The sequence below is a fragment of the Massilia aurea genome, assembly GCF_024753205.1.
Lineage (GTDB): Bacteria > Pseudomonadota > Gammaproteobacteria > Burkholderiales > Burkholderiaceae_D > Telluria > Telluria aurea.
In genome coordinates, this window is sequence record NZ_JANUGZ010000002.1 from 287,570 (window position 1) to 343,164 (window position 55,595).

The window sequence follows — 55,595 nt, forward strand, 5'->3', positions numbered from 1 at the left end:
TGGTCAAGGTTGGGCGAGGCGATCATGGCGTGTCTCTTGAATTAGATGATTTCGAGCTCGGCGCGCAGCGAACCGGCGGCCTTGAGCGCTTGCAGGATGGCCAGCAAGTCTTGCGGTGTGGTGCCGATCGAGTTCATCGCCTTGACCACTTCGGCCAGCGACGCCCCGCCCTTCACGTTGATCATCTGGCCGGGTTCTTTCTTGATCTCGACTGACTGGTTCTGCGTGACGACGGTCTGGCCGCCGGCCAGTGCGTTCGGCTGGCTCACCTGCGTATCCGAGCCGATGGTGATCGACAGGTTACCGTGCGAAATCGCGCAGTTGTCGAGCATCACGGCGCGGTTCATCACGACCGACCCGGTGCGGGCGTTCATGATCACCTTGGCCGAGGCCAGCGGCTGCGTGACGTCGATCTGTTCCAGCATGCCCAGGAACGCCACACGCTGGTCGCTCGACGACGGTGTGCGCACGCGCACCACACGACCGTCCAGGGCCGTGGCGATGCCGGGCCCGAACTGGTCGTTGACGGCGTCGACGACGCGCGCGGCGGTCGCGAAATCGGTCTCTTTCAGTTCCAGGCGAATCTGGTTGTTCTCGCCCAGGTTCGATGCAACGGCGCGCTCGACCGTGGCGCCGGCCGAGATACGGCCGACGGCCAGGTGATTGACCTGCACCTGCGCGCCGCCGCCCTGCGCCTGGACGCCCACGCCACCGACCACCAGGTTGCCCTGGGCCATGGCGTAGACCTGGCCATCGGCGCCATGCAGCGGCGCCATCAACAGCGTGCCGCCGCGCAGGCTCTTGGCGTTACCGATCGACGACACGGTGATGTCGAGCGTCTGGCCCGGCTGGGCAAACGCCGGCAGCGAGGTCGTGACCATCACGGCCGCCACGTTCTTCAGTTGCAGCTGGGTGCCGGCCGGCAGGTTGACGCCCTTCTGTTGCAGCATCGCGCGGATCGACTGCACGGTGAACGGCGTCTGGCTGGTCTGGTCGCCAGTGCCGTCCAGGCCCACGACGATGCCGTAACCGGACAACTGGTTCTGACGCACGCCGGCGATGGTGGCCAGGTCCTTCAGGCGCTCGGCCTGGGCCAGAGGGGCAATACCGCCAAAGGCGGCAGCCAGCAGGACAACGGAAGCAAATTTACGCATGGGGTTCGCCTTTTAGAACGGCAGCATCGACAGGAAGAAACGCGACAGCATCGACGTCACTTCGGCACGATCGAGGCGGCTGTTGGTACGGTATTCGACACGCGCATCGGCAATCACGTTGGACGAGACCATATTGCCGGCCTGGATCGTGTCGGGGCTGACCATGCCCGAGAAGCGGATGAATTCGGTGCCCTTGTTCATCGCGACCTGCTTTTCGCCGGCCACGATCAGGTTGCCGTTAGGTAGCACTTCGGTAACGGTCACGCCGATCGTGCCGGTGAAATTGTTCGACGCGCTCTGGTTGTCGCCATCGGCAAACTTGGTGCCCGATTCCAGCGCCACGCCGGCGCCGATCACGCCGGCCAGCAGGCCCGGGCTGGTGAAGCTCGCGCTGCCGCTCTTGTTGCCCGAACTCGCGCCGGCCTTGGTCGCCGACGTGCGCTCGCTGATATTGACGGTCAACAGGTCGCCGATATGACGGGCGCGGCGGTCTTCGAACATCGGCCGGTAGCTGTTGACGTTGAAGATCGCGCCATCGGTGGCCGGGGCGCCGTCGACCAGCATCGGACGCGCGCTGGTCGGGCCCTGCACGATGGTGGTCGGAGTGGCGGCGCAACCGGCGAGCACTACCAGCGCAGCAAACGAAGTCAGGATTTTCATGATGGCTGAAGAAAATTAAAGCTGCGACAGTTTTTGCAGCATCTGGTCGGATGTCGTGATCGCCTTGCTGTTGATCTCATAGGCGCGCTGGGTCTGGATCATCGCAACCATTTCCTCGACCACATTGACGTTCGACGCTTCCACATACCCCTGCATGATGTTGCCAGCACCATTCGTGCCCGGCACGTTCAGGTTCGGGTTGCCCGAGGCGGTGGTTTCGGTGTACAGGTTCTCGCCGCGCGACTCGAGGCCGGCCGGGTTGATGAAGGTGGCCAGTTGCAAGGCGCCGATCTGGGTGGTGGCCGTTTCGCCGGCGACATTGACCGATACGGTGCCGTCACGGCCCACCGTGATCGACTGGGCATTGATTGGCACGGTGATCGGCGGCTGGATGACGAAGCCACTCGAGGTGACGAGCTGACCGTTCTGATCTTTCTGGAACGAACCGTCGCGGGTATAGGCCTGGGTACCGTCCGGCATCAGCACCGGGAAGTAGCCGGGACCGTTGACCATCACGTCCTTGTCGTTGCCGGTCAGCTGGGGATTACCCTGGGTGTGGATGCGCTCGGTCGCGACGGTGCGCACACCGGTACCGATCTGCAGGCCCGACGGCAGATTCGTCTGTTGCGACGATTGCGCACCTGGCTGGCGCACATTCTGGTACAGCAAGTCCTCGAACACGGCGCGCGACTTCTTGAAGCCGGTGGTGCTGACGTTGGCGAGGTTGTTCGAGATGACGTCTAGATTGGTCTGCTGGGCTTCCAGGCCGGTCTTGGCGATGTAGAGCGAACGGATCATTGCATTCTCCTATTGGTGGCAGGCGAATGCCTCCACGGACAATAGAATTATGCAGCGGCAACACTTAATTCAAAGCGAGGAGTTGGGTGGCTTTCGCCGCGTTGTTCTCGGCGTTCTTCAGCAAGCTCATTTGCGTGTCAAAAGAACGTGCCAGGGCAATCATGTCGACCATGCAATCGACCGGATTGACGTTGCTGCCCTCGAGCGCGCCGCCTGCCACCTGTACGGTCGGATCGGCCTGGACCGGCGCGCCGTTCTTGACGCGAAACAGCCCGTCATCGCCGCGCACCATGTCGCCCTGGGGCGGATTGACCAGCTTCAGGCGGCCGATCACCGCCGGCGCGGCCGGCGTGTCGACGTTCGAGATGGTCGAGATGGTGCCGTCACTGCCGATCGTCACCGTGGCGTCGGGCGGGACCGTGATCGGACCGCCTTCGCCCGCAATCGTCTGGCCGCCCGGCGTTTGCAGCACGCCGTTCGGGCTCATCTGGAGCGCACCGTTGCGGGTGTAGGCCTCGGTACCATCCGGCATCTGCAGCGCCAGCCAGCCCTGCCCTTTCACCGCCACATCCAGGTCGCGCCCCGTGGCCTGCAGCGGGCCGGCGGCGAAGTCGTTGCCGGCGGTCGAGTCGACGACGAACGCACGGGTGGGCATGCCCGGGCCCTGCACCAGCGCCGCGCGGAACATGTCGATCTGGGCGCGAAAGCCCGTCGTGCTCACGTTGGCCAGGTTGTTGGACGTCGTGGCTTGCTGCTCGAGGATGTGCTTGGCGCCGGAGGCGGCGGTATAGATCAGGCGGTCCATGGTGGTTTCCTAGATTTGTTTAACGCAGGTTCACCAGCGTCTGCAACACCGAATCCTGCGTCTTGATCGTTTGCGCATTGGCCTGGTACACGCGCTGCGCGGTGATCATGTTGACCAGCTCGGCGGTCAGGTCGACGCTCGATGCTTCGGTGGCCGACGCTTGCAGCACGCCCAGGCCACCGGTACCGGCGGTGCCCATCAGCGGGATGCCGGAATTGGACGATTCGGCCCAGGCATTGTTACCCAGAGGCTGCAGGCCGTTCGGGTTGGTGAAGTTGGCCAGCACGACCTGACCCAGGACCTTGGTCTGGCCGTTGCTGTACTGGCCCTGGATGCTGCCATCGGCGCCGGTGGAGAAGCGCTGCAGCGAGCCCGGCTTGTAACCGTCCTGTGCCAGGAACTTTTCGCTGGTGGTGGTGCCGTATTGCGTGGTGCCGGCGAAGTTGATTTCCACCGGCAGGTTCAGCTCGGCGCCGGTCGACGGCACGATCGGGATATCGATGTTGAACTTGCCCGCGGTGCCCGTGCTGGCCAGGTTCAGCGCGCCATTGGTGTCGAACTTGAGCGTGCCGATGGATTTTGGCTCCATCTTGAGCGCCTTGGCAATCGCGGCATCGATCTGCACCGGGGTCGCGCCCGGAATCGCTGCGGCGGCAGCGGCAGCGGTGCGCACTTCGGCCAGGTTGTCGGGGGTGGCCAGATTGCCGGCGCCGGCCACGACGGCATTGGCGGCGTCAGTGGCGTAGGCGCCGATCGTCGTGGCCAGCGTGGCGGCCACTGGCGGCACGACCTTGCTTGCCGTATCCCAGGCGTTGCGCGAGGCAACCGCCGCCGGGTCGGTCTGGGCCTCGCCGACCGCGTCCAGCGCGCCGATCTCGGTGCCATCCTTGGCCGCGTACACGTTCCAGGTGCCGTCGCCGGTCGGCGACTTGACGTAGAAGGTCGACAGCGTGTGCGAGTTGCCCAGCGTGTCGTACACGCTCATTGGCACCTGTTTGTTGTAGGTCTCCGGATCGGCCGGATCGAAGTCGGCCTTCTTCGGCGGGCTTGCGCGCGAATCGAGCTGCAGCTGGATCTGCACTTCCGACGTGACCTTCGGCGGCTGGTCGGCGGTATCGATCCTGAGCGGGACGGCAGTGCCGGCCGCCAGCAGGCCGTTGGCGCCCAGGCCGTAACCGGTCAGCTTGGCGCCCTGGGCGTTGACGATAAAGCCCTCTTTGTCGAGCGAGAACTGGCCATTGCGCGAGTATTGCGTCACGCCGGCCTGCTCGATGCGGAAGAAACCGGCGCCGTTGATGGCGATGTCGAGCGGGTTGCTCGAAGCTTCGACGTTACCCTGCGTGAACTGCTGGGCGATGGCGGCGGTTTTCACGCCGATACCGGCGCTCAATCCACCCGCGCCATTGAGCGCATTGGCGTAGACGTCGGCAAATTGGGTGGTCGAACCCTTGAAACCGACCGTGCTGGCGTTGGCGATGTTGTTACCGATAACGTCCAGCGATTTGGCAGCAGCGTTCAAGCCGCTCAGGCCTTGTTGGAAAGACATGGTAATGCTCCAGTATAAGGTGAGAGAGTAAGCGGCCTGGCTTACAGAACTTGTTTGATATCGGCCAGGGAAACAGCACCCTTGCCCGGCAGGTTCAGCTTGACGCCGTCCTTGCCATTCGTCGTGACGCTGGCCACGCTGTCGAATGACAGGGTCTTGGCGTCGGTGATCTGTTCACCGCCACGTGTTGCGATCACGCGGAAGGTGTAGTTCCCATCGGGCAGCGCGACTGGCTTGCCATTGGCGTCCAGGTTGTTCGGGTCGGGGATACCATCCCACGCGACCGGCACGATCCCGGCTTTCTGCTCGCCCAGATCGATCGCCGCCACATCCTTGCCCGTGGCCTTGTCGACGACCACGACCTGCAGCTTGTCGGCCGGGCTTTCCAGCTCGACGCCCAGGATTGCCTGGCTCTTCGACAGCAGAATGCCATTGCCTTCGACCAGCACGCCGTGGCCGATCAGATTGGTTGCCGACAGCGATTCGCTCGACTGGTAGCTGGCTTTCAACGACTCCAGCGTGGTGTTGAGCTTGTTCACGCCGGTGACGGTCTGCAGCTGGGCCAGCTGGCTCGTCATCTGCGCGTTGTCCATCGGGTTGAGCGGATCCTGGTTCTTCAACTGGGTCACGAGCAACGTCATGAACTTGTCGGTGTCGGCCTGGACGCCGTCTTCGGCGGTCTTCGCCTTGGCGTTCATGGTCGCCTGCAGGCTGGAAATATCGGACGTTGCGGTCGAGCTGGTAATTGGGCTGGTCATGGTATCGATCTACGGGCGCTTACTGGCCGATGGTCAGGGTCTTGAGCAGCATGGTCTTGGCTGCATTCATGGTTTCGACGTTGGTCTGGTACGAGCGCGAAGCGGACAGCATATTGACCATCTCGTCGACCACGTTCACGTTCGGCATCGATACATAGCCCTTGTCGTCGGCCATCGGATGCTTGGGGTCGTATACCTGCTTGAGCGGCGACGGGTCTTCGACCACTTCGCGCACGCGCACGCCGGTCGCGCCCGAGGCGGTGGGCACCGACTCGAACACGACCGACTTGGCGCGGTAGGCTTCGCCCGACGGCGACGTGGCGCTGTCGGCATTGGCCAGGTTGCTGGCCACCGTATTCAGGCGCTGCGCCTGGGCGCTCATGGCCGAACCGGACACATTAAAGATATTAAATAGTGACATGGCGAGTTTCCTTATTGGCCCTGGATCGCGCTCAGGAGGCCCTTGATCTGGCTGTTGATCATGTTGATCCCGGCCTCGTAGCGCAGCGCGTTGTCGGCGAACTGGTTGCGTTCGACGTCCATGTCGACCGTGTTGCCGTCGACGCTGCCCTGCACCACGCCGCGGTACAGCACCGGCGTGCCATTGGCCAGCGTGTCGCCGGTGGCAGCGCCGTGCGCCATGTGGTTGGTATTGGTGGTGTTCATCGCACCGCCCGGCTTGCCGCCTGCCATTGCCCCCTGCAACGCTGCCGCGAAATCGATGTCGCGCGCCTTGTAGTTCGGGGTATCGGCATTGGCGATATTGGACGCCAGCAGTTCCTGGCGCTGCGAGCGCAGGGACAATGCCGTTTCATTAAAACGCATGTAGTCGTCGAGTTTGCCGATCATGCCGCCTCCGGGCTGTTCTTTGTTGGGACAGAAGCGATCATACGGTTCGGTTCGCAACACCAATCGACGGAGAAGAGTGGACATTCCCCCCGCTATTCAAAGTTTCACTACGGAATCATTCGACCTAAGATAGCAGCATTCCCGGATTTCAGCTCGAACACCAAACCATGACATCACAACTTGTCGCTTTTTCGCTGCTGGCACTTGTATACAGTGGTGCGCAGGCCCAGCAGGGGGCAAACAGCCGCCAGCAACCCGAGGCCGTGCGCGCCGTGGTGGAACAGTTCCTGACCACCCAGAGCGCGGGCCTGCCGGGCCAAGTGAGCGTGAAGGTCGGCGTGATCGATCAGCGCCTGAGCCTGCCCGCCTGCCCGGCGCCGGAAGCCTTCCAGCAACCGGGCGCCCGTCCGTGGGGCAAGACAACGGTCGGCGTACGCTGCACGGCGCCGGCATGGACGCTGTATGTCCAGGCCCAGGTCAGCGTGGTGGCCGAGTATGTCGCCGCCGGCGTGCCGCTGGCCCAGGGCCAGCCGCTGTTGCCGGGTCAGCTGGTCATGGTGAAGGGCGATATCGCGGCCATGCCAAACGGGATCATCACCGACATGGCACAGGCGCTGGGCCGTGCGCCCACCGTGTCGCTGCCTGCAGGCACGGCGCTGCGCGTGGACGCGCTGCGCAGCCAGGCCGTCATCAAGCAGGGCCAGGCGGTACGGCTGGTATCGCGCGGCTCGAACTTTTCGGTGAGCAGCGAAGCCAAGGCGATCAACAATGCCAGCGATGGCCAGATCGTCCAGGTACGCACGACGGCCGGCCGGATCATCAGCGGCACCGCGCGCGATGGCGGAACCGTGGAAATCGTTTTATAACAATTGCGATCTTCTCTTCGCTGAATCGGTGCTGATTGCTAAAGTTTGTAAAGGCGTGGCCGTTACAATAAGCAGATCCCGGAGCTTGTGCTCCGCGCACCGAGAAGGATGAAGCCATGAAAATCAACGATACAGTCAAGAGCAACCCCGGCCTTCAACCCGCCACCACGCAGACGAACAATGCGCGTGGCGCCGACAAGGCAGCAACCACCGCGCCCCTGACCGGTGCGCAAACCGACAGCGTGCGCCTGTCCCCGCAAGGCCAGGCCATGGCAAGCAGCGTCGGTGGCGGCGCAGCCGTATTCGACGCCAAGAAAGTAGAACGTATCAAGATGGCCATCGCCGATGGCCAGTTCCAAGTCAACTCCGAGAAAGTGGCTGACGGCTTGCTAGACACCGTACGCGACTTGCTCCATTCGAGACAACGCTAAACCATGACCACCAGCCCGTTCCAGACCCTCGCCGCCGAACACCATCACCTCACCGCCCTCCTGGCGTTGATGAAGCAAGAGCAGCAATCCCTGGTGTCGCTCGATGCCGACACCCTGGCCGAGCTGACCCCACGCAAGAATGCGATGCTGGCCGACCTGGCCTCGTTGTCGCAACAGCGCCACGCGGCACTGGCCGCGGCGGGTTGCGATGCATCGGAAGCGGGCATGGAACCCTGGCTGGCAGTCAATGACGACGGCGACGTACGGCAACAATGGGAGCGCATGCTCGACGCTGCGCGCGAAGCAAAAGAACTCAATCGCGTCAATGGCATGCTGATCAACAAGCAGCTGGCGCACAACCAGGGCGTGCTCAACGCCCTGCGCACCCCCACCAACGCACCGACCGGCACCATCTATGGCGCCAGCGGCCAGACCATGGGCGTGGGCGTCTCCAAACGCTACGTCATCGGCTGAAGGCCACCCTGGCGGCTTGCAACGTTAAAATAAAGTAATTGAACAGCGGCGCCAAATAAGCGCCCGGCCTGGATACAACGACGGCATAATACCGGCTCAGTTCGGTTTGCCCCCTCTTGTCCACCACTGCGCATCCCAGTGCGCCAGGCCCGTTCGCCATGCTCGCCACCCAGCAGATCTTCCTGATCGCGTCCCTGCTTTGCTTTCTTGTCTATCTTGCGTTGGTGTCGGCCGGCTCGCAATCCCTGCGCGGCATGCGCGCCATGCGCTGGGCCGCGCTGCTGGGACTGCTTGGTAACCTGCTCTATGCCTTTGGACGTGAGCTGCCAACCCTGCTGGGTTACGAGATCGCAAACATGGCGTATTCCGGCGCCGGCGCAGCCCTTGCTGCCGGTTATCGCCAACTGTCCGGCCGCCAGGCCCATGTCAGGACGCTGGCATTGCTGGTCGCTGCGGTCGGTATCCTGACCGTGGTATTTCATGACTGGTTCGATTCGTTCACGCTGCGCAGCGCCGTCGTCTCGCTGTTCCAGGCCGGCATCTGCATGGACATCGCGCACAGCGTGCTCGCCGGGCGCGGCGAGCAGCAGCGCCGCTCTCATGGCCAGGTACATCTGCAAGGCCCCGGCCAGCAGCATGTGCAGCGCTTCGTGCTGCTCATGTGCGTGCTGGTAGCGGGCGGCCACGGGGTGCGCATGCTCTGGCTGCTGGTCGCGGCCAATCCACCGACCTCGCTGCTGCAGCCAAGCACGGCCAGCCTGGCGATCCTGACCGTTGCCGCACTGGCATTGCCGGCACTGACCCTCGGCGGCCTGCTCACCCTGCACCGCCACATCGTGCACCAGGCCGAATACATCGCCAACCACGACCACCTGACCGGCGCCTGGTCGCGCAAGGCGTTCTTCGAGATTGCCGAACGCGAGACGACGCGCGCCAGGCACCGGCGCCAGCCACTGGCCCTGATGCTGATCGACCTCGACCATTTCAAGGCCATCAATGACAGCGCCGGCCACGAAGCGGGCGACATCGCCTTGCAACTGGTGGTCACCAGTGCGCGCGAGACGCTGCGCGCGGTCGACTGCATTGCCCGCCTGGGTGGTGACGAATTCGCGGTGCTGCTGCCGGGCGCCGACCTGGCGCGCGCGAGCGCAGTGGGCAAGGCACTGGCAGAAGCGCTGCGCGAGGTCGTCAGCACGATGCCGGCCGCGCAACGCCGGCTGACGCTGAGTATCGGCGCGACCGTTACGCTGGACGGGGAACCGTTCAAGACGACGCTGGCGCGCGCGGACTCTGCGCTGTACGCCGCCAAGTCGGCTGGCCGCGACCAGGTGATTGCACTGGCCCCGCCGCTGCACGTTGTGCGGCCGGCGTCGAAGGTCAGCGCCAGCCGCTGAGCGACCAGTCCTACGCCGCGACGCTCTCCCCTCCTATTGGGAAGTCGGCGCCATGCACCCAACTGCATTGCATACCAACGCATCCAGGAGAGCAGCATGAACAACGATAACACCAACGCCCCTAAAGAAACCGGCCTGCGCGACGGCGGGCCTGATTCGTATGCGGGCTTCGTGGCCAACGATGCCGACGGTGACTCGAGCATCGGTCATCCTGCCAAGGGCACCAGCCAGTCGGGCATTAACAGCAATTTTGCGAAAGCTTCGCCAGAGAGCAATGTTGGCCCTGCGGGTGCACCGCAAGCCAGCCACGGGCAGGCAACCGGTGACGTACCGGGTGGCTCGCGCCCCAAGGCGCCGGGCGAGCCGGACGGCGAAGCAGCCGATGGCGGGACAGATACCCCAACGCGCCAGGACTGATTGCCATTCATACAGTCATCAGGCGCGCAACAGGCGCGCCGATGACGCTCCCGGCGTCGAACCGGGAAACAACACGCGCGCCGTGCGTTCCGGATCCAGCTGAAACGCTTCGGCGCACGCGTGCGCCACCAGCGCATCCAGGCCGAGTGTTGGCCTGAGATCGCGACTGTCGAGCAAGTCGCCCGCGCCCAACCCTTGCCAGTCGGCAACGATCTTCCCGCCTTTTACCGCACCGCCAATCAGCATGGCGGCCGACGCCGTGCCATGGTCGGTCCCGCCCGTGCCGTTGGTTGCGACGGTGCGCCCGAACTCGGTGGCCACGAGAATCGTCGTCTGGCGCCATGCATCGCCAAGGCCCTGCTGCAGTCCGCCGATCAAATCATCGAGGTTGTTCAGCTGCGTGGCCATGCGTCCTTTTTGCGCACTGTGCGTATCCCAGCCGTTGGTTTCGATCATGGCAATCCGGGGGCCGTCTGCGCGTGCCAGAAAGCCGGCGGCGGTCTTGCCCAGTTCGACCGGCGACTGTTGGCCCTTGCTGCCCCCGGTCGCACCAGCCATGCCCTGCGCCTTGAGCGCCGTCGACCAGAGTCCGCTCAGCTGGGCATCGCCTTCGTACAGCTTCTGCACGCGCAGCAGCAGATCGTCGTTGGCGTGTGGCAGGCCGGATGGCGCGTACGACGCGACATCGATCGCGCCGCGCAGCGCCAGCGGTAGTGTGGGCGCGAACGCGATCGCCTGGTTGCTGCGCCGTGGCAGCATGCCGGCCAACCGGTTCATCCAGCCGTCCTTGATGTCGAACGGCGCCTTGCCACCCGTCTCCAGAACATTTTGCGCATCAAAATGCGAGCGATCGCGGTAGGGTGACGCCACCGCATGGAACAGGCTGGCCTGCCCTGCCTTGTACAGCCCGGCGATGCCGGTCAGCGACGGGTGCAGCGCAAATGTGCCGTCCAGCTTCAACGCTTCTGTGGGATCGATGGCAAGCGCACCGCGCAATCTGGCATAAGCGGGATCGGCGTAAGGGATCAGCGTGTGCAGGCCATCGGCAGCGCCGCGCTGGATGATGAACACGAAGCGGCGCTCGGTGTCGGCGCCTGCGAATGCGATGCGGGGCGCGGCAAGCAATGCGGCGGCGCTGGACATAAAATCACGTCGGTTGAGCATGTTTTACCTTCTCAGGAATTCAGGCGATGCCAATAGCAAGGCCAGTGCATTGGCCGGGCTTTCTGCCTGTGCAATCGCGGTGGCGGTCGCGCCGCTCAAGCTACCCGGCAGCACGAGTGGCGCCAGTGCGCGCGCGTCGATCCTGCTGCCAAACTCCGTGGCGAGACGCTGCGCGATTTCTACCCGGCGCAGCAGCGCATCCGGGGCCGCCCAGGTGGCGGTCACGTCGCCATAACCTGCCGGCGAACCGGGCCGCCAGACGGGCTGGCCGAGCCGGCCCGTCAAAAACTGGATGCGCGCCGCCGGGACGCTCTGCACGCCCATGGCGCGCAGACCAGACAGCATCCAGTCCCAGGGCGACTTGAACTTGGCGGCCACTGGCGACACATCACTGGCGGCGCTCACCAGTTCCCGGTACAGCGCCGCCAGGTCGCCGCCGGTTTGCAGAAACTTGTCGGCGAGCCGCTTGACCAGGGTTGGCGGTGGATCGTCGGTGATGAAGTGGCGCGCCAGCTTGGTGGCGATGTGGCTGGCGGTGGCCGGCGCCCTGGCCAGATCGCGCAGGATGGCCGTTGCCTGCTGCTGCCCATCGTCGGCATAGCTGCGGCCAAGCACCATCCGCACGCCGGACTCGTGCTGGTTCGCCTGGAACCGGAAGGTTTGCGCCGCGTCCTCAGGCGACTGCTGGCCAGGCAGCGTCCAGCCGGTCAGCGCGCGGGCGAATTCCAGCACGTCTGCCTGGGTATAGCCGCTGCGCACGCCCAGCGTGTGCAGTTCGAGAATTTCACGCGCCAGGTTCTCGTTCAGGCCACGGGCCGGGCGATCCGGCGTTTTCGCGCTGGCCCGGCGCGCGGCGACGCTATCCGGCCCTGTCGACACGGACTGGTCGAGATACAGCAGCATCGCAGGATGGCGCGCCGTGGCAAGCAGCAGATCCTCGAATCGCCCCAGGACATTCGGCCGGATGGCATCGGCTTCGAAGCTGGCAGCAAAGCCAAGCACGGGTACTTTGTCGACCGAGATCGCGAAATGGTTGGCCCAGAAGTGGGTCAAGCGCTCGACGAACGGCGTGCTGCTCTGCACGGCGCTGTTGGTGCGCGCCTCCACGCCGGCCAGATAGGCTGCCCTGCCCGCGCGCTGGTAGTCTGCACGGACGCTGGCACGCTGCGCCTCGGGTGCGTTGCGGATGGCGGCTTGCTGCTCGGTCCACTGCGCCACGCGCATCGGGGTGCGCTCGATGGCACGCCATGGTGGCGGCAACGGCTCGTACCCATCGAGCTGCGCCAGCAACCAGCGCCGTGGATCGGCAACGGGCTTGTCGTCCGGTCGCGCACCAAGGCCCAGGCGGTTGCGCGCAATGGAATCGTTGATCATGCACCGAGTATAGAACCGGAACTGTCCTGGCAGGTCACACCGGCGTGGTTGGTCTGTAACTGTCCGTAACGGCCGGGTCGGCAGTGCGTGCAGAAATTCTTTTATATTTGTGTCATTACAACAGTGTGGACGCAAATACATTCGCACAAATCTATATAATACGGCCTCGTCCCCTCGAGCCCACCATGTCCCACGACCCCTCCCCGCACGACGTACGCTCCGCCTTCAAACGCGAACTCATTTCTGCCAATCTCTGGCGCACCCGCATCGTTGTCGTCGGCACGGCCTCCATCGCCGGCCTCGTGGTCGTGGCGTTTACCTGGCTGGCCGAATCGGCATTCGCCCAGTTCAACAAGATCGCCGATTTCGCCTGGTGGGTGCCCCTGATCTGGACCCCGCTTCTGTGCGCCGCCATCGTCTGGGTCACGCGGCGCTTCGTGCGCGGCGCGGGCGGCTCCGGCATTCCGCAAGTGATGGCGGCACTCGACCCGGCTATTTCCGGGGGCCGGCGGCCCCTGCTCGTGTCGTTAAAAATCAGCTTCGCCAAGATTGGCCTGACCTCGGCAGGTTTGCTGGGTGGCCTGTCGCTCGGGCGTGAAGGCCCGTCGGTCCAGATCGCTGCCGGCGTGATGCTCGCGGCGCGCCGCTGGCTGCCGCGCGGCAGCGGCATCAGCGCCCATTCGCTGCTGGTGGCAGGCGGCGCGGCGGGTATTGCGGCCGCGTTCAACACGCCGCTGGCGGGGATCATGTTCGCGATCGAAGAATTGTCGCGCGCGCCCGAGCAGCGCAACAGCGGCCTGATCGTCGCGGCGATCGTCCTGGCTGGCCTGATCGCCGTGTCTGTTCACGGCAATGGCCCCCACTTCGGCGTCATCCATCCGGGACCGATCGGGTTGTCGCTGTTGTGGCCGGGCTTGCTCGCCGCTGTCGTGTGCGGCTTTGCCGGTGGCCTGTTCGCGCGTGTGCTGATCGCCAGCCTGCGCGGCGTCTCGCCCGACCTGCCTACGCGCTGGCGCGCCCGCTATCCGGTGCGCTTCGCACTGGGCTGCGGTTTCCTGATCGCGGTCATTGGCGTGCTCAGCGGTGGCGCAACCTACGGCAGTGGCAATGAAGCCACGCGCAGTCTGCTGGAGAACGAAGCCAACGTGCCGGCGGCGTTTGCGCTCTTCAAGTTTGTTGCGACCTGGCTCACCGCCTGGTCGGGCGTGCCGGCCGGTATCTTCGCGCCATCGCTGTCCATTGGCGCGGCGATGGGCCAGAACATTGCCTCGATTACCGGCTACCCGTACAGCGCCGCACTGATTGCGCTGGGCATGGTGGGCTTTCTGGCGGCCGCCACGCAGGCGCCGCTGACGGCCTTCATCATCGTCATGGAAATGGTCGATGGCCACAGCATGGTGCTCAGCCTGATGGCCTGCGCGGTCGTTGCCAGTACGGTCTCGCGCGTGCTCACGCCGCCGCTGTACAGCGCGCTCGCGACGATCCAGTTGCCACCAAGGCCCGCTCACCCGCCAAGCGCGGGTGAGCCCCCAGACCGTGCGTCATAACGCGCCGCCCGCGCCAAAGCGTGGGCGGCTTGTCGATTGATTACGTTATAATCCGGCCAGGGTGTTCATGCCGCCAGGCATGACAGGATTTGCGCTGGTCGGGCCGCCACGCGGGCTACTACGCGACCACCATGCACCTGCACCTTACGCCGCACTCCACTCGCACGCCAGCAGCAGCTGCGCCGCCTCATTCCACACGGGGGTTGCCAGATGACGCCCAAGCACTTTTGGAGAACCACCATGCGCATTGAAAAGCGTCTATCGAACACGTTCAAGGCATTTGCCGCGTCCGGCAAGGCAGGCGGCACGGTCCTGATCCTGTGCACCATCCTGTCGCTGATGGTCGCCAATTCACCATGGGGTGCGCCGTACCTGGCGTTCTGGCAGATCAACCTGGCCGGCCTGAGCGTCGAGCTGTGGATCAACGATGCGCTGATGGCCATCTTCTTCCTGTTGATCGGCCTGGAGCTGCAGCGTGAACTGAATAACGGCGAGCTGTCCGACCTGCGCAATGCGCTGCTGCCGATCATCGCCGCGGCGGGCGGTGTGGCGGTGCCGGCGCTGATCCACTTCACGCTCAATGGCGGCACCCATACCCAGCCGGGCATGGGCATTCCGATGGCCACCGACATCGCGTTCGCGCTAGGCGTGCTGGCCCTCTTGGGCAGCCGGGTGCCAGCGTCGCTCAAGATTTTCCTGACCGCGCTGGCCGTCATGGATGACCTGGCCGCCATCATCGTCATCGCCGTGTTCTATACGGCAGAGCTCAAGGTCGGCTACCTGGTCGGCGCGCTGGGCATGTTCGTCGCCTTGTTCCTGATGAACCGCCGCCTGAAGGTGCTGGCGCTGTGGCCCTATCTGCTGGGCGGCGCGGTGATGTGGTTCCTGATGCTGATGTCGGGCGTGCACGCGACGATTGCCGGCGTGCTGCTGGCCTTCACCATTCCGTATTCGCACACGCAGGACGATCATGCTTCGCCGGCGCACCGCATGGAGCACGTGCTGCACACACCGGTCGCTTTCCTGATCCTGCCGATCTTCGCGCTGGCCAATACCGGCATCGTGATCGGCGCCGGCTGGGCGGGCGAACTGATGTCGTCGAACAGCCTGGGCATCATCGCCGGCCTGGTCGCCGGCAAGCCGGTCGGCATCTTCCTGTTCACCTTTGCCGCCGTGACGCTTGGCGTGTGCCGCTTGCCGCTCGATCTGGCATGGCGCCACGTGATCGGCGCGGGCCTCTTGGGCGGGATTGGCTTCACGATGTCGATCTTCATCACCAACCTGGCGTTTGTCGGTGAGGCCGAGATCATCAACGCGTCGAAGATGGCCATCCTAACCGCGTCGCTGGCGGCGGGTATCCTGGGCTTCGTCTGGCTCAAGCTGTTCGGCGCGCCGGCCGAAGGCGATCTTGACCCGGACACCATGGATTTCGATGACGGCACCACGGACACCGGGCCAGCCCGGGCGGCATGACCACCATCCTGCATCCGGCCCGGGTTGTCGTCCTGCTGTTTGCAGGCGCGATCCTGGCTGGCACGCTGCTGCTGATGCTGCCGCTGGCCAGCGCCAGCGGCCATGGCGCGCCGTTCATGGTGGCGTTCTTCACGGCCGTATCGGCCGTGTGCGTCAGCGGCATGGCCGTGGTCGATACGGGCACCTACTGGTCGGGGTTCGGCCAGGCGTCGATCATGGTGCTGTTCCAGCTGGGCGGCTTCGGCATGATGACGGCCGCCACGCTGCTCGGCCTGATGGTGAATCGCTCGTCGCGTCTGCGCACGCGCCTGATCGCGCAGACCGAGACGCGCTCGCTCGGCATGGGCGACATCGCGAGCGTGGCCCGGGTCGTGCTGACCGTGTCGGTGCTGCTGCAGCTCGTGATCGCCGTCATCCTGTTCGTGCGGCTGCGCGCGGGGCACGATCTGGCATGGGGCGACGCAGCATGGAGCGCCCTCTTCCACGCCGTCTCGGCGTTCAACAACGCCGGCTTTTCGCTGCATGCCGACAGCCTTACCCGTTATGCAAGCGATGCGCTGGTGCTGTTGCCGATCATGGTGGCCATCGTGGTCGGCGGCATTGGTTTTCCGGTGCTGCACGACCTGCGCCACCGCTTGCGCGATCCGCGCCACTGGTCGCTGCACACCAAGCTCACCCTCACCGGCACGCTGATGTTGCTCGTGGGCGGCTTCGCCACGGTGCTGCTGTTCGAGTGGAACAACGCCGCCACCCTGGGCGCGCTGTCGACGCCCGACAAACTCCTCAACAGCATGTTCATCTCGGTAGCGTCGCGCACCGCGGGCTTCAACACCGTCGACTACAGCGCGCTGACGCCCGAGACCTGGGCGCTGCACTATCTGCTGATGTTCATCGGCGGCGGCAGCGCGGGCACGGCGGGCGGCGTCAAGGTGGCCACCGTCATGATCCTGGTCCTGCTCGTGGTGGCTGAGGCGCGCGGTCAGTCCGATACCGAGGCCTTCGGCCGCCGGGTCGGGATGGCGGCGCAGCGCCAGGCCGTGACCGTGCTGGTGCTCGGCAGCGTGATCGTGGCGCTGGGCACGCTGGCGCTACTGCGGATCTCGCATTTCCCGACCGATCAGATTATCTTTGAAGTCATCGCGGCCTTTGGCAGCGCCGGCCTGTCCACCGGCATCACGGCCCAGCTGCCGGCATCCGGCCAAGTGGTGCTGGCATTACTCATGTTCATCGGCAGGGTCGGCACGATCACCCTCGCGACCTCGCTTGTCCTGGGCAAGCGGCGCATGCCCTATCGTTATCCGGAGGACCATCCAATTGTTGGGTAGAATTTTCACAGAACAGTTCGCCTTTTCGGCGGGCGACAGCGTCGTCGTGATCGGCCTGGGCCGCTTTGGCGGCGCAGTGGCGCAATCGCTGATGCGCCTGGGACACGACGTCATGGGCATCGACCGCAAGGAAGAACTGGTGCAGCTCTGGAGCGAGCGGCTTACGCACGCCGTGCAGGCCGATTCGACCAACGAAAACGTGATGCTGCAGCTGGGCGTGGCTGACTTTTCGCACGCCATCGTCGCCATCGGCTCGGATCTCGCCGCCAGCCTGATGACGCTGATGGTGCTGTCCGAACTGGGCATCAAGGATATCTGGGTCAAGGCGATGACGCCCGAGCACGGCCAGATCGCGCAGCGCATCGGCGCCCATCACGTGGTCTACCCCGAGGCAGACATGGGCGCGCGCGTGGCCCACCTGATCACCGGGCGGCTGATGGATTTCATCGAGTTCGAGGATGGCTTTGCGATCGCGAAGATCAATGCGCCGGCCGAGACGCACAACCTCACGCTGGCCGAATCGCACGTGCGCGCGCGCTTTGGCGTCACGGTGGTGGGCGTGAAACGGCTCAATGAAGACTTCCAGCATGCGCTGGGCGAGACCCGCATTCTGCCGGGCGACCTGTTGATCGTGTCGGGCCCGACCAAGAAGATCGAGCTGTTTGCCGGCGGCGAGAAGAAAGGCAGGAGGCGATAGGGAAGCACTGATTAATTCATGGCGGCGGACTTGGCGTTGAAAAGAGCCATCCTGCGGCGTTGCAAATTCTCGCAATAGCTCGCTATTGCTTCGATTTTGCGCCTTGCAGGCTGACTTTTTCAACTGCCAATTCCATCCCCCAGAATAAATCAGTGCTTCCCTAGGGCCGTGCCAGGGCCCTGGGGCTAAGCGACCGCTTACTCGAACACTTCCGCGGTAGCGAACATCGTGCCCTTCTCGTCCTTGGCCGACACCGATGGCGTCGCGCTGATCGGCCAGGTAATGGCCAGGCTCGGATCGTTCCAGACGATGCAGCGCTCGTGCTCGGGCGCGTAGTAGTCGGTCGTCTTGTAGACGAACTCAGCGGTTTCGGACAGCACGACGAAGCCGTGTGCGAAACCTTCGGGCACCCACAGCTGGGCCTTGTTCTCGGCCGACAGGATTTCACCGACCCACTGGCCGAACGTCGGCGACGCGCGGCGCAAATCGACCGCGACGTCGTAGACGCTGCCGGCGACGACGCGCACCAGTTTGCCCTGCGGCTGCTTGATCTGGTAGTGCAGGCCGCGCAGCACGTTGCTGGTGGATTTCGAGTGGTTGTCCTGCACGAACGCCACCTTGCGGCCGACTGCTTCTTCAAAGCGGGCCTGGTGGAAGCTCTCGTAGAAAAAGCCGCGGTCGTCGCCGAATACGCGCGGTTCGATCTTCAGGACGTCTGGAATTGCCAAGCGAGTAATCTGCATCAAAATACCTTTTCATTCAAAACACGCACCAGATACTGGCCGTAGCCGTTCTTGCGCAGGGGTGCTGCCAGTTCTTCGAGCTGGGCGGCGTTGATCCAGCCCTTGCGATACGCGATTTCTTCGGGGCAAGCGACTTTCAGGCCCTGGCGCTGTTCGATCGTCGCGATGAACTGACCGGCGTCGAGCAGCGATTCGTGGGTGCCGGTGTCCAGCCAGGCGTAGCCGCGGCCCATGATCTCGACATCGAGCTTGCCGATATCCATGTACATGCGGTTCAGGTCGGTGATCTCGAGTTCGCCGCGTGGCGACGGCTTGAGCGTGCGCGCCATTTTGGCGACGTTCTCGTCATAGAAATACAGGCCCGTCACCGCATAGTTCGAGCGCGGCTTGGCCGGCTTTTCTTCCAGGCTGATCGCCTTGCCGTCGTCGTTGAATTCCACCACGCCGTAGCGCTCCGGATCCTGCACGTGGTAGGCAAAGACACTGGCGCAGTCGGTACGGGCATCGGCGCGCTCGAGCAGCTGGTTGAAATCGTGACCGTAGAACAGGTTATCGCCCAGCACCAGTGCCGATGGCGAATTGCCGATGAAGTCTTCACCGATGATGAAGGCTTGCGCCAGGCCATCGGGCGAGGCTTGCACTGCGTACGACAGGTTCAGGCCCCAGCGCGCGCCGTCGCCCAGCAGTTGCTGGAAGCGCGGCGTGTCTTGCGGCGTCGAGATGATCAGGATGTCGCGGATGCCGCCGAGCATCAGGGTGCTCAGCGGGTAGTAAATCATCGGCTTGTCGAAGACAGGCAGCAGTTGCTTTGAAATTGCCAGCGTGGCCGGGTGCAGGCGGGTGCCGCTGCCACCGGCGAGGATGATGCCTTTACGTTGCATAGCATTGCTCATAGGTTTCCTTGTGCCGACAGTTCGGCGATCAATCGGTTGACGTGGTGGCGCCAGTCGGGCAGGCTCACGCCGAAATTGGCGCTGAACTTGCTGCAGTCGAGCCGCGAATTGGCGGGCCGCGCGGCCGGGGTCGGGAACGCGCTGGCCGCGATTGGCTGCACGGCATCCGGCCCGGCCTCGAGCACGGCGCCATGGCTTTGCGCCTGCGCCAGCACGTGCTGGGCGTAGGCATGCCAGGTGGTGGCGCCGGCGGCGGCCAGGTGGTACACGCCCGACAGGTGCTGCGCATCCACGCCAGGCGCGGCGATGCGGTGCAGCGCCAGCGCGGTGACGTCGGCCAGCAGTTCGGCGCCGGTCGGCGCGCCATGCTGGTCGGCGACCACGTTGAGCGACTCGCGCTCTTTGGCCAGGCGCAGCATCGTCTTGGCGAAGTTGCCGCCGCGCGGTGCGAACACCCAGCTGGTGCGCAGGATCAGGTGGCGCGCGCCACTCGCGGCAATGCGCTGCTCGCCGTCATACTTGGTGCGGCCATATACCGACAGCGGATTGACGGCGTCGGTTTCGACCCAGGCGCCCTCTTTCGTGCCATCAAAGACATAGTCGGTCGAGTAATGCACGAGCCAGGCGTTGCCGGCGGCGGCTTCCTCGGCCAGCACGCCCGGCGAGACGGCATTGACGTTGTGCGCCATGGCGGCGTCGGCTTCGGCCTTGTCGACCGCGGTGTAGGCAGCGGCATTGACGATGACGTCGGGCGCAAATGCGCGCACGACGGCGCGCAGCGATTCGGGATCGGTGAAATCAGCGTCAGCACGGCCCAGCGCGCGCAGTTCGCCCAGCGGCGCCAGCGCGCGTTGCAGTTCCCAGCCGACCTGGCCATCCTTACCCAGTAGCAGGATCTTCATGCGGCGCCGTTTTCTGGCGTGTACTGGCGGTCGACCCATTCCATGTACGCGCCGCTGGTGACGTTCTCGACCCAGGCGCCATTAGCCAGGTACCACTCGACCGTCTTGCGGATGCCCGTGTCGAAGGTTTCGGCCGGACGCCAGCCCAGTTCGCGCTCGAGCTTGCCGGCATCGATCGCATAGCGGCGGTCGTGGCCCGGGCGGTCTTTCACGAACGTCATCTGCGTTGCGTACGACGCGCCGTCGGCGCGCGGCTGCAGTTCGTCGAGGATCGCGCACAGCGTGCGCACGACGTCGATATTGGCTTTCTCGTTCCAGCCGCCGACGTTGTACGTTTCGGCCAGGCGGCCGTCTTCGAGCACGCGGCGAATCGCGCTGCAGTGGTCGGTGACATAGAGCCAGTCGCGGATCTGCTGGCCATCGCCGTAGATCGGCAACGGCTTACCGGCCAGCGCGTTGTGGATCACGAGCGGGATCAGCTTTTCCGGGAAGTGGTACGGGCCGTAGTTGTTCGAGCAGTTGGTGGTCAGGACCGGCAGGCCGTAGGTATGGTGGTAGGCGCGCACCAGGTGATCGGACGCTGCCTTGGTGGCCGAGTACGGGCTGTTCGGTTCGTAGCGGTGCTGCTCGGTGAAGGCCGGCGCATCGCTGCCCAGCGTGCCGTACACTTCATCGGTCGACACGTGCAGGAAGCGGAAGTCAGCTTTGGCTTGCTCGTCCAGACCGTTCCAGTAAGCGCGCACGGCTTCCAGCAGGTTGAAGGTGCCGACGATATTGGTCTGGATGAAGGCGCCCGGGCCTTCGATCGAACGGTCGACGTGGCTTTCGGCCGCGAAGTTCAGCACGGCCCGCACCTTGTGCTCGGCCAGCAGGCGCGCCACGAGGGCGCCGTCGCCGATGTCGCCGCGCACGAAGTGGTGGCGGCTGTCGCCTTCCAGGCTCGTCAGGTTTTGAAGATTGCCGGCGTACGTCAGCTTGTCGAGGTTGACGACGGGTTCGTCATTGTGAGCGAGCCAGTCGATGACGAAGTTCGAGCCAATAAAGCCCGCTCCGCCAGTCACGAGGATAGTCATGCCTGCAGTTCCTGGTAAAGGTATCGGTGGCTGCGCGGCGCCCTGAGCGCTGCGCGAACCTGAGAATTGTCGTGGACGAACGGCGCTGGCCGCCCATGCACTGTTGCTACTATTTTATGATGACTAGATAGCAAAAACGTGACATATCGGCACATTCTCCCGGCACTGTAGGTATTTTGTCAATGCCGGGTGGCCTCGTACGTTTCGTTGAGGTAATACTAACATTTGGCTGGAAAGTGTGCCGCGCGAATAAGCGGCCGGCTGGGTGGAACCAGCTACATCCCGTCAGATTGCGGGAACAGCAGGGTGAAGCGATTGCCCGTATCGTCGCTTTCAACCCGGGCTTCACCACCGTGCAGATGCATGATCGAGGCGACAATGGCCAGTCCCAGGCCACCCGAATCACCGCCCTGGCTGCGTGCCGGGTCACAACGATAAAATCGTTCGAACACGTGTGGAAGATGGACGACCGGGATGGGTGCGCCGGTATTGTGCACGGCGATGCTGACCATTCCGCTATCGGCGGAGGTGTAGATCGTCACCGTACCTTCGGCAGCGCCGTAGCGCAGCGCGTTGGCCAGCAAGTTAGCCAGGGCACGCCGCACCAGCGCGCGGTCAGCAACCAGTTCGCCTGCCGCGTGCACCACCACGCTGATCCCGCGTTCTTCGGCCACGCCCTCGAAATAGTCCACCAGCTGGGTGCACAGCTCTGCCAGATCGATCGTTTCAAGCGTGACGCCGCTGGCCGGCTGCTCCGAACGCGCAAGAAACAGCATGCTGTCGATCATGCGCGCCAGGCGCTCGTATTCTTCCAGATTTGACGCCAGCAGCTGTTCATAGTCATCAACGCTGCGGCGCTTGCGCAGCGCGTGTTCCGTGTGGCCCATCAGGTTATGTAAAGGCGTACGCATCTCGTGGGCCAGGTCTTCGGAGAAGCGCGACAGCTGGACAAAGCCGTCGGCCAGGCGCGTCAGCATCTGGTCGAGCGCTGCCCCCAGTTGCTGCAGTTCCTGCGTTTCTTTCAGCGGCGCCGGTGTCAGCTTCACCGCCACGTTCTGCTGCAGGCGCCGCACATCGACGGCGGCGGCCTGCTGCGCCATCAGCCGCACAGGCCGCAGCGCGCGCTGGCTGATCAGCCAGCCCAGCACAAACGACAGCAGCGCCCCGCCGGCCAGCGCCGCCCCCAAGGTCATGCGGTAGCTGGCCAGCATGCGCTCGCGCTCGACCAGCATTTTGGCGGCGACCACAGTGAACCGCCGGTTACCCTGCCAGACATCGACCCAGGCCAGCCGCGCCGCCTGACCGGTGGCGACATCGGTGAGGCGGATCGATGGCGCGGGCGGCAGGGACGGCAGCGCCAGGCCGCCCGGATTGACCGCGATCAGCAGTTGCCCGTGGCGTCGCGCATCCACAAGGCGTTGTCGCGGTTGCCCAGCATGTTGGCGTACAGCTGCGGGCGCCGGCGCAACGCCTCGATACTGTCGCTGTCGGCAACCAGCGCGCGCATGCGATCGATCCGGCCTGCCAGCGCGATGTCGTCACGCCACGCCAGCTCGCTTGCCAGGGACCGGTACAGGAACACGCCGATGGCCCCCAGCAGCAGCGCGCTTGCCAGGGCAAACCACAGCGCCAGGCGCATGCTCAGCGAACGAGGCGTGAACGCAAGCCTCATGGCGTCTCGCCCAGCATGTAACCCATGCCACGGACTGTGTGAATCAGTTTCAGTGGATAGGGATCGTCGATTTTCACGCGCAGGCGGCGGATGGCCACATCGACGACGTTGGTGTCGCTGTCGAAGTTCATCTGCCACACGTGCGAGGCGATGACTGCACGCGAGAGCACCTCGTCGACCCGGCTGACCAGCAGGTGCAGCAGCGCGAATTCCTTGCCCGTCAGGGTGATCCGGTCGCCCTGACGCGTGACCCGGCGGCGCAGCACATCGACCTGCAGGTCGGCGACGCGAAATTCCTGCATGTCGCGCGGCGGTCCGCGCCGCAGCAGCGTGCGCACGCGCGCCAGCAGTTCGGCAAACGAAAATGGCTTGACCAGATAGTCGTCGGCGCCCAGTTCGAGCCCGCGCACGCGGTCTTCAATGGCGTCGCGCGCCGTCAGGAACATCACCGGCGTGGCCGACCTGGCGCGCACCAGTTGCAGCAGCGCCCAGCCGTCAAGGCCCGGCAGCATCACGTCGAGGATCACCAGATCGAAGTCGAACTCCTCGATCATGTAACGGCCGTCAAAGCCATTGCTTGCCACCTCGACGATATAGCCGGACTCGCGCAAGCTCTTTTGCAGGTAGTCGGCCGCCTTGCGTTCATCTTCCACGATCAGTATGCGCATTGCCTGCTCCTTGTGCCGCAATCTTACTGCCCGCCGCGCGCCAGATGACAAAACTGTCATCTGGCCGTCATCTGGTTGTCGCCAGGCGCTGCGTACCATGCGGCCATTCGAACACTACCGGGATGATTCCATGTACCACCCACTGCCTGCAGGTTTGCTGATCGCGTTGTCGCTGGCCTGCCCCCAGGCCAGCACTGCCGCCCCGCTGACCGTACCCCACCGCACTATTTCACTCGATGGCGCGAGTCGCCTGCTCGACGCGGCGATGACCGCCTGCCATGCCGACGGCAAAGTGCTGGCCGCCGCCGTGGTCGACCGCGGCGGCAACCTGGTTGCCCTGCGCCGCGATGATGGCGTCGGTCCGCACAACACCATCGCTGCCCAGCGCAAGGCCTACACGGCGCTGTCAACCAGAACGGCGACCCGCCTGCTGGCCGCCAATGCCCGCGCCAGCACCGAAGCGGCCAACCTGAACACCGTCGAGACGCTGCTGCTGCTCGGTGGTGGCGTGCCACTGATGGCTGACGGCGAGCTCATTGGCGCCATCGGCATTGCCGGCGCTGGCGGACCGGCCACAGACGAAGCCTGCGCACAGGCCGCAATCGACAACGTGTTGCGCAAGACGCCCTGATTGCTGGCGGCATTGACCTTCCGATTATTTCTACACTTACCCTTACGGAGAACGCATGAAATTCCTTCAGACCCTGCTCGTTATGACCCTCGGTGCTGCTGCGCACTGCGCCAGTGCTGCAGCCGCACCCACCGTCACACCTGCCACGGCGATCAACCCGCTCAGCGTCCATGTCCTCGACCTGCAGGACGGTTTGCCATCAGCCGATGTGGCTGTCACTCTCGAACAGCGCGTAGGCGACGGATGGACGATGCTCGGCGAAGGCGTCACCAATGCCCAGGGCCGCATCCCTGCCCTGTTCCCCACTGGCGTGGCCATGGTACGCGGCACTTACCGGGTCACATTCAAGACCGGCAAGTGGTTTGCCGAGCACAAGAGCCCGACGTTCTTCCCCGAGATCCCTGTCATCTTTACGGCTGACGGCAGTGTGCCGCATTACCACGTGCCGCTGCTGCTGAGCCCTTACGGCTATTCGACGTACCGCGGCAATTGAATCGGTGCAGCGGAAAAGGCTGTCAGCGGCGAGCCGGCACAGATCGTCAGGCGCCTGACGTCAAATCCCGCACCAGGCCGGTCAATACATCGACCAGTGCTTTGCTTGCCGTCGTGCGATACGCCCCTTTGCGCCAGGCATAGACGACATGGCGCAACGGCATTGGCGGCAGCAGCGCAACCGCGTGCAGGTCGGTATAGGCGGCAGAAATCGGGTTGGGCAGAACTGTCCCCAGCGTTCCCTGACGAACGATCTCGACCAACGCGCCGATGGCATTGACTTCGACGGCGACCTTTGCCGCGATACCGTGCGACGCGCAGTACGCATCGATTTGCCGGCGGGTGGCGAACGACTTGTTGAGCAACACCAGCGGTTCGGCAGCAAACGCCGCCAGCGGCAACGCGGCAGACCGGGTGGCGAGTCGATGACTGGCGGCGGTCACGAAGCTGAGTTCTTCTTCGTACACCGGTGTGTAGTCGAGTTCACCCGGCTGCTGCGGACTGAATGCGATGCCGAGGTCGAGTTCGTCGTTGATCAACATCGCTTCGATGTCTTCCTGCGCGATTTCCAGAAAACTGACTGTGACCCTTGGGTGCAGTGCATGGAACCGGGCGATCAGCGGACCGATCAGATACAGCGATAACGTCGGCGGCGCAGCATAACGCAGCACGCCACGTTGCGCGGTACCGACATCCTGGATCGCGCGGGCGCCGGCGTGAAGATGCTGCATGCCAAGTTTGGCGTGGCCCATCCATGCCTCGCCGGCATCGGTCAGGCGCACGCTTTTTCCACTGCGGTCAAACAGCTGAACACCCAGCAATGCTTCGAGCTGCTTGATCTGCTGCGACAGCGCCGGTTGCGACACATGCAGCGCGGCGGCGGCACGGGTGAAGTTGCGATGCTCTGCAACGGCAAGAAAATAGCGGATGTGACGCAACAGCATAGCGAGCCCGATGATTCGTTTTACTTATCGACATCATCGCATATCGGTCTTGGACCTTATGGTTGTGAGTGGTTATATTCGCAGCCCTCCCACTCAGTTTTTAGAAAGATGTCATCTTGTCGTCCTTTCAGCAATGGTGTCGCGATTTCCTTCCCGCCCCGATTCAAATAGCACCTCGTGAACAGTTACGCAGCAGCCTGGGTGCGTTGATCGGGATATTTTTTACGGGCGTAATTGCCTGGTTTTTCGGCGGACCAGTCGACAATCTGCCATTGCTGGCAGCGCCCTTGGGCGCGTCTGCCGTGCTGTTGTTCGGCGTACCGGCAAGCCCGCTGGCCCAGCCATGGGCGATCATTGGAGGAAATCTGATCGGCGCAGTAACAGGCGTCAGCTGCGCTTACTTGATCCCGATGCCGCTCCTGGCGGCAGCAGTCGCCGTGGCAGTCACGGTCATGCTGATGTTTTCGTTTCGCTGCGTGCATCCACCGTCCGGTGCGGTGGCGATCACAGCGGTGCTGGGAGGCAGCAAGATTCATGCACTCGGCTATGCATTCGTGCTGTTCCCGATCGGCCTCAATTCTGTCGCCCTGCTGATCGGCGCCTTGGTTTATCACAGGCTTACCGGGCATCGCTATCCCCACCGCGCGATTCACAAGACGCCTGCGGCAAACCATGAAGTGCCGGAGATATTCACACGTGCGGATCTTGACGCGGTATTACGCAGACGTACCGAAATACTGGATGTCGATGTCGATGACCTGGAATCGGTGCTGGAAGAAGTGGCGCAGGAAAGTCAGCGACGTCGTGTGAGCATGTCGAGTTCGTCGTGAAACGTGAGATGGTTGAGCAGTGTGCGTCGCGGCGGAAAGTACCATGCCACTTCTACCGATAGCAACGACGAGAAACTCTGCGCTTACGGCTTGCGAAACACGACCGCATGCTGGATCGGCAGCGACTTGATGCTGCGTTCCCACTTCAGGCCATGCGCCGTGGCTTCACGCCGTATCTGTGACTCACTCATCTTGTGCAGCGGCTTGATCGCGACTGCCGGATCCTCGGCGCGATATTCGACGAAGACAACGCGCCCGCCCGGCTTGAGGGCGCCGACGATGCTGTCGAGGACTTCCGCGGGATAGGCAAGTTCGTGATAGACATCGACCATGATTGCCAGATCGACGCTGGCCGGTGGCAGTTTGACGGTGGTTTCGCTGCCCAGCACCGAGACCACGTTGCGCACGCCGCGTTTTGCCATCTGGCTGTCGAGCATGGCGATCATTTGCGGCTGCACGTCGACGGCGTACACACGTCCGTTGGGCCCGACCTTTTTCGCCAACTGCCAGGTGTAATAGCCGGTGCCGGCACCGATGTCGGCTACCGTCATGCCGGACGCCAGCGCCAGTTCCCGCAACAGCAATGCCGGCCGCTCCTCGTGCGCGCGGCTTTCGCGCTCGAGCCATTGCGCGCCCTCCCATCCCATCACACCGGAGATCTCGCGGCCCATATAGCGCTTGCCGATCCCATCCGGACTGGGTGCGACACGTTCATAGCGCGTGTCGGCGGTCGCTGCCTGGGCCACGGCATCGATACTGAAGGATGACAGCAGCGTCAGCGTCGACAGGCAGGCCAGCAGGATGGGGAGTGTACGGTAGGTGCGGCCGGTGCGGCAGTTGCTCGAGCGGGTGCGGTGCATGATCGGTTTCCGTAAGAAGTCGCGGCCTGCAATGGCGCCGGCAGGCTTGCCGTGGTTGGGAATGATCAGTGTAGCTGTGTTGGCTGTCCGACGTACTTTCACGTGGAGACCTGCGTCGAACGATGGACGCTATTCAAAAGGGAATCAGCGAATCCGCGAATCGTGCTCGGCTCTTGACTGCTTCGCTATTCACCTGGTCCTCTCCGGGAGGAACCAACTGTTCGTGAAAGTATGCAACGCTGCCGCCTTGGCACCCTGTTACGATGAGTTCAACTACCGGGTTCGGCCAACGGCGGACATTCCCCTGTTTTCACATCTGGAAGCGACTCATGAAAATCCGCTGTGCTTCGTGCGCCCTGGCGTTTTTGTTATTGACTAACATTGTCGAAGCAGCCCCTCTTGTGAGCTATTTCCCATCGAAGGATCTAGGACTCTTTTTGGCGGATAAATTCGATTTGGCCAGTATCCGAAGCTCTTTCGGGCCACGCCGCTCACCTGCACTGCGCACATTTGCTGATTTCGGCATGACGCCGAGCAAAGCCACTGAGAATGCGCTTGTGTTTGAGACGCCAGGCAACTGGTTGTATGAGTTGAAGATTGTGGACAGGAAGGATGTCAACGGGGATGGCATCGAGGACCTGGAGGTTTGCTTCGTCGATCAGGCATTGAACGGCGGAACCTACAACACATCAAAAGGCCTGCTGCTTACGCGCTACTCCGCAGACGGCTATGCAGTTGCCTTGAATTTCAGTCTTAACGATGGCATTTGTCATGAATATGCTCGGTAAAGTCCCATATGCGAGGCCTGCTTTGGGTCGATTCCGATCTGTCGATGTGCTCGCTGAAATGTCAACTTAGCAAAACCAGCCCCTGTCGCTGGTAATGCCGGTTGAGCGCTCGAGAACATCGTCGACGCGTGGAAGCAATACAAAATAACAGCAGAAGTCGAACAGACGAAACGGGAATCGGAATAAGCGTGCATGCGCCTATGCCGCGGTCGTGAGATTGCCCTGCTGGCCCTGACCAGCAGGCGCTGCGCACAGCAGCGCTTCGATGGCATCCGGCGCCACTGGCCGGCTGTAGCAGAAGCCCTGCATCTGGTCGCACCCGTGGGCCAGCAAAAAGGCGAGTTGGTCGGCCGTTTCGACGCCCTCGGCAATCACGTTGAGCTTCATCGAGTGCGCCAGGCCGATCACGGCGTCGACAATGGCGGCGTCATCGGCATCGTCGATCAGGTCGCTGACGAACGAGCGGTCGATCTTGAGGCTGTGGATCGGGAAGCGCTTCAGGCTGGCCAGGCTCGAGTAGCCAGTGCCGAAGTCGTCGATCGCCAGTTGCACGCCCATGGCGGCCAGGCGCGCCATCGTGGCGGTGGCCGCCACCGGGTTCTGCATCAGCACGCTCTCGGTGATTTCGAGTGTCAGCGCGCGCGGATCGCACCCGGTTTTTTCAAGCAGCACGGCGACGCGCTGGGCCACGTCCTGGCCCAGAAACTGGCGCGCCGACAGGTTCACGCTCATACGCACCGGCGGCAAGCCGTCCTTCTGCCAGGCTACCTGCTGCGCCATCGCGGTTTCCAGTACCCACTCGCCGATCGGCACGATCAGGCCGGTTTCTTCGGCCAGCGGGATGAAGTCGGCCGGCGACACCATCGGCTTGCCCAGCGGCTGCCAGCGCAGCAGCGCTTCGACGCCGCCCAGGTGGCCGGTGGCGATGTCGACCACGGGCTGGTAGTGCAGCACGAATTCGCGGCGCTGCAGCGCCCGTTGCAGCTCGCTTTCCATGCGCAGGTGCAGCGCGGTCTGCGCGCCCATGTCGGCCATGTAGAAGCTGAAGCCGTTGCCGCCCTCACCTTTCGAACCGTACATGGCGCTGTCGGCGCACTTGAGCAGCGTGGCGCTGTCGGTGCCATCGCGCGGGTACATGGCGATGCCGATCGAGCCGGTCGGGAAGACCTCTTGCCCGCACAGCAGCAGCGGCTGGAACAGGTTGTCGAGGAGCTTACGGGCCACGCGCGCGGCGTCGGTCTCCCCGGTCATCTCGGGCAGCACGACGACGAATTCGTCGCCGCCTTGGCGCGCCACGGTATCGCTCTCGCGCAGCGAACCGGCCAGGCGGCGCGCGATCTCGACGATCAGCTGGTCACCCGCATCGTGCCCGAGCGTGTCGTTGACGTGCTTGAACCGGTCCAGGTCGATGAACATGACGGCTACCTGTGTGCCGGCGCGGTGCGCATGGGCAATCGCGCGTTCGAGCCGGTCTTGCAGCAGCACGCGGTTCGGCAGGCCGGTCAGGGCATCGTGATTGATCACGCGCAGCAGCGCTTCTTCGGCGCCCTTGCGGCGCGATATGTCTTCGACCACCGAGATGAAACGCTGGTTGCCATAGGCGTCGCGCATCGTCGAGACGCTGACATTGACCCAGATCGGCGTACCGTCGCGCCGCAGCAGACGCCGCTCGCGCTGGTAGTCGCTGATCTCGCCATCGCGCAGGCGTTTCACCAGTGTCAGCTCGTCCGGCAAATCGTCGACGTGCGTCAGTTGCTGGAAGAAGCGCTGCAGCAGTTCGATTTCGGTGTAGCCCAGGATCTGCGCCATCTTGCCGTTCACGCGCAGCAGGCGCCCGTCCGGGCCCAGCAGCACGATGCCCACCGCCGCCTGGCTGAAGGTCAGGCGGAAAAATTCCTCGCTCTCCTGCAGGCGCAGGCGCGCCTTGCGGCGGAAGGTGATGTCCTGGCCAATCAGTAGCAGCATGTAGCCACCGGCCTGCTCGGTACGGCGGATATTGAATTCGAGATGGCGCACGCCGTCCGGACCGCCTTCGAGCGAGACGAGCACGTGGTCTTGCGGCATGCCGGTGAGGAGTGCATCGCTGACGCGCGCGGCCAGGCCGGCGTCGGGCAGCCAGCGCGCGAGTGGATGGCCGGCGCTGGCCGATTCTTCCGGCGCGTCGATCAGCTGGGCCATCATGCGGTTCATCGAGCGCACACAGCGCTCGGCGTCGATGACCAGCAATCCTGCCGGCATGCCGTCGATCACTTGCTCAAGATAGTTGCGGTTCTGGCCAAGCAGCGCGTGGGCGTCCCGCAGCGCGTGGGCTTCACTGGTCTCAGGTTGATCCTGGATGGCTGCGGTGTGCAGGCTGGAAGCCACATCGGTGTGTGGTGCGGGAGTCTCGTTCGTCTGGATCATCATGGGAAAGCACCTCTGGCTATCCAACATGATCGAGTGTTATTTTTTGTTGGATACGATTGTTGCATGATAGCAAAGCAACGCCATGCAGGCGACCGTTGTCGATTCTCTGTTGTTATTTTGTGTGAGATTTCTGCGTAGCAGATGACATGATTCAAGTTCGCCAATGTACGGCGCTGCAGCGGCTCAATGTGGACAGAGAAAATAAGGTGAGAGTTATCCGGTCCAACCCAACCGGAGTCCACCATGCATTCAGGTTTTCTGCTGTCGCGCGCCACTGGCGCACTCGCCGTCGTGTGCAGTGCCGGCGCGGCGCATGCCCAGGTCAACGTCACGCTGACCCCGGCGCAGCCGGCGGTTGGAGGCGGCGACAACGTCCTGGTGGGCGTCACGCTGACCAATACCTCGAACACGGTCCAGCAATTGCTCCGCTGGCGCACGCCGCAGCCGGCGCTGGAGGCGCCGCTGTTCGAGGTCCAGCGCGACGGTCAGCCGGTGCGCTACCTGGGCCGCCGCATCAAGCGCGCCGCGCCGGGGCCGGCTGATTACCTGCAACTGACCCCGGGCGAGGTGCTTACGCAGACGGTCGAGCTCTCGCGGTTCTACGAGATGAGCATCACCGGCAACTACACGATCCGCTACCGCAGTCCGGCCATGCCGGCGCCGGGCGCGACCACTGGCGCGGTGGTGGGCGAGCTGACGTCCAACCCCGTCACGATCCGGATTGACGGCAGCAGCACGCCGACCCTGCAGGACGCCACGTCCACTGGTCCTGGCTTTGCCAATTGCACCAATGCGCAGCAAACGCAGCTGACAACCGCGATGGCGGCCGGGCGCGCGATGGCAGCCGACAGCCAGGCCTACCTGACCTCGGGCACGCCATACGGCGCGCGCTATGCGATGTGGTTCGGAGCGCAGGACGCCGCGCGCGGCGCGAAGGTCACAGCCAATGTCACGGCGATCAGGGAGGCGTTCGAGAACAAGCCCGTCAAGATCGACTGCGATTGCGACGAGTCGTATTTCGCCTACGTCTATCCGGCGCGGCCGTACACGGTCTGGGTGTGCAAGGCGTTCTGGACCGCAGCGCCGACCGGGACCGATTCGCGCGGCGGCACGCTGATGCACGAGCTGAGCCACTTCAATGTGGTGGCGGCGACCGACGACCACGTGTACGGCCAGGCCGCAGCGGCGGACATGGCGCGCAGCGCGCCGCAGCGGGCGATCAACAACGCCGATTCGTATGAGTATTTCGGCGAGAACACGCCGCGGCAGGCGACTGCGGCCCAGGCTGCCGGGGAGTGATCGACCATGACACTGCTCCCGACCACCCTTGCCGCGGCCTTGGTCAACTACCGGCTCGACACGCGTAACCGGCCTCTGCGCATGGTGCTGGGCCAGCCCGGCACCGCCGATACCAATGCGCTGCTGCCGCACCATGCCAGCGCCAGCGAATCAGTGTGCGGCGGCCTCGAGCTGCAGATTCTGTGCCTGTCCGAAAACGCGACGCTCGAACTGAAGCGTTTTATTGGTCTGCCGTGCGAACTGCAGATCGTGACCGACCGAGGCAACTTGCGCAGGCTCTGCGGGATCGTCACGGCGGCGGCATCGGGTCACAGCGACGGCGGGATCGCGAGTTACAAGCTGACCGTGCGCGACGCGCTGTCGGTGATGGACGCGACGCGCACCACGCGCGTTTTCCGCGACAAGAGTGAGCTCGAGATCATCGAACTGGTCCTCAAAGAGTGGCAAAGAAACAATCCCGTGATCGCGTCGACCTTCGACTTCGATATTCATAGCGGTCTGCTCAACCGCAATCTCCCGAAGCGCGCGCTCACGATGCAGTTGAACGAATCGGATGCCAGCTTCGTGCGCCGCCTGATGCAGCGCCGCGGCATCGCCTGGTTTTTCCGCCCGGGCAGAACCGACAGGCAGCGTCAGGCAGGTGGCGATGTCGACGGCATCGGCCACTCGCTGGTGCTGTTCGACGATGACAGGGAACTGGCGCACAATGCAGCCGGCACGATCCGTTTTCACCGCGACGGCGCGACCGAGGAGCGCGACGCGATCACGCTCTGGAGCGCCGAGCGCACGCTGGTGCCGGGCCATACGTCGTTGCACAGCTGGGATTACCTGAACCCCGGCAAGGGCGGATCGACGACCAGTTCGCCGCTGCGCGTCAACCAGGGCAAGACCGGCAATGCGCTGGCCGCCGGTCTGGAACAGTACCAGGTGACGGCGCCGCACCTTGGCGACAACCGGCTCGACCTGCTGGCCATCAGCGATGCGCTGGTGGCGTACCACGAATTCGTCGCCAAGTGCTTCCATGGCGAAGGCGCGGTACGCGACCTGGCCGTTGGCGAGTGGTTCGGCCTGACCGGCCATCCCGAGATCGACAAGCACCAGCCAGAACAGCGCGAATTCGTCGTGACCGCCCAGCGCATCGATACCACCAACAACCTGCCGGCGGACGTCAGTGCCAAAGTCGAACGGCTGTTTGCGCGCAGCGGCTGGGACATCGTCCGGCTTGACGACACCGCCCAGGCGCTGCGCTACCGGTCCAGCTTCAGCTGTGTGCGGCGTGGCATACGGATCGTGCCGCCACCGCCGGTGATTCCGCAGCCGCAGTTGCAAAGCGCGATCGTCGTTGGACCCCAGGACGAGGCCGTGTGGTGCGATCACCTGGGGCGCGTCAAGATCCGCTTCCCGGCGACGCGCGCACAGGAACACGCGGACGGCGCTGGCGCGTCGGGTTCGGATCGCGACTCGGCCTGGGTACGTGTTGCATCCGGCTGGGCGGGCAACGGCGCCGGCAACCAGTGTGGCGCGCGCCTGCTGCCGCCCGTGGGCAGCGAGGTGCTGGTGGCGTTCGCCGGTGGCGATCCCGACAAGCCGGTCATCATCGCCCAGGTCTACAACGGCGCCGCCCCGCCACCGGGCTTCCGGCGCGAAGATGGCCTGCCCGCCAACCGCTTTCAGTCGGGCCTGCGCAGCCGTGAAATCCGCGGCCAGCGCGGCAACCAGCTGCGTCTCGATGACACGGCCGGACAGATCAGCGCGCAGCTGGAGAGCGACCATGGGGCCAGTGAACTCAATCTGGGCTACCTGACCGAACCGCGTCAGGAAGGCAGCGCCAGGCCGCGCGGTGAAGGGGCCGAATTACGCACCGAAGAAGCCATCGCACTACACGCGGCGCGCGGCATCCTGCTCAGCGCCTGGAAGCTGCTGGGTGGCGGCGACAAGGGTGCGCAGCTGGCCCGTGACGATTATCTTGGCCTGCTGCGCGACTGTGGCGAACTGTGCGCGTCACTGGGCAACTACGCGGCGCAGCACAACGGGTTAGCCGTCGACACGGCCGAGCAAGAGGCGCTGCTGGCGCGCTTCACGGGGTGGGAAGACGGCAGCAATACCAAGCCAGAGGCGGCGCAGCCGGGCGAACCGGTGATCGCCGTGACGTCCCCGGCAGGAATCGGCTTTGCCAGCTCGAAAGCCGTGGTCAGCTACGCGGGCACCAACGTCGACACAGCCGCGCAGCAGCACATGCAACTGACCGCAGGCCAGCGGTTCTCGGTCAATGCCGGCAAAGGGTTGTCGCTGTTCGCGCATCACGGCGGGCTGCATGCGATCGCTCACAACGGCAAGCTCCTGATGCAAAGCCAGCACGACGACACGGCCATCGAATCGGCACAGAACATGCAGCTCACGGCGACGGAAGGCACGGTGACGGTCACGGGCAAGGTCATCCTGCTGGTGGCTGCTGACGGTTCGTTCCTCAAGCTGGGCGACGGCCCGCCTGTACTGGGCAGCAAGGCGCCTCTGCGGTTTCATGCACCGGATTACACGCTCGATGGGCCTGAATCGATGGCGGCGCAGTTTCCTGATTTTGGCGCCGGCGGTGCGGATCAAAAACTGGAACTGCGCTATCCACGGGGCGTGGCGGACGACGACGGCGCCGAACCACTGGGCGCGCTGGTGAAGGACATGAAGATGCGCGTGGCGCTCAGTGATGGCACGAGCCTGGAGGGTGTCAGCGATGCGCAGGGCAAGTCCGAACTGATGGCACGTGATGCGATGCATCTGGCTGAAATCGTGCTGTCGCGCGGTGGCAAAGACCAATAGGAGAGCGGGATGGCCAACAAATATCCGAAAAGTGAATACGTCATCAAACGCGACAACGCGCTGCTGCAACCCTGTCGCATCAGCGACAAGGTTGTCGACGTACCGCGCGAGCAACCCTGCAACATCATCGTGGTACACGGCGTAAACGATGTTGGCACCAGCTATGGCGCAGTCGAGGAAGGGCTGTGCGCGGGACTGCAGGATCGCCTGCTGCGCAAGTTCAAGCCTGGGACGTACCGGATGCCTAACGCGAAGGATAAGGAGACGCTGCTGGATGATCCTGATGCGGTGTTTTTCAAGCGCAACACGGCGCCCGACACGGATAGTCCGGTGATCCCGTTTTACTGGGGCTTTCGTGAAGTGGGCAATCTGACGAAGACTGTGAATGGCCAGAAGACGGATCGCAACGGCAATCGCCTCGACAAGGACCTGTCCAAGGGCGGCGGCCCGTTCGGCAATGCCACCAGTACCCTGCCCGACATGTGGAACAAGGGCATATATGCGCCAATCGATCCGGCCGGTGACCCGCTCCGGCCTGTCAAAAACGGACCGGGCCGAATGTACATGGTGCTTGCTGCACGACGCCTGGCGGCGCTGGTGGCGATGATTCGCCAGTATGAGCCGAATGACACTGTCAACATCGTCGCGCACAGCCAGGGTTGTTTGATCAGCTTGCTGGCACAGGCTTTTCTGATGGAGATGGGTGAGCGTACGGCGGATACGCTGATTCTGACGCATCCGCCGTATAGCATGGATGAAAAGATGGGCATGGCAATGCGGACCGCTACCTTTGTTACAGGTGACAGCGACAAGGCCATGGAAGGGTTTTACGACCTGATCGCCAGCAGACAAAACGTCTATGCGCGCCTGCAGACGCTGGTCAATATTGTCGCCGGTGTTGCGAAGTCGAAGGGAACCTCACCCCTGTTCGGAAAGATCAGCGAGACCGACTCCTGCGGGATGGTGCACGGGCGCTGGAAGGCGGATGCTGATCGCGACAACCGGGGCAAAGTTTATTTGTACTTCAGCCCGGAAGACATGACGGTCGCTCTCGACAATATGCGCGGGATTGGCTGGCAAGGGATACCTGACGCTGTTGCGTACTTAATCGCCCCACCACCTTCAAACAAGATAGACGTGCTCAGCGATGAAGCGAAGTTCGGGCCGTCGCCGTCAATGCTGAAGGTAGAACGCATGGCGCTCAAGGAAATGGGGCCCTCGTTCCGTCAACGCGTTTTTACAGGAAAGCTGCGAGCTGCCGCCGGGCTGGCGAAACCTGCGCCAGTGCTGATCGGCCAACCACCACATGACTTTGTGTTGCGACTGCCGGGAGAGGATGACCATGCCCATGTAGCATCCAGCGGACGTATGCTGCGTCAATCGTTACCGCAGGCAGGACAGTTCAGCCTCGACTATCCCGTGTATCGCTTTGGCATCCGAACAATCAATGGAGAAGCGCTCAAAACACCCTGCGAAGCCGATATTTGGGGCAACCAAGTCAATCCAGACAAAATTCCAACGCATTCCATGCTCGCGCACCTCAAGCGCGAAAACCGCGGGCCCTGTGAGGAAGTCGATCCGATTGATGCCGCCATCGCCGTTGCGAGCAATAAAGGCCTGCTTGTCAAGACCGTAGGGCTGCCGGCGTCTGTTGTCGCATCGGTCGAGCGCGGAGGGGCTGATGACGTCTCGGAGCAAGACCGTCAACGGCTGGAAGTCGCATACAACAATTCCCAATTCCGAGGCAATACCAACCCGGATGACATGTCGCGCATCTTATGGGCCACGCGCTACAAACATGTCATTTCCGCGCAGGTACAGGAAAGTCCAAATGCTGCAAGGCTGCGCTGGCAGCAGGAAGTCAGTCCGAAATCGTTTCATAGCGCGATTTTTGGAAGCAGAAAAAATCATCGGCGAATCACTACGTACGACTTATCGATCGGAAGTGGCAAAGCGGTAAGTGATCCGGCCTTCTATGCCTATTTGTGCGCGGTGGCGGATTGGCGGCTGAAGAAGACAATAAATATTAAAAAAGCACGTAAAGGTATTTTGACTTGGAGCGAATTCCTTTATTCATTCAGTGCCTTCTACGCAAATGAGCCCGATTGGAGAAGGCAGCTAATAGTAGGCAATGCCGACTATTACAGCAGCGGTGCGCTTCCACACGGACTGCCTCTGCTTAAGGGTGGACTTTGGGACATCGTCATCTCAGAAACAATCTCAGGCAAGCGCGTGATGTCCGCCTCGAAAGGAAAATCGTGAAAAATAGCCTGTCGGATGACTTCCCGACCGCGTTACCCAAGAAGTGGAAATATGTATTGGGAGCAGCAATCACTTTTCCGGTGTTATTCCTGATAGGGATCGCATTCGATCTCAGCGTATTACGCCCGGATCTTGGCAACTTCAATGTGGAGACAACGATGGACAAAGTGCGTTGGTTCGGCATTCCCCTCATGGTAGTCATGATTTTATTCGGCGGAAAGTGGCTGTTTGACTCGAGTGCTATTCATGAACGCCAACGGGCATGGCAACAAAAAAATCATCAACTCAAGGAACAGGAAAATCTCGATAAGAAATCGGAACAATCCCGGCGCGAATACGTGCTGGAAGTAATTGGATTGGGCGTTACGGTCGAACAGTACCGTCAAGGCAAGCTTTGGCAAGCGTTGCAGGGAGGCGAGCCCTACAACAGCATTCGTGAACCCGATCCCAAAAAATATCCATGGACCAGAATCGATAAAATAGGACAGACCGGCAGCCGTGCTTGCGACGCGCTGGAAAATGGGGCAGACCCATCTCCCATGTTTTGGGGTGTGCCAACCATGTATGCCGGCGGGCCTATCAACAACCCTGCAGAGCAGCCGAGTGCAGTCATGCCGATGGAAGGCCTTGCATCCAGCGCCGAAGGTACCGGCATGGCCTGGCACCTGTTCGTCACTGGTCCATGGCAGCTTGGAGAAAGGCCAGACCAGCTACTGGAGCACGCCTTTGCCTTTTTCGATGCACATCCCGATCTTCCTTATCTCGTCCTGTTAAGTGCCGACGATGCAGCAGACCGCGGTTATATGCAGCTACCCGGCAGCCCCCCACTTGTCCGTGACGGGTACTACATTCCCGAGTACTCCGATGCCAGTGCGGTCTTCGTCCTGGCCCGGCGCGAGCGGGTCGAGCCACTGCGGCCCTATGCATGGACCGATCCGGACAACAACTATTTGCAAGAAACCCTGCGCCAGATGTACTACCAACTCATGAGCACAGTACCCATGCGGCCAGAAATGAAAGCCGAGTGGCCAAATAGCACCAGACAACCCACCGTCGCCGAATGGCTCCCCGCCGCTGCCAAATTCGCCAAACACCCCGTCTTCGACCGCCCCGAAAGTACGCTCCTCGACGACTACAAGCGCTGGGCCAATCCGCCCCCGAAAGACTGGAAGCCTACTCCCTGGTTCCCGGTTCCCTGGAACCGCAACCAGCTTGCTGCATTCGACGCCCTGCCCTCGATGGGCTTCATCCACCGCCCCGTATTCGTCAAGTTTGAGGATGAAGAAGGCAAGCCGGTCAAGCGCCGCGACGCGCGCCAAAAGCTGCTGGAAGCGGGCTGGCAGCAGGCGCTGCAGACGCTGCCCGAAGCGCAGCGCGCCGCAGGCCCGGCGCGCATCATCGCCGCGTTCAACCACGACACCGAACAGAAAATCGCGCTGGCAGGCACGCTGCACGCGTATGCCGCGCAGGGTGGCCCCGACATCGACACCGGCAAGACGTCGCAGTTCATCGATACCGACCAGCGCATGGGCAATACCGGCGCGGCAACCTTCTTTGTCCAGATGGCGGTGGGCGTGATGGGCAGCTATATCGAGGGCGGCGCCTCGGCCGCGATCAATCTGCGCGATCCGACCGGCGCCAGCATCGTGTTCATCAGCCCGCCGAGCAAGGAACGGCGCGAGTCGCAAGGGGCGAACATCTTCAAGCACATCGTCCAGCCGTCGATCGATCCGGACAACTACAAGCCACCGACAGTGGCGGCAGTAATGGGCGCAGACCCAATCCCCGAACACGACACCGCAGCCGACTGAATCACCGTCAAAAGAAAGGCTCAATCATGCGCAATATCATCAGGCTCGGCGACGCCACGTCGCATGGCGGCAAGGTTCTCAGCGTCAGCGCGCGGCATGTGAAGGTGGGCGGTATTCCCGTGGCGTGCGTGGGTGACACCTGCAGTTGCCCTATCAAAGGTCACAATGGCTGCAAGATCGTCAGCGGCTCGGCGCATCATAAAATCGATGGCAAGCTGATTGCCTTCGATGGCGACAAGACGAGTTGTGGCGCGACGCTGATTGCCAGCGCCACCAATTGCAAGGCGCCGTAATCAGCGCGCGGCCATCCTGACCGTGTGCGAGAACTTCACCGGCAGCGCCGGGCTGCTCTTGATGCCGCCCGCGTCGAGCTTGCGCAAATCGGTCACCCACGGGCCGGCGTAACGGATCTCGTAACTGTGCTGGCCTGGCTTGAACGCATACGCCTGCGTGATGTCGAGCGTGTTCAGGTAGGTCGTCTGGGGCTTGACCTCGAGATAATCAGCAGCGTTCAGCGGGCCGCGTTTGACCATGCGGCCCGTGTAGGCGACCGTGTCCGTCAGTGAACTCAGCGCAAAACGGGGGGCGCTCAGATCGTCGCCCAGCGCGATCTCGCGCGGGATCCATATCGGTACATCGCCCCGGTTCTCGATCAGCACCCGCACCTTGACCTTGCCGGCCCCGGTTTCCACTTCGAGCCGATGCTGGACGTTCACCTTCGCCTCCACGGCCTTGACCACGCCAACTACGCCGACCAGCGACAGCACCATTGCCAGCTTGGCCGCCGGCGAGCTTCGTTTGACATGCATTGCGACTCCTCGAGGATCACGGCAGGCGTCACCCGCGCGACGCTGCCTGTCGATTATGACATGATTCCATCAATACATTCACGGAAGTATGTTACCGCCGGTCTCCGGCAGCGCCGCCAGGATCATCACCGCCACGCGCCGGTTGCGCGCTTTGCCTGCTTCGTCGGTGTTGGGCGCCACCGGGCGCGTCGCGGCAAAGCCGATCGCCGACAGGCGCACTTCGGGCACGCCGTTGGTGGCGAACAGCCGCACCACGCTGCTCGCGCGCGCGGTCGACAATTCCCAGTTCGATGGATACAGCGGATTGGCGATCGGCAGGTCGTCCGTGTGGCCTTCGACCTCGATGCGGTGCGTGTCGTTCCTGAGCAGGCCGGCCACCTGCGCCAGGATGACCTGGCCTTCGCCGTCCAGCACTGCTTCGCCCTGCGGGAACAGAATGCTGGCGTTGATCTCGACGCTGATGCCGCGCGCGTTCTGGATCACACGCACCTGCCCCGACTTCACCAGCGGCAGCAAGGTCGCCGACAGTTCGCGCGCCATCACGCCCATCTTTTCCTGCTCGCGCCGCGCTGCTTCGTTGCGGCGGCGGTTGATGATATGCGACAGCGGCAGCACCGGCTCGACATTGGTGTTGGTTCGGGTGGCCGCGCCGCGTCCGCCGAATGCATCGCCGAGCGCATCGGAAAGCACCTGGTACTTGCCCTCGTTGACGATGGAGATGGCGTACATGACGACGAAAAACGCGAACAACAGCGTGATCAGGTCGGCGTACGAAATCAGCCAGCGTTCGTGGTTTTCAGTGGAGACATCGTCGTCGTAGCGCTTGCGGGCCATGGCGGTCGGCTAGTGGTGCGTGAGCAGGCTGGCGACGCGTTCGTCGATGACGCGGCCATGGTCGCCGCTGGCCAGGTCAGAGAACACTTCGGCCAGAATCTCGTACTGCGACACCTTGTCGCTGACGATGGCCTTGAGCTTGTTGCCGACCGGGTAAAAGAACAGGTTGGCCATGCCTACGCCATACACGGTCGACACAAACGCCACCGCAATGCCCGAACCCAGGCGGGCTGGATCGGACAGGTTTTCCATCACGTGGATCAGGCCCAGCACGGCGCCCAGGATGCCGATCGTGGGCGAATAGCCGGCGGCCGATTCCCAGATGCGCGCCGCCTGACGCTGGGCGAATTCGTAGCCGTTGATTTCGTGTTCGAGCAGGCTGCGCACTTTCTCGGGCGCGATGCCGTCGACCACCAGGCGCAAGCCTTTGGCGACGAACGGGTCGGCCTTGCTCATGAATTGTTCGAGCGACAGCAAACCATCGCGGCGCGCCGTCAGGCTCCATAGTGCGATCTCGCGCGACAGTTTCTGGCGGCCGTTTTTTGGTGGTACGAACACCCAGCGCAGCATGGCGATGCCGCGCAAGAAGGTGCGCGTCTCGCTTTGCAGCAGCACGGCGCCGAAGGTGCCGACCACCACGATGGCAAATGCGGCAGGCTGGATCAACGACGAGAACTTGCCGCCGTCGAGGGTGTAACCGAGAAAGATGCCGGCGATTGCCAGCACCAGGCCGATTACGCTGGCCCAGTCCATAATTGCTCCCGTAAGGTGGTGCGCAAACGTGCGACGGCCTGGGTGTGCAGCTGCGACACCCGCGATTCACTCACGCCCATCACGGCGCCGATTTCCTTCAGGTTCAGTTCTTCTTCGTAGTACAAGCCCATCAGGAGTTTTTCGCGCGGCGGCAGCTTGTCGATCGCATCGATCACGGCCTGGCGGAAATCGGTTTCCATCAGGCTGCGCAGCGGATCGGCATCGTCCACCGCATAGCGGTCGAGGAAATTGTCGCTGCCTTCGTCGGCATGGAAGTCTTCGTAGTACAGCAGCTGGTGGCCGCCCGAATCGGCCAGCATGTCCTGGTACTCGTCGAGCGAGATCTTGAGCGACGCGGCGACTTCGGATTCGCTCGGCGGGCGGCCCAGGCGCTGCTGCAGCGACTGCATCGCGCCCTCGACCTTGCGCATGTTCTGGCGCGTGCTGCGCGGCATCCAGTCGCTCGCGCGCAGCTCGTCGAGCATCGCGCCACGGATGCGCAGCACGGCGTAGGTCTCGAACTGGGCGCCGTGGTCGTCTTTGTAGCGGTTGATTGCGTCGAGCAAACCAATCATGCCGGCCTGGATCAGGTCATCGACCTCCACTGAAGGCGGCAGCTTCGCCTTCATGTGGTGGGCAAGACGCTTTACCAACGGCATATGCTCCGTCAGCAAAGAATTCTTGTCCGCTTTCCCTTTGGCCGTGTACATGCTGATATGTATCTTTTTCTCTGTGCGTATTCGATGGCGGCTGCGTCAGGAACCGATGGACGCGCTGCCCTGGCGGCCGAACTGCGGCATTGCAGGCAGTGCGAACTTGCCGGCCAGCTGACGGAACGCAACCGATGCGCCGGCCAGCGGGAAGGCATCGACCACGGCCCGGCCCAGGCGCGCGGCGCGGTGCAGGTATTCGTCGGCCGGCACGGCGCCCATGAAACTGAGCTTGACGGCCAGGTAACGTGTTGCTGCCAGTGACATATTATCGTATACCACCTTGGCCTCCCCCTCAGTCGCGCCGGTCACCAGGATGCCGAATGGCCGGCGGCCCAGTTCCTGCGTCAGGCGCTTGATGAGCGAGTAGGCATTGGTGATCGAGGCCGCGCTGGTCGACACCTGGATCACGATCTCCGAACTGGACATCAACGGCACCGGGAACTCACCGTCCGGGCCCAGTTCGCCATCGACGATCACGATGCCTGCCTGCGTGGCCAGCACGTCGAACGTCTTGCCCAGGCGCCGCACATCGTCGGTCGATTCGGGCGTGCCCATGGGCACCACCGAGAAGCCTTGCGGGGCCGGATGGATCACCTGGTTCAGCGCGCTTTCCTGGCGTGCAACCTGCAGCAGCGAAGCGCCGCGGTTCAAGCCCAGGCGGCGGGCGACACCATACTCGACGTTGCACGCGTCGACGATCAGCACTTCGTTGCCGGCCTGGGCCAGCGAGGCGCCCAGGTTCACCAGCATCGCGCCCTTGTCGTCTTCCGGCGTGGCCGACAGAAACGTGACCACGCGCGGACGCGGGCCTTGCAGCATGCGGCGCAGGCCTTCGGCCTGGTCGAAGTCAAAACTAGCCATGCGACACCTCTCGGCGGTTGGCTTGCGCGGTGGCTGCCATCAGCATCGGCAGGTCGGCGTCCGCCGGGGCGGTGCCGCGGTTGCGGAACGCGCGGTCGATCAGCATCGCGCTGTCGGCCACGTGCAGGTCTTCCGGCACGCGCTGGCCGTTCGAGACGTAATGCAGTTTGAGCTTCTGGCGGATCACGATGTCGAGCACGCCGCCGGTGGAGGCCGCTTCGTCCATCTTGGTCATGATCGCGCCGTGCAGGCCGCTGCCCTGGTAGGCGCGCACGACTTCGTTGAGCGTCTCGTTGGTCGACGTCGAGTTCAGGCACAGCAGGCGTTTGACTTCGGCGCCCGAGCCCGACAGCATCGCGACCTGCTCGGCCACCATGTGGTCACGCTGCGACATGCCGATGGTGTCGATCAGCACCGTGTGCTTGTTGCGCAGTTCTTTCAGGGCGATGCGCAGGTCGGCCTCATCCTTCACCGAGTGCACCATGACGCCGAGGATCTTGCCGTAGATGCGCAGTTGTTCGTGACCGCCGATACGGTAGGCATCGGTCGTGATCAGTGCCAGCTTGTCCGGGCCGTGGCGCATCACGCAGCGCGCGGCCAGCTTGGCCGTGGTCGTGGTCTTGCCCACGCCGGTCGGGCCGACCAGCGCGAACACGCCACCTTCGGACAGCATCGCGTCTTCGTTGCCGATGGTCGCCAGGTTGCGGGCCAGCACAGTCTTCACCCAGCGCATCGCTTGCGCCGCTTCGTTCATGGCCGGCATTTTTTCAATGATGTAGCGCGCCAGCGTGGCCGAGAAACCGGCGGCCAGCATTTCGCGCAGTACGGTGGCCTTGTGCGGCTCGCGCTGGGCGGTCGAGCCCCACGACAGTTCGGCCAGCTGGGTTTCCATCAGGCCGCGCATGGCGCGGATCTCGCTCATCATGTTGCTCACTTCCGAGGTCGCCGACTCCTTGGCCTGGGTGATGGCGGCGCTCATCATGGCGGTCATGGCGGCCATGTCGATCGTTGGTTCAGGTGCGGGGGCGCGGCGTTCGGCGTAGGTTGCAGCCGGCTCGACCGGGGCCAACGGCGCCACGGGTGCGACATAGGCAGGCGCGACCGGCGCGTTCATGACCGGACCGGCATCCTGGTAGCGGCGGGCCGAGGTGGCGCGCGGCGCGGCTGGCGCGAGTTCGTCGAAGTGCTGCAACTGCGGCTTCGGCTGGGCCATTTCGGAGTCGGCGACAGGCGCGGCCAGCGAGGCGACATCGTCGTTATCGAGCGCCAGGATTTCGACGGCGCCGTCGACCGGACGGTTGGACAGGATGACGGCATCCGGACCCAGGGCTTCGCGCACCTTGCGCAAGGCATCCCGGGAAGTTGCCGCTGTAAATTTCTTCACTTTCATCGTGGTTCTCCGCACTTCAATCTGTGTTCTGCATGACGGGCACATGCCCATCGATAGGAATCATTATTGTCGATGCCGTGCGGAAACGATCAACCGAGAAGGATGGGGAAAAGGGCCTATTTCCCCATAACCAGAAAAAGTGATACCAGTTTATTGGCATCTGGCAGGATTGGTGCAGACGCCCGGGTTTGCGCTAGCGCAAACAGGTGACGTTCAGGTACCGATCTTGCGGATGCCGGCCGGGTCGAATCATGACTGGCACGGCTGGCGTGCCGCAACGCTCATCAGGAGAACCCCATGGCACGCTCGATCCGGCTGCTCTACCGTAACGTACAAGGCCGTGTACGCCGCAATTTCAACTGGGCTGGCCTCACCGAGAGCTCGGCCGTGCTGATCACGGCGGCAGAATGGAAGCCCACAGCCGACCCCTTCGATTCACCGCCCGGCCGCCCTCACCTGGGCGAGGCTAATGTGTACGTCACCAATATCGGGCCGCACGATCCCGAAGGCGGCCCCGGCGGTGTCGAGTTTCATCTGCATGTCGACTGGAACAGTCCGCTGAATATCCTTGTCACGATCACCGACCTGGGGCCGATCGAAGAGCAAATCGTGGTGGGCTAGGACCCCTGCCCCCTGGAATCTGGCACCTGGCACCTGGCACCTGGCACCTGGCACCTGGCAGCGGCATGGTTGTGGCACCTCAGCGACTGCCTGCATCAGCTACCTATGATCAGAAGCTCCTCAACCAGGCTTCAAGGGGTTCCCCATGGTCGAATGTACCTTCAAACTCAACGGTAAACCGCTGAGTACGTTTGAAATGAGCTCGTTAAAATTTCCCGCCTTTTCCGGGCTTGGCGAACATAAAAATCGACGCGAGTTCGCTTGTGCAGCAGGCGTAGGCCCAATTCCGCCAGGGGCCTACTACATCGTCAATCGCCAGTCAGGCGGCAGGCTTGGTCCGCTACTTGATTTCATCAAGGACAGGTCCGATTGGTTTGCCCTGTACGCAGCCGACAAGAACATTGACGATGAAGTCTTTTGCAATACCGTGAAACGAGGAAATTTCAGGCTGCATCCAGCGGGTACGCGCGGCATCAGTCAAGGGTGCATTACGCTGACAACCCGGACTGACTTCAACGTACTGCGACATCAACTCATCGCAGCCGGTCAGGTTCTCATTCCAGGCACCTCATTGCACGCGTATGGCCGAGTAACTGTCCAATGAAGAGAGCACTGATACGACTTTCTCTGATCATCTGGGTCCTTGCTGGCACCGTTGTGCTCGCCCGTTTTCTGATCATCCACCACGACCTTTTCCCACCGTTCCCGGAAGCGTGGGCAATCTGGCTGATCAACCTGTACGGCTCAAGGAATGGCGAAGAGCTGGCCGATCTTGAAATACTCGTCGCCCTGGGGTTGGCCTTCAGCGCGATTCTGACGGTCACGACGCTTGGCTGGCTGGTCTGGCGTCAAGTCCATCGCCCTGCTCCGGCATGATGAGCACGGGGGCAGCGCCTGCGCTGCCCCATCCCTGTTACATCGGCACGCCCACCAGACTCGTCACACGGATCGTCTTGGTCTCGGGCACTTCGGCATGCGAGAGCACCTTGAGCGCAGGCACGGCACGGCGCAAAAAACGCGACAGCAGCACGCGCAGCGGCGCCGGCACCAGGAGCACGGGCGACAGGCCCATCTGCTCTTGCTGGTTGGCGGCGTGCGCAGCCTGCTGGGCGATCGTGTCGGCCAGGCCCGGCTCGATGCCGGTACCGTCGCCGCCGGCGCCCATCGCCTGCATCAACAGGCGCTCGAGGCGGTTATCCAGCGTCATCACCGACAGCTCGTTCTCGCCCGGGAACAATTGCTGGACGATCGCACGGCCCAGCGACACGCGCACCACGGCGGTCAGTTCGGCCGGGTCCTGCGTCATGCCAGCGTGTTCGGACAGCGCTTCGATGATCGAGCGCATGTCGCGGATGTGCACGCCTTCGACCAGCAGGTTCTGCAGCACTTTCTGCAGCGTCGACAGCGAGACGACTTTCGGCACCAGGTCTTCGACCAGTTTCGGGGTTTCCTTGCCCAGGTGGTCCAGCAGCGCCTGCACTTCCATGCGGCCCAGCAGTTCCGACGCGTGCAACGTGATCAGGTGGTTCAGGTGTGTGGCAACGACGGTGCCCGCATCGACCACCGTGTAGCCCATGCTTTGCGCTTCGTCGCGCAGGCTCGCTTCGATCCAGGTCGCCGGCAGGCCAAAGGCCGGGTCGGTGGTGACCACGCCTGGCAGCGTGCCGTTGGCCATGCCCGGGTTGATCGCCAGGAACTGACCATTGAGTGCTTCGCCGCTGCCCACTTCGACGCCCTTGAGCGTGATACGGTAAGCCGATGGCTTGAGTTCCAGGTTGTCGCGGATGTGTACCGGCGGCGCCAGAAAGCCCACTTCCTGCGCGAACTTCTTGCGGATGCCCTTGATGCGCTTGAGCAGCTCGCCGCCCTGGTTCTTGTCGACCAGCGGAATCAGGCGGTAGCCCACTTCCAGGCCCAGCGTGTCGACCGGCATCACGTCCTGCCAGGTCGCTTCTTCGCTTTCGGCCGGGGCCGTACGGGCAGCGGCAGCGGCGTCGGCCACGGCGGCGGCTTCTGCCTGCGCCGGCGCTTCCTTCTTGCGCTTCGAGATGAAGTAGCCACCAGCAGCCAGCGAGCCGGCCAGCAGCAAAAACACCATGTTCGGCATGCCCGGGATCATGCCCAGGCCGCCGATGATGGCGGCCGTGATGTACAGCGCTTCCGGACGGGCAAACAGCTGGTTGGTCAGCTGCGAGCTGACGTCTTCATCGTTGGCCACGCGCGAAACAACCATACCGGCCGCGATCGAGATGATCAGCGAAGGAATCTGGGCCACCAGGCCGTCACCGATGGCCAGCAGCGTGTAGATCTTGGTCGCTTCGCCGATGGCCAGGTCGTGCATCACGACGCCGACGATCAGGCCGGCGATCATATTAATCACGGTAATCATGATACCGGCGACGGCATCGCCCTTCACGTACTTCGAGGCACCGTCCATCGCGCCATAGAATTCGGCTTCTTGCGAAACTTCCTGGCGGCGCTTGCGCGCTTCGTCTTCACCGATCAGGCCGGCGTTCAGGTCGGCGTCAATGGCCATCTGCTTGCCCGGCATCGCGTCCAGTGCGAAGCGTGCGCCGACTTCGGCGATACGGCCCGCGCCCTTGGTCACGACCGAAAAGTTGATGATGGTCAGGATGATGAAGACGACGATACCGACGGTGTAGTTACCGCCAATCAGGAAGTGGCCAAAGGCCTCGACGACCTTGCCGGCAGCGGCGCTACCGGTATGGCCTTCGGTCAGCACGATACGGGTCGACGCGACGTTCAGCGCCAGGCGCAGCATCGTCGAGACGAGAAGAATCGAGGGGAAGGCCAGAAAGTCGAGGGGCTTGACCGTGTACAGCGCGGTCAGCAGCACGATGATCGACAGCGCGATATTGAAACTGAAAAACACGTCCAGCACGAACGCCGGCAACGGCAAGATCATCATGGCCAACAGCATGATGATCAGGATCGGGGCTGCCGCCTTGCCGCCTTGTGCTCCAAGGCCGCTCATCCAGGCTGGCAGTTTCATGCTGTTGGTCATTCAGTTGCTCCATTATCGGGTGCCGGTCGCTGTTGCGAGGCCGGGTTCAGCGGGTCCATCTCGGCAGGTACTTTCAACCTGGTCGGGCGATCCGGATAGTCGCCCTCGCCTTTCTTGTAGGCCCGCAGCTGGTACACGTAGGCCAGCACTTCCGCCACCGCCGAGTACAGCTTTTCCGGAATCTCTTCATCGATCTCGGTGTGCTTGAACAGGGCGCGGGCCAGGGCCGGGGCTTCGAGCATCGGCACCTTGTTCTCGGCGCCCATTTCGCGGATCTTGGCCGCGACGTCATCGACGCCCTTGGCCACCACCCGCGGTGCTCCCTTGCCATCCGCGTACTTCAGTGCGACTGCATAATGCGTCGGATTCGTAACGATCACATCAGCAGTAGGGACATTTTGCATCATCCGGCCCCGGGCCATTTCGCGCTGCATCTGCCGAATCTTCCCCTTAATCTGAGGATTGCCGTCCGATTCCTTCGATTCCTGGATCATTTCCTGGCGCGTCATTTTCAGTTTGTCTTTCCAATGCCACAACTGATATGGTCCATCAATGAGAGCAATCACCCCCAGCGCGCCGGTGATGAACAGGAACGAGCGGCCAATCATGTCGCCGACGTGAGCACTGCTTTCATTGAGCGGCTCGACCGCAAGGCCCAGCATCGCCTCTTTCTGGCCGCTGACGACGATCCAGGCCACCACGCCGATGACGATCGTCTTGATGATGGCTTTGAGCAGCTCGACCAGCGCGTTCTTGGAGAACATATTGCCGATACCCTTGATCGGGTTGAGCTTGCCGAAGTTGGGCATGAATGCCTTCGCCGAAAACAGCCAGCCGCCGATCAGCATCGGCGAGATCAAGGCGATGAGCATGACTGCGCCGGCAATCGGCAGGCACGCCAGCATGACGCTGACGATGTCGTTAAGGATGCGTTCGAGCAAGATATTGGGATTGAAGATCTGCTCGCGGTCGAGCGTGAGACCGGACTTCAGCGAGGTCGCCAGCCTGCCCACGAGCATGCCGCCAAAGGCCCACAGGCAGGCGCCGGCCGTCATCAGGACCGTGAACGTCGCCAGCTCGCGCGATCGGGGAACGTCGCCTTCTTCGCGCGCTTTCTCGATCTTTCTGGGCGATGCGTCTTCGGTCTTTTCTGCGTCGCTATCATCCGACATGGTGCCCCCGCTCGATTGCTCTTGAATGTCTCGCCCGCGCGTTGGTACGCGCGAGCGAGATTATCGCTGAAATTGCCGTGCGGACAAGTCGAGAACAAGCAGGGAAACCCGCCCCAGTTCAGAGACGGCATCGCGCGGACTGCGGGCTACAGACTGCGGGGAGATTACATGCGGCGGCGCGCGAGGACCGGCGCTGCTTGCTTGTGGCCGTGATCGGCCAGGGTGCCAGGCTGGTTGGCGCCCGATGGATTGGCGATGCGGGCAGCAACCAGGCCGGACGTGGCGCTCTGGCCATTGCTGCCGGTGTTGATGAGGGGTTTGACTGCCGCTGGCTTGACGGCAACGGCAGCTGCCTGCGGCGAGGTAGCGTTGGGCATGACGATCGGTGCATGATGGCGACGGGCGCGCCAGGCCAGGACAACCAGTGCATACACACCCAGATACAACGCAAAACTGGCCAGTGCGCCCTGCACCAGCACCTCCGGGTCACCCGCATAATTGACGGCGAGCGCCGCCGGCACCAGAGCAATGCCCCATGACACTGGCGAAACGAAGGCGTTACGCAGCGGCGGTGGCAGCATGCGCAGGTAGCGCGCGGTAATTGCCGTCTTGACCAGGCTATGCAGGTGCCAGCTGTCCGGATGGCCGGGATGGCGGCGGCACCACAGGCGGCGCATGATCGTGAAGACCGTTTCAAATACCGGGTAGGCGCAGGCCAGCAGCGGCGCCCAGGCCGACACTGATGGATTGCGGTAGACCAGCATCACCGACAACCAGGCCAGCAGGAAGCCAAGCAGGTAGGCGCCGCCATCCCCAAGAAACAGTTTGCCTAACGGGAAATTAACGACGAAAAAGCCCGCAGTCACGGCGCAGATCACGAAGCACAACTGCGCCAGGTGAATGTCGCCAGCGCCCAGAGCGATCAGGCCCAGCGTGCCCAACCCGATGATGACCGTGCCGCTGGCAAGGCCATTGAAACCATCGATGATATTGACGGCATTGGCCACGCCGCCAACGGCAAACGCGGTAAACAGCACCGAGAACGGGAGCCAGCCGAGCATGCCGTCAAGCAGTGGCAAGCCGGTGTGCTGCAACGTGACGTCCGTGAGGAGCCAGCACACCACGCCACTGCCGATGGTAGCGAGCAGGCGGGTGCGTACGGAAACCGTGCGGGTCAGGTCTTCAGCAAGGCCGAAGACGAAGGCAGGCAGCGAAGCAAGGAGAACTGGCAGCAGCAAATCGCGCTGCGCTTGCGGCAAGACGCCCAGCGCCAGCCACAGGCCGGTCATGATCGCGGCGCCGCCGATACGTGGAGTTGGGGTGATATGGAATTTCTGTACACCACGCGTTGCATCAAGCGAGTAGCGCCCGTGCCAGCGTGTGGTGAGCACGAGCAGAAGCGATACGATCAGCGATGTGGCGAAGCCGATTTCGATGCCGGCTAGTGACAGGTTATAGAGACTCATAGAACCACTTTGTTAACTCGTCAATTCTATCGCATTTTGTGTCATTTTTATTCGCCAGTCGTGCCGATGTGGCTTTCTTGCGTAATTTCACACTCGATTAATAGTGTCATGCAAGCCATTGATTTGCAAAGGCTTATTGAATGATACTACGTATATTGCGGCGCAACAATCAATAGTAAAGATACTTCTCTTACCATTTCTCCACAAATTGTTACACTTTCTCTTCGTGACATTTAGATAGATTCATTTCCTATTACCCAATCGGGGAGAATCACTGGGTAAGGACATTAATCGCACGAACGTTCTACCCGACCGTTCTGTTATGTCCGGACGCCTTGCATGTTGCAAGTTCAACGACCCGCGACCTCACATCGTCCGACCTTGAGCGTCTGCTCGATGGCCCCAAACAGCGATGCGCCCTTCTCGTCGAGCATCTCGATGCGCACCGTATCGCCAAAGCGCATGAACGGCGTGACCGCGTCGCCGCCAGCGGCCATCTCGATCCAGCGCGCCTCGGCAAGGCTGGCGTAGCCCGGCGTGTGGCGCCGGGTTGCCCGGTTCGACACCACGCCCGAGCCGACAACCGTCCCGGCCGTCACTGGCCGCGTCAGTGCCAGCACCGACAGCAGCTGCGCAAAATTGAACGTCATGTCCTCGCCCGCTTCGAGCGTGCCGACCGGATTGCCGTTGAAGCGCACGCGCAGCGGCAGCGCGGCCTTCCCCGCCACCCAGGCGTCGCCCAATTCGTCCGGGGTGACCGCCACTGGCGCAAAGGCCGTGGCCGGTTTCGCCTGCAGCAGGCCGAAACCCGCCGCCAGCGCATCCGCCGCCAGATTGCGCAGCGAAATGTCATTGGCCAGCAGCAGCAGGCGGATCTGGCCCAGCGCCGCATCGGGCGTCGCGCCCTGGCGCAGGTCGCCGCTGACGATGGCCAGTTCGGCGCCAAAGTCAATGCCCCATTCTTCGCGCGCCAGCACCAGATCCTGCGTGGGGCCGAGCAACCCATCGGCTGCGGCCTGGCGCAGCTGCGGCGCGTCGCGCCATGCGGACGGCAAGCTGCCGCCAAGTGCGCGTTGTTCCAGGTCGTGATGGTGCAAATAGGTGGCCCCGCACACGCGGGCACTCGCGCGCGGCAATGGCGCCATGCAACGGGTGGGGTCGAAGTCGAACGCGCGGCGCGCTTTGGCGTCGCCCTTGCCGTCGTTCAGTTGACGGTAAAGTGCATCGAGTTGCGGGGCGATGAAGACCCAGTCATCGAGCGCGGCGCGCAGACTCGGCGCGATGCCGTCGGCAATGTGGGCAGTGGACAGGTCGCGCGACACCACGGCCAGTTGGCCGTCGCGGGTGCCGTCGTCCAGCGAGGCAAGTTTCATGGGCGGGCTCGAAGAATCAAGCCCGCCATTCTACGGTACGGCTGGTGTGAAGCGATCAATACTTGACGATGACACCGACGCCCAGGCTGCGCTGGAAGTAGTTGTAGTCGATCATGCTCTGGCCATAGCCGGCGAACGCATTGACATAGCCCTTGATCGGGCCGACGAGCGGGAATGCCCAGCCGACCTGGACTGCACCCTTGTCGGTGCTGAAGTTACGGCGTACGAGGGCCGAGATTTCGTGGCCGCTACCCATGCGGTAATTACCCGCCAGCTCGAAGCGACCCATGTAATCGGTGATATCCGGGTTGTTGTCGTCTTCCAGCGATTCATTGACCCGCTTCCAGAGCTTGGCGGTCATGGTCAGCGGACCACGTTCCAGGCCGACCTGGGCGTAGTAGCGGTTCCAGCTACGCGACAGGCTCGACGACTGGCCGTTCGACTGGTGCACGAAGCCCAGGTTCAGGAAACGCACATTGATGCCGGCCAGCGCGAAGTCCAGTGGCATGACAGCCATGATCTCCGGCTGGTAATTGGTTTCGCGGAACGGGCTCGATGCCTTGTGGTTGGCCGCCTGCCAGAACGAATTCTGGGTGTAGCCAAACCAGACGTCGATCGGTTGCTCAAACAGGGTCTCGACCAGTTTCATCTTCACGCTGAGCTGGAATTCCAGTTCGGCCTTCGACAAGCCTTCGGCATCCGGGTCGGTCGCCAGGAAGTCCGCATACGGCGCTTCGTTCGGGCGGTGGGTGCGGGTGGCGATCAGGTAGTTCGGGTGGTGCGGACGGAACTTGAACGCGCCGCGCTTGTCGCGCGGATCGAGTTCCCAATGGCTGCTCAGCGTGTATTCAGCGGCGGCCTGGACGGTTGGATCGACGGTGGCGGTGTGGTCGACGGCGCTGTTCAGCGGTGCGTCGAACGCGCTCTGGGCGGCCACGGCCGGTGCGACGACCGGGGTCGATGCGGTGCTCGCGGCAGCGGCGCTGCCGGTGCTCGCAACGCGGTCAAAGCAGGCGAGGCGCTGGGCGCTGTCGAGGATCGGGGTGCATTCGGCCAGGGTGGCCGGCTGGCTCTGTGCCATGACTGGCAGCGCCAGCAGCAATGGAATCAGGGCGAGGGAATGGGAGAGGCTCGGTCGGTATGCGTACATGGTTATTTTTCTGGAAAATTCATTCGTGCGACAACCGGTGCCCGGACGCCGTCGGAACGGAGTGTCGCGGAAATCGGCTGACTATGTCGCACGAATATTGTGGTTAAGCATGTTCCGTTGTGAAATTTCCACAACAGCATGCGGATGTGGTATGTCAGCCAGGTACGAGCAGGTCGAGCTGTGCCTGATCAAGGAAGCACCACTCGCCTTCTTCGAGTCCCAGCGCGGCCAGCGTCAAGCCCCCGATCTGGGCCCGGTGCAGCGCGCTGCAGTGATTCTCGGCAGCGGCCAGCATGCGCTTGACCTGGTGGTATTTGCCCTGCTCCAGCACGATCTCGATGGATTGTTCACCCAGCTTGACGCACGACACCGCCTTCAATGGCGCCGGCTCGTCGTGCAACTGCACGCCAGCGAGCAGCCTGGCGACGAGTTCCTCGGTCACGGGCTCGGCCGTGGTGGCGTGGTACACCTTCGGCACGTGGCGCTTGGGCGACGATTGCGCATGGATGAACGGGCCGTCGTCCGACATCAGGAGCAGACCGGTCGTGTCATGATCGAGTCGGCCAACCGGCTGCACATCGCGCCAGGTAAATTGCTCTGGCAACAGGGTCAGCACGCCCGGATGGTGGCTCGGCTTGCGCGAGCATTCGAAGTTGGCCGGCTTGTACAGCGCAATATAGACATGCTCGCGGTACGCCCACTCCTCATCGAACACGGTCAGCACCAGGCCGTCGGTCTCGAAGGTGGCCTTGAAGTTATCGGCAACCTCGCCATTGATGGTGACGTCGCCATCCTCGATCAGGGCGCGGCAGTACTTGCGGGTGCCGAATCCCTGCGATTGCAGGATGCGGTCTAGGGACAATTTACTCATGGGGCGAGACTTTACCAGAACAGGTTCGGCGGGAACAGGCTGACAGCGAGGGCAATGTTTTTTAGTCAACATGCATGCCGCGATTCATTTGAGCAGCGTCAAGTCTGCAGAAATTCTTATTGATAGACTTCAACATGTTAGGAATCCGCCTAACGACCCTGATGGTTGTTTGCCATACATCAAGGTGCAATTCCGTCAGAGAACAGGACTGAACGTGAACGATGATCTCGATCCCTGCTACGAAAAGCTTTCCCCGCATGAAGTGCATTGCGCGCGCCAACGCCTTGCACGAGCCCATGCGGCGCTTTTTCCCACGCTGATGGCATTGTCGCGCTGGAGCAGCGGCGCCCGTCCCTTGCCGCATCACGACCAGTTCCGGCTGCGCGCCGCGTGGTTTGCACGCGTCGGCGGGGACCATCAGGACTGGCTCGAACGCGGCGGCTTTGCCCAGCATGACGATTTGCCACCATTACGCCAGCCCACCATGTGGCACCCGCCGCGCCTCTTGTCGCCCGGGGCGCCCCAGGCAGATAACAGCGTGCCCGACCACTGCAACGACAACGAACTGCACCACCCGTCACGCCGCACCGCCCGCGATGACGACGCCGCCAGTGCGGCAGCCTGATCAGGCCTTGAAACGCCCGTCACGGCAGCGCCAGCCGCACTCCCTGTCCACCAAAAAAAACACGACCGCCTGGCCGGCAGACGTAGGGTGGGCGACTGCGCCGCCCACGCGTTCAAACCAAGCGTGCTCCGTGATAAGCGAACGTGCGTTGAACGCGTGGGCGGGAAGACCCGCCCACGCGTTCAACGCATGCAAAAACAAGTTGGACGCATCGACGCATATTGCTCCCCCCAAAAGAAAACGACGGCCTGAGCCGTCGTTTCCATTCCCGCTGCGCGCATGCACGTGCCCGGGACAGTCTTACCGCGAGGAATAAAAATTCTCTCGAAAACCGCACAGGAGTGCGGTCGCCAGCGTTCACCGTCCGGGATCAATGGGCAAGCAGCTTGACTGATCCACCGCAGCGTCGGCCACCGTTTCACTATAGCCGCATATCCTCTGGTTTCAAGGACAACATGCTCAGCGTAATTTGGGCACGGCGCTGTGATACGCCGCCCGAACGGCGCTTTCACCCACCGACGCCCCAAATTTCTTCAGCACCCGTTCCGGCAAGCCTTCGTGCGCCGTGTAATCGACGATGTCTTCGGCCTTGACAATGTCGCGCGCCACGGTGTCGACCGTGCCAAAGGCATCGGCCAGGCCCATGTCGATGGCGCGTGCACCGGTCCAGTACAGGCCCGAGAACGTCTCGGGCGTTTCTTTCAGGCGCTTGCCGCGCCCGGCGCGCACCACCGAGATGAATTGCTGGTGGATTTCGTTGAGCATCTCCTGGGCATGTTCGCGGTGTTTTTCCGATTGCGGGCTGAACGGATCGAGAAACCCCTTGTTCTCGCCGGCCGTCAGCAGGCGGCGCTCGACCCCCAGCTTTTCCATTGTGCCGGTAAAGCCGAAGCTGTCCATCAGCACGCCGACCGAGCCGACGATCGAGGCCTTGTTGACGTAAATACGGTCGGCGGCCGAGGCGATGTAGTAGCCGCCCGAGGCGCAGATCTCGTCGACGACAACGTACAGCGGCTTGTCGGGATAGCCGCGCTTGAGGCGCTGGATTTCGTCGACGATGATGCCGGCCTGCACCGGGCTGCCGCCCGGGCTGTCGATGCGCAGCACGACGG

The 55,595-nt window shown here is 63.0% G+C and carries 56 protein-coding genes (2 of these 56 running past the window's edge); 22 read left to right on the forward strand and 34 right to left on the reverse strand.

Features of this window, described 5'->3' with window-relative positions; all coding sequences use genetic code 11:
- The 9 genes from flgJ to flgB all read right to left on the reverse strand — a co-directional run.
- Positions 1-26, reverse strand: the 5' portion of a protein-coding gene (gene flgJ / locus NX775_RS06925) for a flagellar assembly peptidoglycan hydrolase FlgJ (protein ID WP_258835330.1). It extends 952 nt beyond the left edge of the window; only the first 26 of its 978 coding nucleotides appear in the window; the start codon lies at positions 24-26; the stop codon falls past the left edge of the window.
- Between the two features lie 15 nt (positions 27-41).
- Entirely contained in the window at positions 42-1,154 is a 1,113-nt protein-coding gene (locus tag NX775_RS06930) for a flagellar basal body P-ring protein FlgI (protein ID WP_258835331.1), read from the reverse strand.
- 12 nt (positions 1,155-1,166) lie between these two features.
- Positions 1,167-1,814: a flagellar basal body L-ring protein FlgH gene (locus NX775_RS06935; RefSeq protein ID WP_258835332.1), complete on the reverse strand. Its 648-nt coding sequence runs from the start codon at positions 1,812-1,814 to the stop codon at positions 1,167-1,169.
- Positions 1,815-1,829: 15 nt separating this feature from the next.
- Positions 1,830-2,612 carry a flagellar basal-body rod protein FlgG gene (flgG, locus tag NX775_RS06940; RefSeq protein WP_258835333.1) on the reverse strand — a complete coding sequence of 261 codons (783 nt, stop codon included), beginning with the start codon at positions 2,610-2,612 and terminating at the stop codon, positions 1,830-1,832.
- Between the two features lie 64 nt (positions 2,613-2,676).
- Positions 2,677-3,417, reverse strand: coding sequence for a flagellar basal-body rod protein FlgF (gene flgF, locus NX775_RS06945; RefSeq protein WP_258835334.1), 741 nt, complete (start codon positions 3,415-3,417; stop codon positions 2,677-2,679).
- Between the two features lie 19 nt (positions 3,418-3,436).
- Positions 3,437-4,963, reverse strand: a complete 1,527-nt coding sequence (locus tag NX775_RS06950) for a flagellar hook protein FlgE (RefSeq protein WP_258835335.1) — start codon at positions 4,961-4,963, stop codon at positions 3,437-3,439.
- Between the two features lie 41 nt (positions 4,964-5,004).
- Positions 5,005-5,721, reverse strand: a complete 717-nt coding sequence (locus NX775_RS06955; protein ID WP_258835336.1) for a flagellar hook assembly protein FlgD — start codon at positions 5,719-5,721, stop codon at positions 5,005-5,007.
- Between the two features lie 19 nt (positions 5,722-5,740).
- The gene (gene flgC / locus NX775_RS06960) at positions 5,741-6,142 is read right to left on the reverse strand and encodes a flagellar basal body rod protein FlgC (protein WP_183555738.1); all 402 of its coding nucleotides are present in this window, start codon (positions 6,140-6,142) and stop codon (positions 5,741-5,743) included.
- Between the two features lie 11 nt (positions 6,143-6,153).
- Positions 6,154-6,570, reverse strand: a complete 417-nt coding sequence (flgB, locus tag NX775_RS06965; RefSeq protein WP_258835337.1) for a flagellar basal body rod protein FlgB — start codon at positions 6,568-6,570, stop codon at positions 6,154-6,156.
- Positions 6,571-6,737: 167 nt separating this feature from the next.
- On the opposite strand from flgB, the gene flgA reads away from it, so the two are divergent.
- From flgA to NX775_RS06990, 5 genes are all read left to right on the forward strand, one after another.
- Positions 6,738-7,436 (forward strand): flagellar basal body P-ring formation chaperone FlgA, encoded by a 699-nt coding sequence (gene flgA, locus NX775_RS06970; RefSeq protein WP_258835338.1) that lies wholly within the window; start codon positions 6,738-6,740, stop codon positions 7,434-7,436.
- Between the two features lie 116 nt (positions 7,437-7,552).
- On the forward strand, positions 7,553-7,867 hold the full coding sequence (gene flgM / locus NX775_RS06975; RefSeq protein WP_258835339.1) for a flagellar biosynthesis anti-sigma factor FlgM: 315 nt from the start codon (positions 7,553-7,555) through the stop codon (positions 7,865-7,867).
- Positions 7,868-7,870: 3 nt separating this feature from the next.
- Positions 7,871-8,341 (forward strand): flagella synthesis protein FlgN, encoded by a 471-nt coding sequence (locus tag NX775_RS06980; protein WP_258835340.1) that lies wholly within the window; start codon positions 7,871-7,873, stop codon positions 8,339-8,341.
- A 158-nt stretch (positions 8,342-8,499) separates the two neighbouring features.
- Positions 8,500-9,735: a GGDEF domain-containing protein gene (locus tag NX775_RS06985; protein WP_258835341.1), complete on the forward strand. Its 1,236-nt coding sequence runs from the start codon at positions 8,500-8,502 to the stop codon at positions 9,733-9,735.
- A gap of 96 nt (positions 9,736-9,831) precedes the next feature.
- Positions 9,832-10,152: a hypothetical protein gene (locus NX775_RS06990; protein ID WP_258835342.1), complete on the forward strand. Its 321-nt coding sequence runs from the start codon at positions 9,832-9,834 to the stop codon at positions 10,150-10,152.
- Between the two features lie 18 nt (positions 10,153-10,170).
- Here NX775_RS06990 and NX775_RS06995 read toward each other — a convergent pair whose 3' ends face one another.
- Together NX775_RS06995 and NX775_RS07000 are read right to left on the reverse strand one after the other, a co-directional pair.
- Positions 10,171-11,316 (reverse strand): DUF1501 domain-containing protein, encoded by a 1,146-nt coding sequence (locus NX775_RS06995; protein WP_258835343.1) that lies wholly within the window; start codon positions 11,314-11,316, stop codon positions 10,171-10,173.
- Positions 11,317-11,319: 3 nt separating this feature from the next.
- Positions 11,320-12,690 carry a DUF1800 domain-containing protein gene (locus NX775_RS07000; protein ID WP_258835344.1) on the reverse strand — a complete coding sequence of 457 codons (1,371 nt, stop codon included), beginning with the start codon at positions 12,688-12,690 and terminating at the stop codon, positions 11,320-11,322.
- A gap of 185 nt (positions 12,691-12,875) precedes the next feature.
- On the opposite strand from NX775_RS07000, the gene NX775_RS07005 reads away from it, so the two are divergent.
- The 4 genes from NX775_RS07005 (at position 12,876) to NX775_RS07020 (ending at position 17,732) form a co-directional block, all read left to right on the forward strand.
- Complete coding sequence (locus NX775_RS07005) at positions 12,876-14,237, forward strand: chloride channel protein (protein WP_258835345.1); 1,362 nt, start codon at positions 12,876-12,878, stop codon at positions 14,235-14,237.
- A 240-nt stretch (positions 14,238-14,477) separates the two neighbouring features.
- Positions 14,478-15,710, forward strand: a complete 1,233-nt coding sequence (gene nhaA, locus NX775_RS07010) for a Na+/H+ antiporter NhaA (protein WP_258835346.1) — start codon at positions 14,478-14,480, stop codon at positions 15,708-15,710.
- Positions 15,707-17,035 carry a TrkH family potassium uptake protein gene (locus tag NX775_RS07015; RefSeq protein WP_258835347.1) on the forward strand — a complete coding sequence of 443 codons (1,329 nt, stop codon included), beginning with the start codon at positions 15,707-15,709 and terminating at the stop codon, positions 17,033-17,035. The genes nhaA and NX775_RS07015 overlap by 4 nt, the downstream gene beginning before the upstream one ends.
- Positions 17,025-17,732 (forward strand): potassium channel family protein, encoded by a 708-nt coding sequence (locus NX775_RS07020; RefSeq protein WP_258835348.1) that lies wholly within the window; start codon positions 17,025-17,027, stop codon positions 17,730-17,732. The genes NX775_RS07015 and NX775_RS07020 overlap by 11 nt, the downstream gene beginning before the upstream one ends.
- A 197-nt stretch (positions 17,733-17,929) precedes the next feature.
- Here the strand turns inward: NX775_RS07020 and rfbC are convergent, their stop codons facing one another.
- From rfbC to NX775_RS07055, 7 genes are all read right to left on the reverse strand, one after another.
- The gene (gene rfbC, locus NX775_RS07025) at positions 17,930-18,475 is read right to left on the reverse strand and encodes a dTDP-4-dehydrorhamnose 3,5-epimerase (protein WP_258835349.1); all 546 of its coding nucleotides are present in this window, start codon (positions 18,473-18,475) and stop codon (positions 17,930-17,932) included.
- The gene (gene rfbA / locus NX775_RS07030) at positions 18,475-19,356 is read right to left on the reverse strand and encodes a glucose-1-phosphate thymidylyltransferase RfbA (protein ID WP_258835350.1); all 882 of its coding nucleotides are present in this window, start codon (positions 19,354-19,356) and stop codon (positions 18,475-18,477) included. Before rfbA ends, rfbC begins: the two co-directional genes overlap by 1 nt.
- Before the next feature lie 8 nt (positions 19,357-19,364).
- Positions 19,365-20,270 carry a dTDP-4-dehydrorhamnose reductase gene (gene rfbD, locus NX775_RS07035; protein ID WP_258835351.1) on the reverse strand — a complete coding sequence of 302 codons (906 nt, stop codon included), beginning with the start codon at positions 20,268-20,270 and terminating at the stop codon, positions 19,365-19,367.
- Positions 20,267-21,343, reverse strand: a complete 1,077-nt coding sequence (gene rfbB, locus NX775_RS07040) for a dTDP-glucose 4,6-dehydratase (RefSeq protein ID WP_258835352.1) — start codon at positions 21,341-21,343, stop codon at positions 20,267-20,269. The genes rfbD and rfbB overlap by 4 nt, the downstream gene beginning before the upstream one ends.
- Before the next feature lie 275 nt (positions 21,344-21,618).
- A complete protein-coding gene (locus tag NX775_RS07045) occupies positions 21,619-22,755 on the reverse strand; it encodes a heavy metal sensor histidine kinase (RefSeq protein WP_258835353.1) in 1,137 nt (378 codons plus the stop codon).
- Positions 22,725-23,015 carry a hypothetical protein gene (locus NX775_RS07050; RefSeq protein ID WP_258835354.1) on the reverse strand — a complete coding sequence of 97 codons (291 nt, stop codon included), beginning with the start codon at positions 23,013-23,015 and terminating at the stop codon, positions 22,725-22,727. Before NX775_RS07050 ends, NX775_RS07045 begins: the two co-directional genes overlap by 31 nt.
- Positions 23,012-23,683 carry a heavy metal response regulator transcription factor gene (locus tag NX775_RS07055; RefSeq protein ID WP_258835355.1) on the reverse strand — a complete coding sequence of 224 codons (672 nt, stop codon included), beginning with the start codon at positions 23,681-23,683 and terminating at the stop codon, positions 23,012-23,014. The genes NX775_RS07050 and NX775_RS07055 overlap by 4 nt, the downstream gene beginning before the upstream one ends.
- Positions 23,684-23,813: 130 nt before the next feature.
- Here NX775_RS07055 and NX775_RS07060 point away from each other — a divergent pair, with 130 nt between their 5' ends.
- Together NX775_RS07060 and uraH are read left to right on the forward strand one after the other, a co-directional pair.
- Positions 23,814-24,314, forward strand: coding sequence for a GlcG/HbpS family heme-binding protein (locus tag NX775_RS07060; RefSeq protein WP_258835356.1), 501 nt, complete (start codon positions 23,814-23,816; stop codon positions 24,312-24,314).
- A gap of 55 nt (positions 24,315-24,369) precedes the next feature.
- Positions 24,370-24,807 (forward strand): hydroxyisourate hydrolase, encoded by a 438-nt coding sequence (gene uraH / locus NX775_RS07065; RefSeq protein WP_258835357.1) that lies wholly within the window; start codon positions 24,370-24,372, stop codon positions 24,805-24,807.
- 46 nt (positions 24,808-24,853) lie between these two features.
- On the opposite strand, the gene cynR is transcribed toward uraH, so the two are convergent.
- Positions 24,854-25,750, reverse strand: a complete 897-nt coding sequence (gene cynR, locus NX775_RS07070; protein WP_258835358.1) for a transcriptional regulator CynR — start codon at positions 25,748-25,750, stop codon at positions 24,854-24,856.
- Positions 25,751-25,866: 116 nt separating this feature from the next.
- Between cynR and NX775_RS07075 the strand changes: the two genes are divergently transcribed.
- Entirely contained in the window at positions 25,867-26,580 is a 714-nt protein-coding gene (locus NX775_RS07075) for an HPP family protein (protein WP_370660563.1), read from the forward strand.
- An 83-nt stretch (positions 26,581-26,663) separates the two neighbouring features.
- Here the strand turns inward: NX775_RS07075 and NX775_RS07080 are convergent, their stop codons facing one another.
- Complete coding sequence (locus NX775_RS07080; RefSeq protein ID WP_258835359.1) at positions 26,664-27,440, reverse strand: class I SAM-dependent methyltransferase; 777 nt, start codon at positions 27,438-27,440, stop codon at positions 26,664-26,666.
- A gap of 329 nt (positions 27,441-27,769) precedes the next feature.
- Here NX775_RS07080 and NX775_RS07085 point away from each other — a divergent pair, with 329 nt between their 5' ends.
- A complete protein-coding gene (locus NX775_RS07085; protein WP_258835360.1) occupies positions 27,770-28,228 on the forward strand; it encodes a hypothetical protein in 459 nt (152 codons plus the stop codon).
- Between the two features lie 198 nt (positions 28,229-28,426).
- Here NX775_RS07085 and NX775_RS07090 read toward each other — a convergent pair whose 3' ends face one another.
- Positions 28,427-30,634, reverse strand: coding sequence for a putative bifunctional diguanylate cyclase/phosphodiesterase (locus NX775_RS07090; protein ID WP_258835361.1), 2,208 nt, complete (start codon positions 30,632-30,634; stop codon positions 28,427-28,429).
- A 243-nt stretch (positions 30,635-30,877) separates the two neighbouring features.
- Between NX775_RS07090 and NX775_RS07095 the strand changes: the two genes are divergently transcribed.
- The 5 genes from NX775_RS07095 to NX775_RS07115 are packed head-to-tail and all read left to right on the forward strand — an operon-like array spanning position 30,878 to position 39,113.
- Entirely contained in the window at positions 30,878-31,933 is a 1,056-nt protein-coding gene (locus tag NX775_RS07095; RefSeq protein WP_258835362.1) for a M35 family metallo-endopeptidase, read from the forward strand.
- Positions 31,934-31,939: 6 nt separating this feature from the next.
- A complete protein-coding gene (locus NX775_RS07100) occupies positions 31,940-34,747 on the forward strand; it encodes a type VI secretion system Vgr family protein (RefSeq protein WP_258835363.1) in 2,808 nt (935 codons plus the stop codon).
- A 9-nt stretch (positions 34,748-34,756) separates the two neighbouring features.
- Entirely contained in the window at positions 34,757-37,009 is a 2,253-nt protein-coding gene (locus tag NX775_RS07105; protein ID WP_258835364.1) for a T6SS effector phospholipase Tle3 domain-containing protein, read from the forward strand.
- On the forward strand, positions 37,006-38,820 hold the full coding sequence (locus NX775_RS07110; RefSeq protein WP_258835365.1) for a type VI lipase adapter Tla3 domain-containing protein: 1,815 nt from the start codon (positions 37,006-37,008) through the stop codon (positions 38,818-38,820). The genes NX775_RS07105 and NX775_RS07110 overlap by 4 nt, the downstream gene beginning before the upstream one ends.
- A 26-nt stretch (positions 38,821-38,846) precedes the next feature.
- On the forward strand, positions 38,847-39,113 hold the full coding sequence (locus NX775_RS07115; RefSeq protein WP_258835366.1) for a PAAR domain-containing protein: 267 nt from the start codon (positions 38,847-38,849) through the stop codon (positions 39,111-39,113).
- Here the strand turns inward: NX775_RS07115 and NX775_RS07120 are convergent, their stop codons facing one another.
- From NX775_RS07120 to flhF, 6 genes are all read right to left on the reverse strand, one after another.
- The gene (locus NX775_RS07120) at positions 39,114-39,629 is read right to left on the reverse strand and encodes a hypothetical protein (RefSeq protein ID WP_258835367.1); all 516 of its coding nucleotides are present in this window, start codon (positions 39,627-39,629) and stop codon (positions 39,114-39,116) included.
- Between the two features lie 78 nt (positions 39,630-39,707).
- On the reverse strand, positions 39,708-40,463 hold the full coding sequence (gene motD / locus NX775_RS07125) for a flagellar motor protein MotD (RefSeq protein ID WP_258835368.1): 756 nt from the start codon (positions 40,461-40,463) through the stop codon (positions 39,708-39,710).
- 9 nt (positions 40,464-40,472) lie between these two features.
- Entirely contained in the window at positions 40,473-41,216 is a 744-nt protein-coding gene (locus tag NX775_RS07130) for a flagellar motor protein (protein WP_183555771.1), read from the reverse strand.
- Positions 41,198-41,926, reverse strand: coding sequence for an RNA polymerase sigma factor FliA (locus NX775_RS07135; RefSeq protein WP_258835369.1), 729 nt, complete (start codon positions 41,924-41,926; stop codon positions 41,198-41,200). The genes NX775_RS07130 and NX775_RS07135 overlap by 19 nt, the downstream gene beginning before the upstream one ends.
- Positions 41,927-41,971: 45 nt before the next feature.
- A complete protein-coding gene (locus NX775_RS07140) occupies positions 41,972-42,790 on the reverse strand; it encodes a MinD/ParA family ATP-binding protein (protein WP_258835370.1) in 819 nt (272 codons plus the stop codon).
- Positions 42,783-44,180 carry a flagellar biosynthesis GTPase FlhF gene (gene flhF / locus NX775_RS07145; RefSeq protein WP_258835371.1) on the reverse strand — a complete coding sequence of 466 codons (1,398 nt, stop codon included), beginning with the start codon at positions 44,178-44,180 and terminating at the stop codon, positions 42,783-42,785. The genes NX775_RS07140 and flhF overlap by 8 nt, the downstream gene beginning before the upstream one ends.
- Before the next feature lie 297 nt (positions 44,181-44,477).
- On the opposite strand from flhF, the gene NX775_RS07150 reads away from it, so the two are divergent.
- From NX775_RS07150 to NX775_RS07160, 3 genes are all read left to right on the forward strand, one after another.
- Positions 44,478-44,801 (forward strand): hypothetical protein, encoded by a 324-nt coding sequence (locus NX775_RS07150; protein ID WP_258835372.1) that lies wholly within the window; start codon positions 44,478-44,480, stop codon positions 44,799-44,801.
- Positions 44,802-44,946: 145 nt separating this feature from the next.
- Positions 44,947-45,405: a DUF2778 domain-containing protein gene (locus NX775_RS07155; protein ID WP_258835373.1), complete on the forward strand. Its 459-nt coding sequence runs from the start codon at positions 44,947-44,949 to the stop codon at positions 45,403-45,405.
- The gene (locus NX775_RS07160) at positions 45,402-45,677 is read left to right on the forward strand and encodes a hypothetical protein (protein ID WP_258835374.1); all 276 of its coding nucleotides are present in this window, start codon (positions 45,402-45,404) and stop codon (positions 45,675-45,677) included. Before NX775_RS07155 ends, NX775_RS07160 begins: the two co-directional genes overlap by 4 nt.
- A gap of 37 nt (positions 45,678-45,714) precedes the next feature.
- Here the strand turns inward: NX775_RS07160 and flhA are convergent, their stop codons facing one another.
- The 6 genes from flhA to NX775_RS07190 form a co-directional block, all read right to left on the reverse strand.
- On the reverse strand, positions 45,715-47,826 hold the full coding sequence (flhA, locus tag NX775_RS07165; protein ID WP_258835375.1) for a flagellar biosynthesis protein FlhA: 2,112 nt from the start codon (positions 47,824-47,826) through the stop codon (positions 45,715-45,717).
- Positions 47,823-48,998, reverse strand: coding sequence for a flagellar biosynthesis protein FlhB (gene flhB, locus NX775_RS07170; protein ID WP_183555777.1), 1,176 nt, complete (start codon positions 48,996-48,998; stop codon positions 47,823-47,825). The genes flhA and flhB overlap by 4 nt, the downstream gene beginning before the upstream one ends.
- Before the next feature lie 164 nt (positions 48,999-49,162).
- Positions 49,163-50,464, reverse strand: coding sequence for an MraY family glycosyltransferase (locus NX775_RS07175; protein ID WP_258835376.1), 1,302 nt, complete (start codon positions 50,462-50,464; stop codon positions 49,163-49,165).
- A 350-nt stretch (positions 50,465-50,814) separates the two neighbouring features.
- Positions 50,815-51,837, reverse strand: a complete 1,023-nt coding sequence (locus NX775_RS07180) for a fumarylacetoacetate hydrolase family protein (protein ID WP_258835377.1) — start codon at positions 51,835-51,837, stop codon at positions 50,815-50,817.
- 55 nt (positions 51,838-51,892) lie between these two features.
- Positions 51,893-52,987: a phospholipase A gene (locus tag NX775_RS07185; RefSeq protein WP_258835378.1), complete on the reverse strand. Its 1,095-nt coding sequence runs from the start codon at positions 52,985-52,987 to the stop codon at positions 51,893-51,895.
- 154 nt (positions 52,988-53,141) lie between these two features.
- Positions 53,142-53,858 (reverse strand): pseudouridine synthase, encoded by a 717-nt coding sequence (locus tag NX775_RS07190; RefSeq protein ID WP_258835379.1) that lies wholly within the window; start codon positions 53,856-53,858, stop codon positions 53,142-53,144.
- A gap of 214 nt (positions 53,859-54,072) precedes the next feature.
- On the opposite strand from NX775_RS07190, the gene NX775_RS07195 reads away from it, so the two are divergent.
- Positions 54,073-54,483 (forward strand): hypothetical protein, encoded by a 411-nt coding sequence (locus tag NX775_RS07195; RefSeq protein ID WP_258835380.1) that lies wholly within the window; start codon positions 54,073-54,075, stop codon positions 54,481-54,483.
- Between the two features lie 459 nt (positions 54,484-54,942).
- Here the strand turns inward: NX775_RS07195 and NX775_RS07200 are convergent, their stop codons facing one another.
- Positions 54,943-55,595 carry the 3' portion of a S49 family peptidase gene (locus NX775_RS07200; RefSeq protein ID WP_258835381.1) on the reverse strand. 349 nt of this gene lie beyond the right edge of the window, so 653 of the gene's 1,002 nt are visible here — the last part of the coding sequence; its start codon lies beyond the right edge, outside the window; the stop codon is at positions 54,943-54,945.

What these genes read in the sequence shown, in the direction of transcription:
- NX775_RS06950 (WP_258835335.1), bottom strand. Translation starts at nt 4,963, where the DNA reads ATGTCTTTCCAACAAGGCCTGAGCGGCTTGAACGCTGCTGCCAAATCG.
- NX775_RS07005 (WP_258835345.1), top strand. Translation starts at nt 12,876, where the DNA reads ATGTCCCACGACCCCTCCCCGCACGACGTACGCTCCGCCTTCAAACGC.
- NX775_RS07105 (WP_258835364.1), top strand. Translation starts at nt 34,757, where the DNA reads ATGGCCAACAAATATCCGAAAAGTGAATACGTCATCAAACGCGACAAC.
- NX775_RS06980 (WP_258835340.1), top strand. Translation starts at nt 7,871, where the DNA reads ATGACCACCAGCCCGTTCCAGACCCTCGCCGCCGAACACCATCACCTC.
- NX775_RS07130 (WP_183555771.1), bottom strand. Translation starts at nt 41,216, where the DNA reads ATGGACTGGGCCAGCGTAATCGGCCTGGTGCTGGCAATCGCCGGCATC.
- NX775_RS06935 (WP_258835332.1), bottom strand. Translation starts at nt 1,814, where the DNA reads ATGAAAATCCTGACTTCGTTTGCTGCGCTGGTAGTGCTCGCCGGTTGC.
- NX775_RS07100 (WP_258835363.1), top strand. Translation starts at nt 31,940, where the DNA reads ATGACACTGCTCCCGACCACCCTTGCCGCGGCCTTGGTCAACTACCGG.
- rfbA (WP_258835350.1), bottom strand. Translation starts at nt 19,356, where the DNA reads ATGCAACGTAAAGGCATCATCCTCGCCGGTGGCAGCGGCACCCGCCTG.
- NX775_RS07080 (WP_258835359.1), bottom strand. Translation starts at nt 27,440, where the DNA reads ATGCACCGCACCCGCTCGAGCAACTGCCGCACCGGCCGCACCTACCGT.
- cynR (WP_258835358.1), bottom strand. Translation starts at nt 25,750, where the DNA reads ATGCTGTTGCGTCACATCCGCTATTTTCTTGCCGTTGCAGAGCATCGC.
- flgG (WP_258835333.1), bottom strand. Translation starts at nt 2,612, where the DNA reads ATGATCCGTTCGCTCTACATCGCCAAGACCGGCCTGGAAGCCCAGCAG.
- NX775_RS06995 (WP_258835343.1), bottom strand. Translation starts at nt 11,316, where the DNA reads ATGCTCAACCGACGTGATTTTATGTCCAGCGCCGCCGCATTGCTTGCC.
- flhB (WP_183555777.1), bottom strand. Translation starts at nt 48,998, where the DNA reads ATGTCGGATGATAGCGACGCAGAAAAGACCGAAGACGCATCGCCCAGA.
- uraH (WP_258835357.1), top strand. Translation starts at nt 24,370, where the DNA reads ATGAAATTCCTTCAGACCCTGCTCGTTATGACCCTCGGTGCTGCTGCG.
- NX775_RS07050 (WP_258835354.1), bottom strand. Translation starts at nt 23,015, where the DNA reads ATGAGGCTTGCGTTCACGCCTCGTTCGCTGAGCATGCGCCTGGCGCTG.
- NX775_RS07180 (WP_258835377.1), bottom strand. Translation starts at nt 51,837, where the DNA reads ATGAAACTTGCCTCGCTGGACGACGGCACCCGCGACGGCCAACTGGCC.
- NX775_RS07015 (WP_258835347.1), top strand. Translation starts at nt 15,707, where the DNA reads ATGACCACCATCCTGCATCCGGCCCGGGTTGTCGTCCTGCTGTTTGCA.
- NX775_RS07190 (WP_258835379.1), bottom strand. Translation starts at nt 53,858, where the DNA reads ATGAGTAAATTGTCCCTAGACCGCATCCTGCAATCGCAGGGATTCGGC.
- flgB (WP_258835337.1), bottom strand. Translation starts at nt 6,570, where the DNA reads ATGATCGGCAAACTCGACGACTACATGCGTTTTAATGAAACGGCATTG.
- NX775_RS07155 (WP_258835373.1), top strand. Translation starts at nt 44,947, where the DNA reads ATGGTCGAATGTACCTTCAAACTCAACGGTAAACCGCTGAGTACGTTT.
- flgF (WP_258835334.1), bottom strand. Translation starts at nt 3,417, where the DNA reads ATGGACCGCCTGATCTATACCGCCGCCTCCGGCGCCAAGCACATCCTC.
- rfbD (WP_258835351.1), bottom strand. Translation starts at nt 20,270, where the DNA reads ATGAAGATCCTGCTACTGGGTAAGGATGGCCAGGTCGGCTGGGAACTG.
- flgC (WP_183555738.1), bottom strand. Translation starts at nt 6,142, where the DNA reads ATGTCACTATTTAATATCTTTAATGTGTCCGGTTCGGCCATGAGCGCC.
- NX775_RS07095 (WP_258835362.1), top strand. Translation starts at nt 30,878, where the DNA reads ATGCATTCAGGTTTTCTGCTGTCGCGCGCCACTGGCGCACTCGCCGTC.
- flhF (WP_258835371.1), bottom strand. Translation starts at nt 44,180, where the DNA reads ATGAAAGTGAAGAAATTTACAGCGGCAACTTCCCGGGATGCCTTGCGC.
- NX775_RS07060 (WP_258835356.1), top strand. Translation starts at nt 23,814, where the DNA reads ATGTACCACCCACTGCCTGCAGGTTTGCTGATCGCGTTGTCGCTGGCC.
- NX775_RS07160 (WP_258835374.1), top strand. Translation starts at nt 45,402, where the DNA reads ATGAAGAGAGCACTGATACGACTTTCTCTGATCATCTGGGTCCTTGCT.
- NX775_RS07085 (WP_258835360.1), top strand. Translation starts at nt 27,770, where the DNA reads ATGAAAATCCGCTGTGCTTCGTGCGCCCTGGCGTTTTTGTTATTGACT.
- flgM (WP_258835339.1), top strand. Translation starts at nt 7,553, where the DNA reads ATGAAAATCAACGATACAGTCAAGAGCAACCCCGGCCTTCAACCCGCC.
- NX775_RS07120 (WP_258835367.1), bottom strand. Translation starts at nt 39,629, where the DNA reads ATGCATGTCAAACGAAGCTCGCCGGCGGCCAAGCTGGCAATGGTGCTG.
- flhA (WP_258835375.1), bottom strand. Translation starts at nt 47,826, where the DNA reads ATGACCAACAGCATGAAACTGCCAGCCTGGATGAGCGGCCTTGGAGCA.
- flgA (WP_258835338.1), top strand. Translation starts at nt 6,738, where the DNA reads ATGACATCACAACTTGTCGCTTTTTCGCTGCTGGCACTTGTATACAGT.
- motD (WP_258835368.1), bottom strand. Translation starts at nt 40,463, where the DNA reads ATGGCCCGCAAGCGCTACGACGACGATGTCTCCACTGAAAACCACGAA.
- NX775_RS06930 (WP_258835331.1), bottom strand. Translation starts at nt 1,154, where the DNA reads ATGCGTAAATTTGCTTCCGTTGTCCTGCTGGCTGCCGCCTTTGGCGGT.
- NX775_RS06990 (WP_258835342.1), top strand. Translation starts at nt 9,832, where the DNA reads ATGAACAACGATAACACCAACGCCCCTAAAGAAACCGGCCTGCGCGAC.
- NX775_RS07115 (WP_258835366.1), top strand. Translation starts at nt 38,847, where the DNA reads ATGCGCAATATCATCAGGCTCGGCGACGCCACGTCGCATGGCGGCAAG.
- NX775_RS07150 (WP_258835372.1), top strand. Translation starts at nt 44,478, where the DNA reads ATGGCACGCTCGATCCGGCTGCTCTACCGTAACGTACAAGGCCGTGTA.
- NX775_RS06985 (WP_258835341.1), top strand. Translation starts at nt 8,500, where the DNA reads ATGCTCGCCACCCAGCAGATCTTCCTGATCGCGTCCCTGCTTTGCTTT.
- NX775_RS07090 (WP_258835361.1), bottom strand. Translation starts at nt 30,634, where the DNA reads ATGATGATCCAGACGAACGAGACTCCCGCACCACACACCGATGTGGCT.
- NX775_RS07175 (WP_258835376.1), bottom strand. Translation starts at nt 50,464, where the DNA reads ATGAGTCTCTATAACCTGTCACTAGCCGGCATCGAAATCGGCTTCGCC.
- NX775_RS07185 (WP_258835378.1), bottom strand. Translation starts at nt 52,987, where the DNA reads ATGTACGCATACCGACCGAGCCTCTCCCATTCCCTCGCCCTGATTCCA.
- NX775_RS07055 (WP_258835355.1), bottom strand. Translation starts at nt 23,683, where the DNA reads ATGCGCATACTGATCGTGGAAGATGAACGCAAGGCGGCCGACTACCTG.
- rfbC (WP_258835349.1), bottom strand. Translation starts at nt 18,475, where the DNA reads ATGCAGATTACTCGCTTGGCAATTCCAGACGTCCTGAAGATCGAACCG.
- NX775_RS07140 (WP_258835370.1), bottom strand. Translation starts at nt 42,790, where the DNA reads ATGGCTAGTTTTGACTTCGACCAGGCCGAAGGCCTGCGCCGCATGCTG.
- NX775_RS07135 (WP_258835369.1), bottom strand. Translation starts at nt 41,926, where the DNA reads ATGTACACGGCCAAAGGGAAAGCGGACAAGAATTCTTTGCTGACGGAG.
- NX775_RS07000 (WP_258835344.1), bottom strand. Translation starts at nt 12,690, where the DNA reads ATGATCAACGATTCCATTGCGCGCAACCGCCTGGGCCTTGGTGCGCGA.
- NX775_RS06955 (WP_258835336.1), bottom strand. Translation starts at nt 5,721, where the DNA reads ATGACCAGCCCAATTACCAGCTCGACCGCAACGTCCGATATTTCCAGC.
- nhaA (WP_258835346.1), top strand. Translation starts at nt 14,478, where the DNA reads ATGCGCATTGAAAAGCGTCTATCGAACACGTTCAAGGCATTTGCCGCG.
- rfbB (WP_258835352.1), bottom strand. Translation starts at nt 21,343, where the DNA reads ATGACTATCCTCGTGACTGGCGGAGCGGGCTTTATTGGCTCGAACTTC.